Below are 55,939 nucleotides of genomic sequence, written 5' to 3' on the forward strand. Positions count from 1 at the left end.
ACCGTCGCGGCCTCGGCCGCACTCGTCCTGTGCGCCACGGCGGGCGTCGTGGCCTGCTCGTCCTCGTCGGACACCGCCGACGCCAACCGCCCCGCCGGCCCCACCGCCCCGGCTTCCGTGGACGGTCTGACGGAGAACATCGAGACGGGCAAGCGCCGGGCGGGCCCGCCCGAGACGGGCGGCCAGGAGGCGACAGGACCCGTGAAGTGCGCGACGTCCGCCGCCGAGATTCCGGCGGAGTGCGCCGTCGACGTCACGTTCTCCGAGATCACCGAGGGAGAGCGGGCCGAGGAGCCTCCCGTGCGGTGAACGCGTTACGCGGAAGGGGCGGGCACACACGCGTGTGCCCGCCCCTTCGTCATGCCCGCGAGGCGTGCGCCGGAGGACACCACGCGCACCATGGGCCTCTCACGTCACAGAAGACTCTTCCATCCGTCACAGCGATCTCTTAGTCTCACACCCTGTTCACATTTGATAATTGATGATCTCGCCACAGAGGTCAGGCGCGGGGGTAGTGAAGCATGCGTGAAAACTGGCGCTCGAAGTTGAGCGTTCTCGCCGGGGCGTCGGCACTCGCCCTCTCGGCCGTCACCGCGACGCCGGCGCTCGCCGACGACGCCCCGGAGACCCCCGTGGAGATCCAGCTGCCCGCCGACGTGAAGATCGTCGAAGGCATCGCCCCGGAACCCGGCACGGAGATCCCCTTCCCGGCGGACGAGGACGAGACGACGGGACCGGCGGGCACGATGGCCGCCAAGGCCGCCCCGCCGTCGAACACCTGCCTGGGCGCGACCGCCGCCTACGGCTCCACCGGGTGCTTCCAGCACAACGGCGACATCGTCTGGGCGGGCGACACGAAGAAGGACGGCATGTCCGCGGCCGTCGGCGTCTACACCGACTACGGCCGCGCCGAGGAGGTCTGCGTCAACAAGCTCGGCGTGAACACCTGGGCGACCTGCAACAAGGACTACCGCGAGACCGGGAACGTACGCCTCCGCGTCCTGCGCTACGACGGCGACACCGGCAAGTTCTACCAGCCCGAGTCCTGGTCCGGCTGGATCCCGGTCGACGGCAAGTACTGACCCGCCGACCCCGTGAGGGCGAGCCGGACCACACTCCGCTCGCCCTCACCGGGCCGCGGCATGCCCAGAAAACACGAAAAAACCGGACCAGCCTCTGCTGGTCCGGTTCTTCAATCCGGAAGTGCCCCCGGCAGGATTCGAACCTGCGCACCCGGCTCCGGAGGCCGATGCTCTATCCCCTGAGCTACGGGGGCGAATCGCGGTGTTGCTCTGCGACGGGTGAAACACTACCAGCTCCCGCGGGGTGTCCGTGAACAGGTATTCCGTCGAAGCGGCGCGCGACGCCGGAGGCCACCCGTCCGGGGCGGAAGTGGACAAAACCCGGACGCCGCCTGTCCGGCCGACCTACTCTCGAAGGGTGTCAGGGGCGTACGGCCGCGTGCTTGTTGTCGACGACAACAAGGTCATCCGGCAGCTGATCAGGGTCAATCTCGAGCTGGAGGGCTTCGAGGTCGTGACCGCGGCCGATGGTGTCGAGGCCCTGGACCTGGTGGAGCGAGTCCGGCCCGACGCGATCACCCTCGACGTCGTGATGCCCCGGCTGGACGGTCTGGAGACCGCCACCCGGCTGCGCTCCGACCCCCGGACCCGCGGACTTCCCATCGTCGTCATCAGCGCCTGTACGCCCTACGAGGTCGACGCGGGCGTGGCGGCCGGGGTCGACGCGTTCCTGGCGAAGCCGTTCGAGCCGAGCGAGCTGGTGCGGATCATGCGCCGGCTGGTGACCGAGGAGGAAGGGCCCCCGGTGGACGGGCGGCGCGGTGCCGGGCGGGCGGGGAGCGCCGCCGGCTGACCGGATGGCGAAACCGGGTCGCGAGGTGCCCCCCTCTCTCACCTACGCTTGACCCGTGACCCCCGCCGATCTCTCCCGGACCGTGCTGCACGCCGTGCGCCGCGCGGTCGACGAGGATGCGTTGCGCGCACCCGTGCCCGCGCGCGTGCGGGTGGAGCGGACCCGGCCCGGAGGCAGCGGCGACTACGCCTGCGCCGTCGCGCTCCAGCTCGCCGGGCCCGCCGCGCTGCCCGCCCTGGAGGTCGCCCGCATCCTGCGCGAACGCGTCGCCGCCGAACCCGGCGTCGGGCGGGTCGAGATCACCGGTCCCGGGTTCCTGAGCTTCACCCTCGACGCCCCGGCCGAGAGCGACCGGGCCGTGCTCACCGCCGTACGGGAACAGGGCCTCGGGTACGGACACGGGGACGCGCTCCGGGACGAGATCCACCAGTTCCACTACGCGCGGGAGGTCCGTGCCGCCGTCACTGCCCAGGCCGTGTTCCGGCTCCTCCTCGCCCAGGGCGCCCGGGGCCGGACCACCTGCGAACAGGCGCCCGACCCGGACTGGGTCCGCCTCGGCGTCACCGTCGACGCGTACGGGACACCCCCCGTACCCCTCACCGAGATCCGCCCCGTTCCCGCCGGGGCCACCGCGGGGGAGCTGCTGGAGCGGCTCGGGCCCGACGCGGCCCGCTGGGGGCTCCTGCGGCCCGCCGGACACGACCGTCCCGCCCTCGGCCCCGAACTGCTCGTCCAGGGCGAGGCCAATCCGCTCTTCCGGGTCCGTTACGCCCACGCCAGGGCCCGTGCCCTCACCCGGGGGGCCGCCCTCCTCGGCTTCACCTCCGAGCCCGCCGAGCCCGCCGAGGGCGTCCAGGACGCCGCGTACGACCGCGCCGCCCGCCCCCTCCTCGACCTCATCGCCGACCACCCCGGTGTCCTGCTCGCCGGGGCCCGTCACCGCGCGCCCGACCGGGTCGCCCGGCAGCTGGAAGCCGTCGCCCACGCGTTCTTCGACTTCCACGACTCCTGCCCGCCCCTGCCCGCCGGTGACGAGAAACCCTCGGCCGCCCACCGTGCCCGGCTGGCTCTCGCCGAAGCCGCCGGGACGGTGCTGGCAGGCGGCCTGTCCCTGCTCGGTATCCGTGCGCCCGAACACCTCTGACGCGATCAGAAGAGACCTGAAAGAACCATCACGATGAGTCGCTCCGCACACCCCGCAGGTCCCCGTCACGCCGACGTCCTCACCGAGGGCCACTACTCCGCGCCCGCCGCCGACCTCAACGTCCTCGACGAGAAGGTCTGGTCGCGTACCGTCACCCGCGACGCGGACGGCGCCCTCACCGTCGGCGGGATCACCGTCGCCCGGCTCGCGGAGGAGTTCGGCACCCCCGCCTACTTCCTCGACGAGAGCGACTTCCGGGCCCGCTGCCGCGCCTGGGCCGACGCCTTCGGGCCGGACGCCGACGTCTTCTACGCCGGGAAGGCCTTCCTCTCCCGCGCTGTCGTGCGCTGGCTCAAGGAGGAGGGGCTCAACCTCGATGTGTGCTCCGGCGGTGAGCTGACCACCGCGCTCGACGCCGGTATGCCCGCCGAGCGCATCGCCTTCCACGGCAACAACAAGACCGTCGCCGAGATCGAGCGGGCCGTCGAGGCGGGCGTCGGGCGGATCGTGCTCGACTCCTTCCAGGAGATCGTCCGCGTCGCCCACGTCGCCCGGCGGCACGGGGTGCGCCAGCGGGTGCAGATCCGGGTCACCGTCGGCGTCGAGGCCCACACCCACGAGTTCATCGCCACCGCGCACGAGGACCAGAAGTTCGGCATCGCGCTCGCCGACGGGCAGGCCGCCGAGGCGGTGCGCCGCGCGCTCGCCCTCGACGGCCTCGAACTCATCGGCGTCCACTCGCACATCGGCTCGCAGATCTTCGACATGGCCGGCTTCGAGGTCTCCGCCCGGCGCGTGGTCCAGCTGCTCGCCGAGATCCGCGACGAGCACGGCGTCGAGCTGCCCGAGATCGACCTCGGCGGCGGCCTCGGCATCGCGTACACCTCCGAGGACGACCCCCGCGAGCCGCACGAGATCGCCAAGGCGCTCAGCGACATCGTCACCCGCGAGTGCGAGGCCGCGAAGCTGCGGACGCCCCGGATCTCCGTCGAGCCGGGGCGCGCCATCGTCGGACCCACCGCGTTCACGCTGTACGAGGTCGGCACGATCAAGCCGCTGGAGGGACTGCGGACGTACGTCAGCGTCGACGGCGGCATGTCGGACAACATCCGCACCGCGCTGTACGACGCCGAGTACAGCGTCGCGCTGGTCTCCCGCACCTCGGACGCCGAGCCGATGCTGGTCCGGGTCGTCGGCAAGCACTGCGAGAGCGGTGACATCGTGGTCAAGGACGCGTTCCTGCCCGCCGACCTGGCGCCCGGCGACCTGATCGCCGTCCCCGCCACCGGCGCGTACTGCCGTTCCATGGCGAGCAACTACAACCACGCGCTGCGGCCTCCGGTCGTCGCCGTCCGCGACGGAGAGGCGCGCGTCATCGTCCGGCGCGAGACGGAGGAAGATCTCCTGCGTCTCGATGTCGGCTGATGAAATAGTCATCTCAGGATCCGGACGGGGGTCAGAAACTCCCGTCCGGTGAGTGAGACTGGTCCCCACATGTGCATGTATGAGAAACGAGGTCGGATGATGCGTACGCGTCCGCTGAAGGTGGCGCTGCTGGGCTGTGGTGTGGTCGGCTCAGAGGTGGCGCGCATCATGACGACGCACGCCGACGACCTCGCGGCGCGCATCGGCGCGCCGGTCGAGCTCGCCGGCGTGGCCGTCCGCCGGCCCTCGAAGGTGCGTGAGGGCATCGACCCCGCACTGATCACCACCGACGCGACCGCGCTCGTGCAGCGCGGCGACATCGACGTCGTCATCGAGGTCATCGGGGGCATCGAGCCGGCCCGCACGCTCATCACCACCGCCTTCGAGAACGGCGCGAGCGTCGTCTCCGCCAACAAGGCGCTGCTGGCCGAGGACGGCGCGGCCCTGCACGCCGCCGCCGAGAAGTACGGCCGCGATCTGTACTACGAGGCCGCCGTCGCCGGGGCCATCCCGCTGGTACGGCCGCTGCGCGAGTCGCTCGCGGGCGACAAGGTCAACCGGGTGCTCGGCATCGTCAACGGCACGACCAACTTCATCCTCGACAAGATGGACACCAGCGGCGCCGGCTACTCCGAGGCGCTCGACGAGGCCACCGCCCTGGGATACGCCGAGGCCGACCCGACCGCCGACGTCGAAGGCTTCGACGCCGCCGCGAAGGCCGCGATCCTCGCCGGGATCGCCTTCCACACCCGGGTGAAGATCGGCGACGTGCACCGCGAGGGCATCACCGAGGTCACCGCCGCCGACATCGCCTCCGCCCGCCGCATGGGCTGCACGGTCAAGCTGCTCGCCATCTGCGAGCGCGCCGCCGACGGGCAGTCCGTCACCGCCCGCGTCCACCCCGCGATGATCCCGCTCAGCCACCCGCTGGCCTCGGTCCGCGAGGCGTACAACGCGGTGTTCATCGAGGCCGACGCCGCGGGTCAGCTGATGTTCTACGGGCCCGGCGCCGGCGGCTCGCCGACCGCCTCCGCGGTCCTCGGCGACCTCGTCGCGGTCTGCCGCAACAAACTGGGCGAGGCCACCGGCCCCGGTGAGTCCGCCTACACCCGCCTGCCGGTCAGCCCCATGGGCGAGGTCGTCACGCGGTACCACATCAGTCTCGACGTGGCCGACAAGCCGGGCGTCCTCGCCCAGGTCGCGACGGTCTTCGCCGAGCAGGGCGTATCGATCGATACGGTCCGCCAGCAAGGACGTCCAGATGGAGGCGGCGAGGCATCGCTCGTCGTCGTCACCCACCGCGCGCCCGACGCCGCCCTCTCCGGGACCGTCGAAGCGCTGCGCAAGCTCGACACCGTGCGCGGTGTCGCCAGCATCATGCGTGTTGAAGGGGAGTAAAGGACCCATGACCAGCAAGGGCACCCACCAGTGGCGCGGCATCATCGAGGAGTACCGGGACCGCCTCCCGGTCACGGCCACGACGCCGGTCGTCACACTTCGTGAGGGCGGTACGCCGCTCGTTCCGGCGCAGGTCCTCTCCGAGCGCACGGGCTGCGAGGTGCACCTCAAGGTCGAGGGCGCCAACCCCACCGGTTCGTTCAAGGACCGCGGTATGACCATGGCGATCACCCGGGCCAAGGAGGAGGGCGCGAAGGCCGTCATCTGCGCCTCCACCGGCAACACCTCGGCCTCCGCCGCGGCGTACGCGGTGCGCGCGGGCATGGTCTGCGCCGTCCTCGTACCGCAGGGCAAGATCGCGCTCGGCAAGATGGGCCAGGCGCTCGTGCACGGCGCCAAGATCCTCCAGGTCGACGGCAACTTCGACGACTGCCTGACCCTGGCCCGCTCGCTCTCGGACAACTACCCGGTGGCGCTGGTCAATTCGGTCAACCCGGTCCGGATCGAGGGCCAGAAGACCGCCGCGTTCGAGATCGTCGACGCGCTCGGCGACGCCCCCGACATCCATGTCCTGCCGGTCGGCAACGCGGGCAACATCACCGCGTACTGGAAGGGGTACACCGAGTACGCCGGTGACGGCGTCTCGACCCGCTCCCCGCGCATGTGGGGCTTCCAGGCCTCCGGTTCCGCGCCCATCGTGCGCGGCGAGGTCGTCAAGGACCCGTCGACCATCGCCACCGCGATCCGGATCGGCAACCCGGCCTCCTGGAACTACGCGCTCGCCGCACGCGACGAGTCGGGCGGCTTCATCGACGAGGTGACGGACCGGCAGATCCTGTCCGCGTACCGGCTGTTGGCCTCCCAGGAGGGCGTCTTCGTGGAGCCCGCGTCGGCCGCGTCCGTCGCCGGTCTGCTCAAGGCCGCCGAGGAGGGCAAGGTCGACCCCGGCCAGCGCATCGTCTGCACGGTCACCGGCAACGGCCTCAAGGACCCCGACTGGGCCGTCGCGGGCGCTCCGCAGCCGGTCACGGTCCCGGTCGACGCGGCCACCGCCGCCGAGAAGCTCGGACTCGTCTGATCCGGTCCCCGGGTCGAACGCGGCGGGCGTCGCGTTCGACCCGGGGCAACCGCGACAACCCGGCTCAACCGGCCCCTTTCCGGGGCGGAGAGCGCATGGGAGGCGGGCGACACGCATCGTGCGCCTCCTGTGCGCCCTATGTCGCCACAGAACCTTCCTTCGATAAGCTGTACCCCATCCGCCCGGCATCCGCCCGCCGGACCGCCACGCCTGCGGTCCCCGTCGTGGCCGTCGGGCCGGTCACCGGATTCCCGCACCGTTCCGGAGCCCTCGCACCGCCGCGACCCCCACCGCAGCCACCCCCGCCCCACGCACCCGCCCATAACCCCGTCTTCAACGCCCCGCCGCCGCAGAGCCACCCGCACTGCATCCCCGCCGCCTTACAAGGAGTGGTCCGACCGATGGCCGGTCCCGCGTTCCGAGCCGCCGCCGTCAGGGTGCGCGTCCCCGCAACCAGTGCCAACCTGGGCCCGGGATTCGACTCCCTGGGTCTCTCGCTGGGGCTGTACGACGACGTCGTCGTCCGGGTCGCCGACTCCGGGCTGCACATCGACATCGCAGGTGAGGGCAGCCAGACCCTGCCCCGCGACGAGAGCCACCTGCTCGTACGCTCCCTGCGCACCGCGTTCGACCTGCTCGGCGGGCAGCCCCGCGGGCTGGAGATCGTCTGCGCCAACCGCATCCCGCACGGCCGCGGCCTCGGCTCCTCCTCCGCCGCCATCTGCGCCGGAATCGTCGCCGCCCGCGCCGTGACGACCGGCGGCGACGCCCGCCTCGACGACGCGGCCCTGCTGGAACTGGCGACCGAGATCGAGGGGCACCCCGACAATGTCGCGGCCTGTCTGCTCGGCGGATTCACGCTGGCCTGGATGGACGGCGGCGCGGCCCGGGCGATCCGGATGGACCCGGCCGACTCCGTCGTGCCCGTCGTCTTCGTCCCCGGGCGCCCGGTGCTCACCGAGACGGCGCGCGGACTGCTCCCGCGCACCGTCCCGCACGTCGACGCCGCGCTCAACGCCGGCCGGGCGGCCCTGCTCGTCGAGGCCCTGACCCGCCGCCCCGAACTGCTGCTCGCCGCCACCGAGGACCGGATCCACCAGGAATACCGGGGCCCGGCCATGCCGGAGAGCGTGGAACTGGTCCACCGTCTGCGCGCCGACGGTGTGCCCGCGGTCATCTCCGGTGCGGGGCCCACGGTCCTCGCGCTGACGGAGGAAGGCTCGGCCGACAAGGTCGCCCGACTGGCGGGGGAGGGCTGGGCGGCGAACCGGCTGGCCCTCGACGCGACGGGCGCCAGTGTGCTGCCGCTGGCCGCGTAACCGCATGTGATTACCGGTGAGCGAGAGGGGGAATGTTTGTTGGAGCCGGTAGTGTTAACCTCAAGTCTGCAACCGACGTCTTTGAGGCGCGTTGCTTCGTGTCCCCCTCCGGGACCGCCATTCTTCCGGGAGCCTCCCCAACTGCCTGAGCAGCCTGCCTGAGCAGTTTCGAGCACGCTCCGGAACCGGCACGACACCCCTCGCTCGTCCAGGAGTGGGCCGAGCAGGGGGATCTCGCGCCGGACCCCGCACGTTCATCTCTCCGCCGTACCTGGCGGACCACCGCCCCGGCAAGGTCCGCGATCCAGCAAGATCAACAGACCGCAGTCGGACAGCACAACCGGTCGCCGAGCCAGAAGGCCGACGTCCGCTCCAGGGAAGGACCCTTCGTGAGCGACACCACCGATCTGATGGGCGTGACTGCCGACAAGAACGTCGACAGCGCCGCGCCCGCCGAAGGTGCTGCCACTGGCACCACCGCACGGCGCCGCCGCTCCGGCACCGGCCTCGAGGGCATGGTCCTGGCCGAGCTGCAGCAGGTCGCGTCCGGCCTCGGCATCAGGGGCACTGCGCGGATGCGCAAGAGCCAGCTGATCGAGGTCATCAAGGAGGCGCAGGCGGGTGGCGGATCCGCCGCCCCCAAGACCTCCTCCAAGGCCGCGGCGGCCCCCGCCGAGGCGGAGAGCAAGCCGAAGCGCCGCGCGACCTCCAAGGCGCGCACCGGGGACGAGGGCGCCGCTGCCGCCGAGAAGGACACGGCCCAGCAGCAGATCGACATCCCCGGTCAGCCGGCCAGCGACGACCAGCCCGCGGGCGAGCGTCGTCGCCGCCGTGCCACCGCGCAGGCGGGCAGCCCCGACACCAAGACCGAGGCGAAGACCGAGGTCAAGGCGAAGGCGGAGCCCCAGGCCGAGCAGAAGACCGAGGAGCGCGCCGAGCCGAAGGGCGACGCCAAGGCCGAGGCCGCCGCCGACACGGCCGAGGGCCGTCGTGGCGACCGTCGTGACCGCGGTGAGCGGGGCGAGCGCGGTGAGCGTGGCGACCGCCGCGAGCGTCAGCGCGACCGCCGGGGCAAGGGCGACGACCAGGGCCAGCAGGGCGGCGGCGGGCAGCGCCCGCAGCGCCAGGGCGGCGGCGGTCAGGGGCAGGGCCAGCAGAACCGTGACAACGGTCCGCAGGACGACTTCGACGACGAGGCGGGCGGCCGTCGCGGCCGTCGTGGCCGCTACCGCGACCGCCGGGGCCGTCGCGGGCGCGACGACTTCGCCGGCGATGTGCAGGTGGCCGACGACGACGTCCTGATCCCCGTCGCGGGCATCCTGGACATCCTCGACAACTACGCGTTCATCCGGACCTCCGGCTACCTGCCGGGCCCGAACGACGTGTACGTCTCGCTCGCCCAGGTCCGTAAGAACGGCCTGCGCAAGGGTGACCACGTCACCGGCGCGGTGCGTCAGCCCAAGGACGGCGAGCGGCGCGAGAAGTTCAACGCGCTGGTCCGCCTCGACTCGGTCAACGGCATGGCCCCCGAGTCCGGCCGCGGCCGCCCGGAGTTCCAGAAGCTGACCCCGCTCTACCCGCAGGACCGGCTCCGTCTGGAGACCGACTCCAACATCCTGACGACGCGGATCATCGACCTGGTGGCCCCGATCGGCAAGGGCCAGCGCGGGCTCATCGTGGCCCCGCCGAAGACCGGCAAGACCATGATCCTGCAGGCCATCGCCAACGCGATCACGGTCAACAGCCCCGAGTGCCACCTGATGGTCGTCCTGGTCGACGAGCGTCCGGAAGAGGTCACCGACATGCAGCGGTCGGTGAAGGGCGAGGTCATCTCCTCGACCTTCGACCGTCCCGCCGAGGACCACACCACCGTCGCCGAGCTGGCCATCGAGCGCGCCAAGCGTCTCGTCGAGCTGGGTCACGACGTGGTCGTCCTGCTCGACTCGATCACCCGACTGGGCCGCGCGTACAACCTCGCGGCGCCGGCCTCCGGCCGCATCCTCTCCGGTGGTGTCGACTCGACCGCGCTGTACCCCCCGAAGCGCTTCTTCGGCGCGGCGCGCAACATCGAGGACGGCGGCTCGCTGACCATCCTGGCCACCGCGCTCGTCGAGACCGGCTCGCGCATGGACGAGGTGATCTTCGAGGAGTTCAAGGGCACCGGCAACATGGAGCTCAAGCTCGACCGGAAGCTCTCGGACAAGCGCATCTTCCCGGCGGTGGACGTCGACGCGTCCTCCACCCGTAAGGAAGAGATCCTGCTCGGCACCGACGAGCTGGCGGTCGTCTGGAAGCTGCGCCGGGTGCTGCACGCGCTCGACCAGCAGCAGGCGATCGAGCTTCTCCTGGACCGGATGAAGAAGACCCAGTCCAACGCGGAGTTCCTGCTCCAGATCCAGAAGACGACGCCGGGCAGCGGAAACGGCAACGACTGACGTTCTTCCGGCAGTTGAACACGGCGGCCCCCCTCGCTCCGGCGAGGGGGGCCGCCGTGCGTCGGTCGTCCCGTCCCGAGACCTTTGCCACACGGAGCGTCGCCCCGCAGCGCTCCGGCCGACGCCGGCCGGGGCCGGAAAACCCCAGGTGAACGCCGGAGCGCCGGCCGACCGCCGACTGTGTACCGCGCCTGCCGGCCGAACGGGGGCCACAGCCGCGTATGCAACCCTTCTTGGTGCTTCGGCCGTCCCTACAGGAGAGGCCGACCGCGCGTGGACCACCACGGCAGGGGGCAGACGGGCTACAGGAGTCACGAGGGAGACGTGTGAGCGAGCAGAGCAGGAGTACGGGCCGCATACGCGGTACCGGCAGCCGGCGGAGGAAGCCCTCGGGACGGCACCGTGCCAAGGTCGTCGCGGCCTGGACGGTGGCGGGTGTCGTGGTCGTCGGCGGGGCCGGACTCGGATACGCGTACATGGCGCTCGACGGCAACCTCTCCAGCGTCGACATCGACGCCAAGCTCGGCGCCGACCGTCCCGACGACGTGGACGACGGCTCGCAGGACATCCTGGTGCTGGGTTCCGACTCGCGCTCCGGCGACAACGGGAAGTACGGCGCCGACGAGGGCGCGGCCCGCTCCGACACGGCGATGGTCATGCACGTCGACAAGGGCCACAAGAGCGCGAGCGTGGTGTCGATACCGCGCGACACCCTGATAGAGCGCCCCGCCTGCACGAGCGACACGACGGACGAGACGGTTCCCGCCGAGCACCGGGCGATGTTCAACACCGCGTACGAGGTCGGCGGGCCGGCCTGCGCCGTGAAGACCGTCGAAGCGATGTCCGGCATCCGCATGGACCACTACCTGGAAGTCGACTTCACCGGCTTCGAGAAGCTCATCGACGAGCTGGGCGGCGTGGAGATCACCACGAAGACCGCCATCAACGACTCCAAGAGCCACCTCGACCTGGAGCCGGGCACCCACACCCTGGACGGCGAGGAGTCCCTCGGGCTCGTCCGTACCCGCAAGAGCGTCGGCGACGGCAGCGACCTGGGACGTATCCAGCTCCAACAGGCGTTCATCAAGGCGCTGATGGAGCAGACGAAGAGCGTCGGGGTGTTCTCCAGCCCCAAGAAGCTCTACGGTCTCGCGGACGCCGCCACCAAGGCCGTCACCACCGACTCCGGGCTGGGCTCGGTCAAGAAGCTCACCGGGTTCGCCAACGGTCTCAAGGGGCTGGGCGCGGACAACGTCCACATGGTGACCCTGCCGGTGGAGTACGACCCGGCCGACCCGAACCGGGTCCTGCCGCAGGAGAAGGCCGGCCGCCAGGTCTGGGCCGCCCTCAAGAACGACCGGCCGATCCCCGCCTCCGCCACCGAGAAGTCGGCCGGCGACAAGGGCGAGGCCGCGAAGGTCGTCCAGTAGGACGAGCCGGAGGAACAGGATCTGTTGGTCACCCTCCGTACGCGGAGCGTAGGGGAATACCTGGCCCCCGTCCCCGGTTTTGGGAGATACGGCCGGTCCTGGCAGACTGGTACGTCGGCCCCGGTTCACGGCCGCGCAATCCGCGCGGACGACCCGGCGCCCTCCCGAAACTAGGAGACACCTTGAAGCGCGACATCCACCCCGAGTACGTCGAGACCCAGGTCAGCTGCACCTGCGGTGCGTCGTTCACCACCCGGAGCACCATCGACTCCGGCGCCATCCGCGCCGACGTCTGCTCCGAGTGCCACCCGTTCTACACGGGCAAGCAGAAGATCCTCGACACCGGCGGCCGCGTGGCCCGCTTCGAGGCCCGCTTCGGCAAGGCTGCCGGCTCCGCCAGCAAGTAGCGAGCCACTGCGCCGGTTCCTGGCGCCCTCTTCCCGGGGGCGTCGGAACCGGCGTTTTTTCCGGTCGGGTGCCCGGGGGGAGCCCCCGCCGGACACCCCACCGGGCAGTACGCCCTCCAGCAGGCCCGCAGAATTCAGACCAACCAGGAGCCCCCGAATGTTCGAGGCGGTCGAGGAACTGATCGGTGAACACACCGATCTCGAGAAGAAGCTCGCCGATCCGTCGGTCCACGCCGACCAGGCCAACGCGCGCAAGCTGAACAAGCGTTACGCGGAGCTGACCCCGATCGTCTCCACGTACCGGAGCTGGAAGCAGACCGGCGAGGACATCGAGACCGCCCGCGAGTTCGCCGCGGACGACCCCGACTTCGCCGCCGAGGTCAAGGACCTGGAGAAGCAGCGCGAGGAGATCACCGAGAAGCTCCGCCTGCTCCTCGTCCCGCGCGACCCCAGCGACGACAAGGACGTGCTCCTGGAGATCAAGGCGGGCGCGGGCGGCGACGAGTCCGCCCTGTTCGCCGGTGACCTGCTGCGCATGTATCTGCGCTACGCCGAGCGCGTCGGCTGGAAGACCGAGATCATCGACTCCACCGAGTCCGAGCTCGGCGGCTACAAGGACGTCCAGGTCGCCGTGAAGACCAAGGGCGGCAACGGCGCCACCGAGCCCGGCCAGGGCGTCTGGGCCCGGATGAAGTACGAGGGCGGCGTGCACCGGGTGCAGCGCGTGCCCTCCACCGAGTCCCAGGGCCGTATCCACACCTCCGCCGCGGGCGTGCTCGTCACCCCCGAGGCCGAGGAGGTCGACGTCGAGATCCACGCCAACGATCTCCGTATCGACGTCTACCGCTCCTCGGGGCCCGGCGGCCAGTCCGTCAACACGACCGACTCCGCCGTCCGCATCACCCACCTGCCGACCGGCGTCGTCGCCTCCTGCCAGAACGAGAAGAGCCAGCTCCAGAACAAGGAGCAGGCCATGCGCATCCTGCGCTCCCGGCTGCTGGCCGCCGCCCAGGAGGCCGCCGAGCAGGAGGCCTCCGACGTCCGCCGCAGCCAGGTGCGTACCGTCGACCGATCCGAGAAGATCCGGACCTACAACTTCCCGGAAAACCGCATCTCGGACCACCGCGTCGGCTTCAAGGCGTACAACTTGGACCAGGTCCTCGACGGAGAGCTCGACGCCGTCATCCAGGCCTGCGTCGACGCCGACTCCGCCGCCAAGCTCGCCAACGCGTAAGCGTCCCGCCCGCCCCGCACACCCGTAACCCGTACGGAGAACCGCGATGAACCTGCTGCTCGCCGAGGTGGCCCAGGCCACCCAGCGGCTGGCCGACGCCGGTGTCCCCTCACCGCGATTCGACGCCGAGGAGCTCGCGGCCTTCGTCCACGGGGTGAAGCGGGGCGCGCTGCACACGGTGCCCGACACCGACTTCGACGCCCGGTACTGGGAGACGATCGCCCGCCGCGAGGCCCGCGAACCCCTCCAGCACATCACCGGCCGAGCCTTCTTCCGCTACCTGGAGCTCCAGGTGGGACCCGGTGTCTTCGTGCCCCGGCCGGAGACCGAGTCGGTCGTCGGCTGGGCGATAGACGCCGTGCGCGCGATGGACGTCGTCGAGCCCGTCGTCGTCGACCTGTGCACCGGATCGGGCGCCATCGCGCTCGCCATGGCGCAGGAGGTGCCCCGCTCCAAGGTGCACGCCGTGGAGCTGTCCGAGGACGCCCTCAGGTGGACGCGGAAGAACGCCGAGGGGTCCAGGGTCACCGTGCACAGGGGAGACGCCCTGAGCGCCCTTCCGGAGCTCGACGGCCAGGTCGACCTGGTGATCTCCAACCCGCCGTACATCCCGCTCACTGAGTGGGAGTACGTCGCCCCCGAGGCCCGCGACCACGACCCGGAGATGGCCCTGTTCTCCGGCGAGGACGGCCTCGACACCATCCGCGGCATCGAACGCACCGCCCACCGGCTGCTGCGCCCCGGCGGCCTCGTCGTCATCGAGCACGCCGACACCCAGGGCGGCCAGGTGCCGTGGATCTTCACCGAGGAGCGGGGCTGGGCGGATGCCGCCGACCACCCCGACCTGAACAAGCGGCCCCGGTTCGCCACCGCCCGCAAGGCCATGCCGTGACCCGGATCCGGCACCACCACCCGTACCCGCACCTGTCCGAGGAGGCCGGCTGATGGCTCGGCGATACGACTGCAACGACGCCACCGACCGGACCACGGGTCTGCGCGAGGCCGCATCGGCCGTCCGCCGGGGCGAACTGGTCGTGCTGCCCACCGACACCGTGTACGGGATCGGTGCGGACGCCTTCACCTCGGAGGCCGTCGCGGACCTGCTCGACGCCAAGGGCCGGGGCCGCAACATGCCCACCCCCGTCCTGATCGGCTCGCCGAACACCCTGCACGGCCTGGTCACCGACTTCTCCGAGCAGGCCTGGGAGCTCGTCGACGCCTTCTGGCCCGGCGCCCTCACCCTCGTCGCCCGGCACCAGCCCTCCCTCCAGTGGGACCTCGGCGACACCCGGGGCACCGTCGCCATCCGGATGCCGCTGCACCCGGTCGCCATCGAGCTGCTCACCGAGGTCGGCCCGATGGCCGTCTCCAGCGCCAACCTCACCGGACACCCCGCGCCGGAGGACTGCGACGCCGCCCAGGGCATGCTCGGCGACTCCGTCTCCGTCTACCTCGACGGCGGCCCGACGCCCGGCATCGTGCCGTCCTCGATCGTCGACGTCACCGGCGCCACCCCGGTCCTGCTGCGCGCCGGCGCCCTCTCCGCGGAGGAGCTGCGCAAGGTGGTCCCCGACCTCGAGGTGGCCAATTGACCGCCCCCGAGGGGCGTGGCATAGCGGGGCGGACCGACACCTTCCGCATCCTCCACGTCAGCACCGGCAACGTCTGCCGCTCGCCCATCACCGAGCGGCTGACCCGCCATGCCCTGGTGGACCGCCTCGGCGATCCGCTCAGCGGCGGCCTGATCGTGGAGAGCGCGGGCACCTGGGGCCATGAAGGCGCGCCCATGGAGGCCAACGCCGAGGTCGTCCTCGCCGACTTCGGCGCGGACGCCAGCGGCTTCGTCGGCCGCGAACTGCTCGACGAGCACGTGATCCGCGCCGACCTGGTCCTCACCGCCACCCGCGACCACCGCGCCCAGGTCATCTCCATGGGCCACTCCGCGGGCCTGCGCACCTTCACGCTCAAGGAGTTCACCCGGCTGGTACGGGCCATAGACCCGGCCACCCTGCCCGACCCGCGCGACGAGGGCGTCGTCGAGCGCGCCCGCGCCCTGGTGCGCGCCGCCGCCGCGCTGCGCGGCTGGCTGCTGGCCCCGACCGCCGAGGCGGACGAGGTCTACGACCCCTACGGCGCCCCCATCACCTTCTTCCGCTCCATCGGCGACGAGATCAACCAGGCCCTCGACCCGGTCGTCACCGCGCTCACCGGCGTACGCGCCCCGAGCTGAGCGGCACACCCGCGCCGCACCGGGCGGCCGGTGCGCCGACCGGCGTACGGGACGCCGCGACAGCGGGCACGGCGCCCGGCCCCGGCCTACATTGGAGCTGACACCGGCACCCCTCGCCGGCGCACCCACCTCCAGGCCCGGAGCCGTCCCATGCCGGTCACCTCTCCCGCCGCACCCGCAGCCGTGTCGCCCGCGCCCGACGCCCTGCCCCAGGACTTCGGCGCCCTGCTCCGCCAGGACCCGGAGATCGCCGGGGTCCTGGACGCGGAGAGGGACCGTCAGGCGAGCACCCTCCAGCTGATCGCCGGCGAGAACTTCCAGTCGCCCGCGGTCCTCGCCGCCCTCGGCTCCCCGCTCGCCAACAAGTACGCCGAGGGCTACCCGGGCGCCCGCCACCACGGCGGCTGCGAACACGCGGACGCCGCCGAACGCATCGCGGTCCGCCGGGCCACCGCCCTCTTCGGCGCCGAACACGCCAACGTCCAGCCGCACTCCGGCTCCTCCGCCGTCCTCGCCGCCTACGCCGCGCTGCTGCGCCCCGGCGACACGGTCCTCGCGATGGGACTGCCGTACGGCGGACACCTCACCCACGGGGCTCCGGGCAACTTCTCCGGCCGCTGGTTCGACTTCGTCGGCTACGGCGTGGACCCGGACACCGGGCTCATCGACCACACCCGGCTCCGCGCCCTGGCCCGCGCCCGCCGCCCCAAGGCCATCGTCTGCGGCTCGATCTCCTACCCCCGCCACCCCGACTACGAGACGTTCCGCGAGATCGCCGACGAGGTCGGCGCGTATCTGATCGCGGACGCCGCCCATCCGATGGGGCTGATCGCCGGGGGAGCGGCCCCGAGCCCGGTCCCGTACGCCGACGTGGTCTGCGCCACCACGCACAAGGTGCTGCGCGGGCCGCGCGGCGGCATGATCCTGTGCGGCGAGGAGCTGGCCGGGCGGATCGACCGGGCGGTATTCCCGTTCACCCAGGGCGGGGCGCAGATGCACACGGTGGCGGCGAAGGCGGTCGCGTTCGGGGAGGCCGAGACCCCGGCGTACACGCTCTACGCGCACCAGGTGGTCGCGCACGCCCGGGTGCTGGCCGCGGGGCTTGAGGCCGAAGGCTTCGAGGTCACCACGGGCGGCACGGACACCCACATCATCGTCGCGGACCCGGCCCCGCTGGGAGTCGACGGCCGCACCGCCCGCGAGCGGCTGTCGGCGGCCGGCATGGTCCTGGACACCTGCGCCCTGCCGTACGGGGACGCCCGGGGCGTCCGCCTGGGCACCGCCGCCGTCACCACGCAGGGGATGGACGAGGGGGACATGGCCAGGATCGCGGCGCTGTTCGGAGCGGCCGTACGGGAGCCGGGCGATGTGAGCCCGATCGCGGCGGAGGTCCGTGAACTGGCCCTGCGCAATCCGCCCTACCCGGGGTAGGCGAACCCTGTGGAACCATCACCCGTACCGTGGAGTCCTTGTTTCAGAGACTAGTCTGTGGGGCTCAGATGGCCGGCGAATTCTGTGGGGCAGCCCGTGCGTGATTACCTGCTGACGCTCTGTGTCACGGCAGCGGTGACTTATCTGCTGACCGGACCGGTGCGTAAGTTCGCCATCGCGGTCGGGGCGATGCCCGCGATCCGCGCGCGCGACGTCCACCGGGAACCGACTCCCCGGCTCGGTGGCATCGCCATGTTCGGCGGACTGTGCGCGGGACTGATCGTCGCCGACCACCTGTACAACCTGAACAGTGTCTTCGAACTCTCCAACGAGCCAAGGGCGTTGCTCTCCGGCGCCGCGCTGATCTGGCTGATCGGCGTGCTGGACGACAAGTTCGAGATCGACGCGCTGATCAAGCTCGGCGGCCAGATGATCGCCGCCGCCGTCATGGTCATCCAGGGCCTCACGATCCTGTGGCTGCCGATCCCGGGCGTCGGCACGGTCGCCCTCACCCAGTGGCAGGGCACGCTGCTCACGGTGGCGCTGGTCGTCATCACGATCAACGCGGTCAACTTCGTCGACGGCCTGGACGGGCTCGCGGCGGGCATGGTGTGCATCGCGTCGGCGGCGTTCTTCCTGTACGCCTACCGCCTCTGGTACGGGTACGGGATCGAGGCGGCGGCCCCCGCGACGCTGTTCGCGGCGATCCTGATGGGCATGTGCCTCGGCTTCCTGCCGCACAACATGCATCCGGCGCGGATCTTCATGGGCGACTCGGGCTCGATGCTGATCGGCCTGGTGCTGTCAGCGGGCGCGATCTCGATCACGGGCCAGGTCGACCCGGACCTCATGAAGCTCTTCGAGGGCAGCGAGCGCGAGGCCACCCACGCCCTGCTGCCGGTCTTCATCCCGCTGGTGCTGCCGCTGACGATCATCGCGATCCCGGCCGCCGACCTGGTGCTCGCGATCGTCCGGCGCACCTGGAACGGCCAGTCGCCGTTCGCCGCCGACCGTGGCCATCTGCACCACCGGCTGCTGGAGATCGGCCACTCCCACAGCCGGGCCGTGCTGATCATGTACTTCTGGTCGGCGCTCATCGCCTTCGGCGCCGTCGGCTACTCGGTGCACTCGGCGTCCTCGTGGATCGTGTTCGTCATCATCGCGTCGAGCGCGGTGGGCCTGGCCCTGCTGCTGATGCCGCGCTTCACCCCGCGCGCCCCGCACTGGGCCAACCGCTTCGTCCCGCCGCGCTACCGGCACCGGGCGACCGAGCGGGCGGCGGCTCCGTCGCCCTCCCACGGCGAGAAGCCGGCACCGGCGACCTCCGGGGCCCAACAGGGCGCGGCAGACGCTCAGATGGGCGAGGAGGCCGCCGAACGGGCCCCTGTGGCGGTCGGGGTGTCCGGCGTCAACGGCGCTACCGCGATCGGCGCTCGTTCGCGCTTCCCGGATCGCCGTTCCATCGACTCTTCGCGCTGACGATTCGGATCCTGCGGTGCAATACCAGACATTGCGCCGCTCTGTCCTGCACACACGCGCGAGGTAACCCTCATGTGTGACAGTTGGCACACTTTCCAGGTAAAGACCTCATCAAATAGTTTGTGATACCGTTCACGAGACCCGGTGACGGAGCCGAAGGACCCTAGTGAGACGGTCCATTGGCCCGAAAATCCGCCTCGCGGACCGGGCCTACGCTCGTCCATGACGACGCCCCATTCCTCCTCTCAGACCAGTGGAGCTGCCGCCATGCAGTCCGACATGCGCGAACTACTGCGCATCGCCACCCCCACCGCCGCGGTGGGAGCCATCGCCACGCTCGTCGGCGGGCTCGTCGCCGGCGGCGAGGGGGCGATCGGTGCCGCGGTCGGCTGCGTGGTCGTGATCGTCTTCATGGCGCTCGGGCTGCTGGCGCTCAACTGGGTCGGCAAGACCATGCCTCACCTGTTCCAGGGCATGGGGCTGATGATCTACTCGGCCCAGCTCGTGCTCCTGCTCATCTTCATCCTGAGCATCAGGAACACCTCTCTCTTCGATCTTCAGGTCTTCGCCCTCTCGCTGGTCGCAGCCGTGATCACGTGGATCACCACGCAGGCCGTGCTGCACGCGCGGAGCAAGACCCTCTACGTCGACCCCGACGCGGACACCCGGAACCGTCCGGGCGGAGCTGGGGGAGATCGTGACGAGTAGGGCCGGAATAAAGCCGTGTTCGACGTGCTGCTATCGTCCGGTCTCGGTTGCGGTAGTGCGAGCGCGGGCAACAGGGCGGTCGCTTGATACATCGCGAGGCTTCGGGCCCGGCCGCCGCCTCCTCACCGTAAGAACCAGTCCGGTGCCGACCTGCGGCCACCCGCCGCTCCGACACAACGAGGTAGCCGCATCCATGCGCCATGCAGAAGGAGCTCTTGGTGACTGACGCCCAGACGCTCGCCTTCGAGACGAACTGCCACCTGTTCAAGGACTGCGGGTTCCATGCCCCCAGCGTGTGGTCGTTCCTCTTCGAGCCGCTCTTCACCATTGGGCCTGTCGAGTTCAACAAGCCCATGCTGCTCGCGATCATCGGCACGTTCGCGATCCTGGCCTTCTTCTGGGCCGGTTTCTCGAAGCCCAAGGTCGTTCCGGGCAAGCTGCAGATGGTCGCCGAGGCGCTGTACGACTTCGTCCACCGCGGCATTGCCCGTGAGGTCATCGGCAAGAAGGGCGAGCCCTTCGTCCCTCTGCTGGTCTCGCTGTTCTTCTTCGTGTGGATCCTGAACCTCTGGGCCATCATTCCGCTCGCCCAGTTCCCGGTCAGCTCCGTCATCGCCTACCCCATCGGCCTGGCCCTGGTGGTCTGGGTGACGTACATGACGGTGACGTTCCGGACGAACGGATTCGTCGGAGGCATCCGCAACCTCTGCGTCCCGAGTGGTCTGCCCAAGCCGATCTACGTCCTGCTGACGCCGCTGGAGTTCATCTCCAACGTCTTCGTCCGGCCGTTCACGCTGGCTGTGCGACTCTTCGCGAACATGTTCGCGGGTCACATCCTGATCCTGATCTTCACCATCGCCACCTGGTACATGCTCGGCACCGTCCTCGGCACGGTCTACGCGGGCGCGTCGTTCATCATGACGCTGGTCCTGACCGTGTTCGAGATGTTCATCCAGGCCCTTCAGGCCTACGTGTTCACGGTGCTGACCGCCACGTACCTCTCCCAGGCGCTCGAAGAAGCCCACTGAGGACCCGCCAAGCCGTCCGGCTTGAGCCCTCACCCACCCCAGACGCCCGGTGCGAAGACACTTTCCACCGGTCCCATCAAGAGAAGGAACCACGGACATGTCTGCTGCTTTCGAGACCCTCGCGGCCGTGAACGGCAACGTCGGCACCATCGGCTACGGCCTCGCCGCGATCGGCCCCGGTATCGGCATCGGCATCATCTTCGGTAACGGTGTGCAGGCCATCGCCCGCCAGCCCGAGGCTGCCGGCCTCATCCGCCAGAACATGCTGCTCGGCTTCGCCGTCGTCGAGGCCCTCGCCCTGATCGGCTTCGTCGTTCCGTTCATCGTCAAGTGACGTTGTGGCTGTAGCTCCATTCGACGAAAGGTCCACCATGATGTACCTGGCAGCCGAGGAACCGCAGAGCCCTCTGCTCCCGGTCTGGCCTGAAGTCGTCATCGGCTTGATCTGCTTCGGCATCGTCTTCTTCGTCTTCTCGAAGAAGCTGCTTCCGGTGATCAACAAGACCCTGGAAGAGCGCCGCGAGGCGATCGAGGGTGGCATCGAGAAGGCCGAAGCGGCTCAGACCGAGGCTCAGAGCGTTCTTGAGCAGTACAAGGCTCAGCTCGCCGAGGCCCGTCACGAGGCCGCGCGTCTGCGCCAGGAGGCGCAGGAGCAGGGTGCCGTCATCATCCAGGAGATGAAGGCGGAAGGTCAGCGGCAGCGCGAAGAGATCATCGCCGCCGGCCACGCCCAGATCGAGGCCGACCGCAAGGCCGCTGCCTCGGCGCTGCGTCAGGACGTGGGCAAGCTCGCCACCGACCTGGCCGGCAAGCTCGTCGGCGAGTCCCTTCAGGACCACGCCCGGCAGAGCGGCACCGTCGACCGTTTCCTCGACGAGCTCGAGGCGAAGGCCGAGGCCGCCCGATGAACGGCGCGAGCCGCGAAGCACTGGCTGCCGCACGCGAGCGTCTCGACGCGCTGACCGACAACACGTCGGTCGACGCGGCGAAGCTCGCCGAGGAGCTGGCATCGGTCACCGCGCTGCTCGACCGCGAAGTTTCCCTGCGCCGGGTTCTCACCGACCCGGCCCAGAGCGGCGAGAGCAAGGCCGAGCTGGCCACGCGTCTGCTCAGCGGGCAGGTGGGCGGCGAGGCCGTCGACCTGGTCTCCGGACTGGTCCGGTCCCGCTGGTCGCAGTCGCGTGACCTGGTGGACTCGGTCGAGGAGCTGGCGAACACCGCAGACCTCACCGCGGCCCAGCGCGGCGGGAACCTCGACGACGTCGAGGACGAGCTGTTCCGGTTCGGCCGGATCGTCGGCTCCGACACGGAGCTGCGTTCCGCGCTGACCAGCCGTACGGCCACGGCGTCCGCCAAGGGCGAGCTGCTGCGCAGCCTGCTCGGCGGCAAGGCGCAGCCGGTCACCGAGCGGATCATCGTCCGCCTCGTGACCCAGCCCCGTGGACGTAGCCTGGAAGCAGGGCTGGACTCGCTGTCCAAGCTCGCCGCGGAGCGCCGGGACCGCATGGTCGCCGTCGTCACCTCGGCGGTGCCGCTCAGCGACCGGCAGAAGCAGCGCCTCGGCGACGCCCTGGCGAAGCTCTACGGCCGGCAGATGCACCTGAACCTGGACGTGGACCCCGCGGTCCTCGGCGGGATCTCGGTGCGCGTCGGTGACGAGATCATCAACGGCACCGTCGCGGAGCGTCTCGAAGAGGCGACCCGCCGCATGGCCGGCTGACACAGAGCAAGAACAAGCAAGACCAGCGGCCCGGTTGGGCCGTGCAGAAATTGCAGAAGATTCCTGGGGGTCGGCCCCCAGACCCCCTTAAGAAACTTCGGGCCCAACAAGGAGAGCAGGGAACCCAGATGGCGGAGCTCACGATCCGGCCGGAGGAGATCCGGGACGCACTGGATAACTTTGTCCAGTCGTACCAGCCGGACGCGGCCTCGCGCGAGGAGGTCGGTACGGTCAGCGTTGCCGGCGACGGCATCGCGAAGGTGGAGGGTCTGCCCTCCGCCATGGCGAACGAGCTGCTGAAGTTCGAGGACGGCACCCTCGGTCTCGCCCTCAACCTCGAGGAGCGCGAGATCGGTGCGATCGTCCTCGGCGAGTTCAGCGGAATCGAGGAGGGCCAGCCGGTGCAGCGCACCGGTGAGGTGCTCTCCGTCGGCGTCGGCGAGGGCTACCTCGGCCGCGTCGTCGACCCGCTCGGCAACCCGATCGACGGTCTCGGCGAGATCGCGACCGACAGCCGCCGCGCCCTCGAGCTGCAGGCCCCTGGCGTCATGGTCCGTAAGTCGGTGCACGAGCCGATGCAGACCGGCTACAAGGCCGTCGACGCCATGGTGCCGATCGGCCGCGGCCAGCGTCAGCTGATCATCGGCGACCGTCAGACGGGTAAGACCGCGCTGGCCGTCGACACGATCATCAACCAGCGCGACAACTGGCGCTCGGGCGACGTGAACAAGCAGGTGCGCTGCATCTACGTCGCCATCGGTCAGAAGGGTTCCACCATCGCCTCCGTGCGTGGTGCGCTCGAAGAGGCCGGTGCGCTGGAGTACACGACCATCGTCGCCGCCCCGGCGTCCGACCCGGCCGGCTTCAAGTACCTGGCGCCGTACACCGGTTCGGCCATCGGCCAGCACTGGATGTACCAGGGCAAGCACGTCCTGATCATCTTCGACGACCTCTCGAAGCAGGCCGACGCCTACCGCGCCGTGTCCCTGCTGCTGCGCCGCCCGCCGGGCCGCGAGGCCTACCCGGGTGACGTCTTCTACCTGCACTCGCGTCTGCTGGAGCGCTGCGCCAAGCTCTCCGACGAGATGGGCGCCGGTTCGATGACGGGCCTCCCGATCGTCGAGACCAAGGCGAACGACGTGTCGGCGTTCATTCCGACCAACGTCATCTCCATCACCGACGGCCAGTGCTTCCTGGAGTCCGACCTGTTCAACGCGGGTCAGCGTCCGGCGCTCAACGTCGGTATCTCGGTCTCCCGAGTCGGTGGCTCCGCCCAGCACAAGGCCATGAAGCAGGTCTCCGGCCGGCTTCGCGTGGACCTCGCCCAGTACCGCGAGCTGGAGGCGTTCGCCGCCTTCGGTTCCGACCTGGACGCGGCCTCGAAGGCCTCGCTGGAGCGCGGTAAGCGCATGGTCGAGCTGCTGAAGCAGCCGCAGTACGCCCCGTTCCCGATGGAGGAGCAGGTCGTCTCGGTCTGGGCCGGCACCACGGGCAAGATGGACGACGTCCCGGTCGAGGACATCCGTCGCTTCGAGGCCGAGCTGCTGGAGTTCCTGCGCCGTGAGCGCAAGGACCTCCTGACCAGCATCGCCGAGGGCGGCAAGATGTCCGACGACACGCTGCAGTCGATCGCCGACGCGATCGCCGCCTTCAAGCAGCAGTTCGAGACCTCGGACGGCAAGCTCCTGGGCGAGGGCTGATCGATGGGCGCTCAGCTTCGCGTTTACAAGCGCCGCATCCAAGCCGTCACCGCGACCAAGAAGATCACCAAGGCGATGGAGATGATCGCCGCCTCGCGCATCGTCAAGGCGCAGCGCAAGGTGGCGGCATCGCAGCCGTACGCGACCGAGCTCACCCGTGCGGTGACCGCGGTGGCGACCGGCTCCGACGCCAAGCACCCGCTCACCACCGAGGTCGAGACCCCGACCCGGGCCGCGGTCCTGCTCATCACGAGCGACCGCGGTCTGGCCGGCGGTTACTCCTCCAACGCCATCAAGGCCGCGGAGCGACTGCGGGAGCGCCTTGCCTCCGAGGGCAAGGAGGTCGACACGTACATCGTCGGCCGCAAGGGTGTCGCGTACTACGGCTTCCGCGAGCGCAAGGTCATCGACTCCTGGACCGGCTTCACCGACAACCCGGCGTACGGCGATGCCAAGCGCATCGCCGCCCCGTTGATCGCGGCCATCCAGAACGAGACGGCCGAGGGCGGCGTCGACGAGCTGCACATCGTCTTCACGGAATTCGTGTCGATGATGACGCAGAACGCGGTCGACGCCCGTATGCTGCCGCTTTCGCTCGACGAGGTCGCCGAGGAGAGCACCCGCAAGGGTGAGATCCTTCCGCTGTTCGACTTCGAGCCGTCGGCCGAGGACGTCCTCGACGCCCTTCTGCCGCGCTACGTCGAGAGCCGTATCTACAACGCACTGCTGCAGGCAGCCGCTTCCGAGCACGCTGCCCGCCGCCGCGCGATGAAGTCGGCCACCGACAACGCCGGGGACCTCATCAAGAGCCTGTCCCGGCTTGCCAACGCGGCCCGCCAGGCCGAAATCACCCAGGAAATCAGCGAGATCGTCGGCGGTGCCAGTGCTCTGGCCGACGCGACCGCGGGGAGTGACAAGTAATGACGACCACTGTTGAGACGGCCGCTGCCACGGGCCGCGTCGCCCGGGTCATCGGCCCGGTCGTCGACGTGGAGTTCCCCGTCGACGCGATGCCGGAGATCTACAACGCCCTCCACGTCGAGGTCGCGGACCCCGCCGAGGACGGCGCCCGCAAGACGCTGACCCTGGAAGTCGCCCAGCACCTGGGTGACGGAGTGGTCCGCGCGATCTCGATGCAGCCCACCGACGGTCTGGTCCGCCAGGCCGCGGTGACCGACACGGGCGCGGGCATCACCGTCCCCGTCGGTGACATCACCAAGGGCAAGGTGTTCAACACCCTCGGTCAGATCCTGAACGAGCCGGAGGCCGAGGCGCAGATCACCGAGCGCTGGCCGATCCACCGCAAGGCCCCGGCCTTCGACCAGCTCGAGTCGAAGACCGAGATGTTCGAGACCGGCCTGAAGGTCGTCGACCTGCTGACCCCGTACGTCAAGGGCGGCAAGATCGGTCTGTTCGGTGGTGCGGGCGTCGGCAAGACGGTCCTCATCCAGGAAATGATCATGCGTGTGGCGAAGCTGCACGACGGTGTGTCGGTGTTCGCCGGTGTCGGCGAGCGCACCCGTGAGGGCAACGACCTCATCGACGAGATGACCGAGTCGGGCGTTCTGGACAAGACCGCGCTCGTCTTCGGCCAGATGGACGAGCCGCCGGGGACGCGTCTGCGCGTGGCCCTGTCCGCCCTGACCATGGCGGAGTACTTCCGCGATGTGCAGAAGCAGGACGTGCTGCTCTTCATCGACAACATCTTCCGCTTCACGCAGGCCGGCTCCGAGGTCTCCACGCTGCTCGGCCGTATGCCGTCCGCGGTGGGTTACCAGCCGACCCTGGCCGACGAGATGGGTGTGCTCCAGGAGCGCATCACCTCGACGCGTGGTCACTCGATCACCTCGATGCAGGCGATCTACGTCCCCGCGGACGACCTGACCGACCCGGCCCCGGCCACCACGTTCGCCCACCTCGACGCGACGACGGTTCTCTCCCGTCCGATCTCCGAGAAGGGCATCTACCCGGCCGTGGACCCGCTGGACTCCACGTCCCGCATCCTGGACCCGCGCTACATCTCCCAGGACCACTACGCCGCGGCCAGCCGCGTCAAGGGGATCCTGCAGAAGTACAAGGACCTCCAGGACATCATCGCGATCCTCGGTATCGACGAGCTGGGCGAGGAGGACAAGCTCGTTGTCCACCGTGCCCGTCGCGTCGAGCGCTTCCTGTCGCAGAACACCCACGCCGCCAAGCAGTTCACCGGCCTGGACGGTTCGGACGTGCCGCTCGACGAGTCGATCGCCGCGTTCAACGCGATCTGCGACGGGGAGTACGACCACTTCCCCGAGCAGGCGTTCTTCATGTGCGGTGGCCTGGACGACCTCAAGGCCAAGGCCAAGGAGCTCGGCGTCTCCTGAGCCTCCGGCTCACCGAGGGGGGTGGGTGTGTCCCGCCCCCCTCACCACGCCCCGTAGAATTGACCCAACACCCGGCCGGGCGGCCGGGTGGTGACCCGAGGAGCCACCCTTGGCTGCTGAGCTGCATGTCGAGCTGGTCGCCGCGGACCGAAGTGTCTGGTCCGGCGAGGCCACCCTGGTCGTCGCGCGTACCACGTCCGGCGACATCGGCGTCATGCCCGGTCACCAGCCGCTTCTCGGTGTGCTGGAATCGGGCCCGGTGACGATCCGCACGAGCGAGGGCGGCACCGTGATCGCCGCCGTGCACGGTGGATTCATCTCGTTCGCGGACGACAAGCTGTCGCTGCTGGCCGAGATCGCCGAGCTGGCCGACGAGATCGATGTCCAGCGCGCCGAGCGGGCGCTGGAGCTCGCGAAGTCGGATGCCGACGCTGCCGCTGAGCGGCGCGCCGAGATCCGTCTGCGTGCGGTGGCGGTGCTCTAGCACCCCCACGGACAGATGTTTTTACTCAGCCGCGGCCCGAGCTGGAGCAATCCAGCCGTGTCGCGGCTGAGGCGATGCAGGTGCAATACGGTTTCGGTGTTCGTTACTCGACGATGCGAGGAGGTCGGTGGAGATGGTCCTCGCATTGTGGGTGGGCTTGTCCGTCGTCGTCATGGTCCTGCTGGGACTGTTCGTCTTCGGCCTGCGCCGGCGGCTGATCCAGCGGTCCGGAGGGACCTTCGACTGCAGCCTGCGCTGGGACGTGTCGGAGGAACCCGATGCGCTCGGCAAAGGCTGGGTCTACGGGGTCGCCCGCTACAGCGGTGACCGCGTCGACTGGTTCCGGGTCTTCTCCTACGCTCCTCGCCCCCGCCGGGGCCTGGAGCGTTCTGCGATCGAGGTGATCGCCCGCCGGATGCCGGAGGGCGAGGAGGAGCTGGCGCTGCTGTCCGACTCCGTCGTGCTCGGCTGTCTCCACCGGGGGACGCGCCTGGAGCTGGCGATGAGCGAGGACGCGCTGACCGGCTTCCTCGCCTGGCTGGAGGCGGCGCCGCCCGGCCAGAGGGTCAACGTCGCGTAGCGGTCCGTACACACGCTCGTACACAGCGAAAAACCGGGGAGACGGGGGGCGGACCCGTCTCCCCGGTGCTTTTCCGGGGTGGTGCTGTTACGGCGTGGGGACTACTGGAGACCGCTGTTGATCGCGCTCACCAGTTCGCCGTTCGTGGTGTCACCGGAGAACTCCCAGAAGAACGCGCCTCCCAGGCCCTGGTTCTTCGCCCAGGTCATCTTCGAGCTGATGGTGGCCGGGGTGTCGTAGCTCCACCAGTTGGTGCCGCAGTGGGCGTACGCGGTGCCGGCGATGGTGCCGGTGGCCGGGCAGGAGCTCTTGAGGACCTTGTAGTCCTCGATGCCCGCCTCGTACGTGCCCGGGGCCGCGCCGGTCGCCGTGCCGCCGGGGGCGGCCTGGGTGACGCCGGTCCAGCCGCGGCCGTAGAAGCCGATGCCGAGCAGCAGCTTCTTGGCCGGGACGCCCTGGGCCTTCAGCTTGGCGATGGCGTCGGCGGAGGTGAAGCCCTCCTGCGGGATGCCGGTGTACGGGTTCAGCGGCGAGTGCGGGGCCGTCGGGCCCTTGGCCGCCCAGGCGCCGAAGAAGTCGTACGTCATCACGTTGTACCAGTCGAAGGACTGGGCGGCGCCCGCGTAGTCGGCGGCGTCGATCTTGCCGCCGGCCGAGCCGTCCGCGGTGATGGCGGCGGTGACCAGGTTGCCCGCGCCGAACTTCGTCTTCACGGCCGAGGCGAGGTTCTTGAGCGCGGCCGGGCCGCTGGTGTCACAGGTCAGACCACAGGCGTTGGGGTACTCCCAGTCGAGGTCGATGCCGTCGAAGACATCGGCCCAGCGGGGGTCCTCGACCAGGTCGTAGCAGGACTGGGCGAAGGCGGCGGGGTTCTGCGCGGCCTGGGGGAAGCCGCCGGACCAGGTCCAGCCGCCGAACGACCAGAGGACCTTGATGTGCGGGTACTTGGCCTTCAGCTTGCGCAGCTGGTTGAAGTTGCCGCGCAGCGGCTGGTCCCAGGTGTCGGCGACGCCGTCGACGGACTGGTCGGCGGTGTACGCCTTGTCGTAGTCGGCGTACGCGTCACCGATGGTGCACTTGCCGTTCTGCACGTTGCCGAAGGCGTAGTTGATGTGCGTGATCTTCGCGGCGGAACCGGACGTCACCAGGTTCTTGACGTGGTAGTTGCGCCCGTAGACGCCCCAGTTGGTGAAGTAGCCCAGGTTGATCTTGTCGCCGCCGGGCTGTTCGCCGCCGCCGCCACCGGTGGTGCGCACGGAGACGGAGCCGGAGACCGGGCCGGTCTGGTCGGCGGTGTCCCGGGCCTGCACGGCGTAGGAGTAGTCGGTGCCGGCGGTGAGGCCGGTGTTGGTGTACGTCGTGCCGGTGACCGTGGCGACCTTCGCGCCGTCGCGCAGCACGTCGTAGTTCTTGACGCCGTTGTCGTCGGTCGCGGCGCTCCAGCTGAGCTTCACCGAGGTGTTGGTGACATCGCTGGTGGTCGGGGTGCCGGGGGCGGAGGGCGGGTTGTCGCCGGGCACGCTGCCGCCGTCACAGGAGGCGCCGTTCAGCTTGCAGCCGGTGGGGGAGCCGGAGCCGGTGCCGTTGAAGCCGAAGCTGATGCTGGCGCCGGGGGCCACGGACCCGTTCCAGGAAAGGTTCTTGGCGGTCCAGTGGTTGCCGCTGCTGGTGACGGTGGCGTCCCAGGCGGAGCCGACCGAGGTGCCGGAGGGGAAGTCCCACTCGATCGTCCAGGAGGAGAGCGCGGTGGTGCCGGTGTTCTTCACCGTCCACTGGCCCTCGAAGCCGCTGCCCCAGTCCGACTTCTTGGTGTACGTGGCGGTGGCCGACGCGGCTGCCGAGGCGGGGGAGGCGAGCCCCACCATCGCGGCCAGCGGCAGGACCAGCGCGGTCAGGCCCGCGACGACCTTGGATCTGCCGCTCGGGGTGGGGATCCATCTGAATCTGGAACGGCGTTGGGGGGTGTCAGTGCTCAACGGTGCTCCTCGGGTGAGGTCCAACAAACGGGGGTGATTCGTGGACTGCAAACCCTGCGCCGCCCTGAGTACGGGTGCTCTCGTACTCACCGCAGTGTGTGTCGGTGACAGTAGAAAGGTCTGGACCAACCGTCAAGAGGTCTGGACCAAAGATCGATATTCGGCTCAGATCCCCAACTCCTGGGCCAGAACGGCCGCCTGAACCCGGCTGCGCAGCTCCAGCTTGCCCAGCAGCCTGCTGACGTGGGTCTTCACCGTGGCCTCGGCCATCGAGAGCCGCGCCGCGATCTCCGCGTTCGACAGCCCCTCGCCCAGACACCCCAGCACCTCGCGCTCGCGCCGGGTGAGCGCGTCCAGCACCGCCGGATCGGCCGTCTCCCTCGTGCGTACGGGCGTGACCCCCGCGAACTCCGCGATCAGCCGCCGGGTCACCGCCGGGGCGATCAGCCCCTCGCCGCGCGCCACCGTCCGTACTGCCTCCAGCAGATCGCGGGCGTCGGTGTTCTTCAGCAGAAAGCCGGCGGCCCCCGCGCGCAGCGCCCCGAAGACGTACTCGTCCAGATCGAACGTGGTCAGCACCAGGACGTCCGCGAGCTCCTCCGCGACCACCTGCCGGGTCGCCGACACCCCGTCGAGCCGGGGCATCTGCACATCCATCAGCACCAGATCAGGGCGGAGTTCACGCGCCAGGCGCACCGCCGCCTCGCCGTCGCCCGCCTCTCCGACGACCTCGATGTCCGGCGCGCTGGAGAGGATCAGCACCAGCCCCGCGCGCACCGCCGACTGGTCCTCCGCGACCAGTACCCGGATCGTCATTCCCGCATCGTCCTTTCCGTCACGGGCAGTTCGGCCCGCACCCGCCAGATCTTCCCGCCGCCGCCGTGTCCGTCGGCGCCGACGCTTCCGTCGCCGTCTTCGCCCGGCCCGGCCCCGGCGTCGAACGTCCCGCCGAGCAGCGCCACCCGCTCCCGCATGCCCACCAGGCCCGCCCCCGAACCGGGCGCCGTGGGGCCGGGGCGGCTGCCGAACACACTGGTCACCTCGACCGTCAGCAGCTCCCCGGTCCGGCCGATCCGCACCACCACCGGGCCCGGTGCGGCGTGCTTGAGGGCGTTGGTCAGGGACTCCTGGACGATCCGGTACGCGGCCAGCTCGACCGGCGTCGGCAGCGCCCCGGCCGCCGGGTCCCGGGTGTCCTCAAGGGTGCAGACCAGCCCGCCGGACGCCCCGTTGACGTTCGTCTGCTCGATCAGGGTGTCCAGAGCGGCGAGCGTCGGGGCCGCGGCCGGCGCCCGGTCCTCGCCGCCCTCCCGCAGCAGGCCGATCAGCCGGCGCATCTCCGCGAGCCCCTCGACGCTGTTCTCGCGGATCACCTTCAGGGCGCTCCGCGAGGTCTCCGGGTCGTCGATGGACAGCGCCGCGGTGGAGTGGATCGCCACGGCGGAGAGATGGTTGGCCACCATGTCGTGCAGCTCCCGGGCCATCCGGGCCCGCTCGGCGACCACCGCCTGCGTCCGGTCCATCTCGGCCAGCCGCGCGGTCTGGGCGGCGGCCAGCCGGGCCGCGTCGGCGGCGGTGCGGTGGGTGCGCACGCTGACGCCGGTGAGGGCGGGGATGAAGGAGACCAGCCCGATGACCAGGCCGATCAGCAGCGCCTCGGGCTTGCGGAACCAGGCCAGGAAGCCGATCGTGGCCGCCACGGTGATCAGCAGCGTGGCCACCGGGAGGCGGCGGGCGGCGGCCGGGGTCCCGTAGAGCACGGCCGCGTACATGACGTCCGTGAACATCAGGATGGTGGCGAGGTTGCCCCAGGTGAACTGGTCCGCCACCAGCGCGAGCGCGCCGATCGTCAGCGCCGTGCGCGGGGCGTCGCGGCGCAGCAGCTCGGCCGCGGCCATGGCGGTCAGCGGTACGAGCGTGACCCACGGAGCGAGCGAGGAGTGGCCGCCCTGGGTGTGGAGGCCCAGCAGCCACAGGAGCAAGCCTCCGAGCAGCCCGGAGACGGCCAGGGCCACCGCGTCGCGGTCGGGGCGGATCGAGGTGAGCACCTCTCCATCCAACACGCGCCGCAGCCCCGGGGCCTCCCTTCGCGGGCCGATCCGCGACTACATCGAAGGATGCAGTCCCGTTTCGTCACCGCCGACGACGTATCCGCGCCCGGCGGCCGGGAGGCTGGAGGGGAACGGGAGGAGAGAGTCGTGATCGCCCTACTGGTCGTGGCCTGCGAGGTCGCATTCTGGGTTCTGCTGGCCGCCGGGCTGGCCCTGCGGTACGTCGCGAGGAAACCGAGGCTCGGTGCGGCCGTGCTGCTGTGCGAGCCGCTGCTGGAGGTCGTGCTGCTGGTGGTGACGGCCGTCGACCTGAAGAACGGGGCCGAGCCCGACTGGAAGCACGGGCTGGCCGCCGTCTACATCGGCTTCACGGTGGGCCTCGGCCACCACACCGTCAAGAAGGTGGACGCCTGGGTCGCCCACCGCTGGTTCGGCGGCCCGCCGCCGGTCAGGCCGCCGAAGTACGGCACGGCCCGCGCGATCCACGAGTGGCGCACGGCCGCCCGCTGGATCCTGGCCGCGGTGGTCGCGCTGGGCCTGCTCCAGGCGGCGATCTGGTACGTCGGTCCGGACGGGGCGGTCAGCTCGCTCCAGGGCTGGCAGCAGAAGATGGGCATCGTGATCGGGATCAACCTGATCATCGCCGGAAGCTACACGCTGTTCCCGAAGCAGGCCCCGAAGGACGAGGTGCCGGACCGCGAGCCGGCCGACCGCTTCTAGGGCCTGCCGTCGAACTGCTGTCTACCGCTCGCCGCCCGGCACCCACAGCACGTCCCCGACCTCCTTGTTCGCGCTGCGCGCCAGGATGAACAGGAGGTCGGAGAGGCGGTTGAGATAGGTGGCGGTCAGGGTGTTCATCGACTCGCCGTGCACCTCCAGCGCCGCCCAGGTGGACCGCTCGGCCCGCCGGACCACCGTGCACGCCTGGTGCAGCAGCGCCGCCCCCGGCGTACCGCCCGGGAGGATGAAGCTGCGCAGCTTCTCCAGCTCCTCCAGGAAGCGGTCGCAGTCGGCCTCCAGCTTGTCGATGTAGGACTGCTCCACCCGCAGCGGCGGGTATTTCGGGTCCTCGACCACCGGGGTGGAGAGGTCCGCGCCCACGTCGAAGAGGTCGTTCTGGACGCGGACGAGGACCTTGACCACGTCCTCGGACAGCTGCCCCAGTGCGATGGCGGTCCCGATCACCGCGTTGGCCTCGTTGGCGTCCGCGTACGCCGAGATCCGCAGATCGGTCTTGGCGGTGCGGCTCATGTCGCCGAGGGCTGTGGTGCCCCGGTCGCCGGTCCGGGTGTAGATGCGCGTCAGATTGACCATGGGGTCAGCGTAGTTACGCTCCGGCCCGTCGGAAGACCCGTGTGCCCACTGTCACGGCCGCGGCGGCGAAGCCCACGGCGACCAGGACCCCGTACAGCATGTGCGTCGTGGCGTACGAGCCGCTGTAGGCGTCCCGTACCGCGTCCACCAGATAGCGGAACGGGGTGAAGTGCGAGAGCACGTCCAGCCAGCCGGGACCGAGCGTGATGGGCAGCATCAGTCCGGAGAGCAGCATGGCCGGCATCGTCACCGCGTTGATCACCGGCCCGAACTCCTGCGGGGTGCTGACGCGCATGGCCAGGGCGTACGAGAGCGAGGCCAGCGAGAGCGCCAGCACGGCGGTGAACGCGAAGCCGATGAGGACGCCCGCCAGCGGGGCGCGCAACCCCATCAGCAGCGCGGCGAGCACCAGCAGGACGGCCTGGAAGGTGAAGAGCAGGGCATCGCGCAGCACCCGCCCCAGCAGCAGGGCCAGCCGGCTGACCGGGGTGACCCGCATCCGCTCCACCACGCCGGTCGACTTCTCGACGATGATCGCGAAACCGGCGAAGGACGCGCCGAACAGGCTGAGTTGGAGCAGCAGGCCGGGCACGAGGATCTGCCAGGAGTCGGCGGAGGAGCCGAGTGGAAGGTCCTGGAGGAGCGGGCCGAAGAAGAACAGATAGAGCAGGGGCATCAGCAGGCCGAAGAGGACCTGGAAGCGGGAGCGCAGGGTCTGCCGGGCGTACCGCCCGAAGACGATCGCGGTGTCGTGGAAGAGCACTGATGAGGTCCTATACGGCTACGGGGGCGGTGTCGGCAGGGGTGACGGGGCGTCCGGTGGCGGCCAGGAAGGCGTCCTGGAGGGAGGCGTCGGGGGAGCCGGCGTACCGGGTCTTCAGCTCGGCGGGGGTGCCCTCGGCGACGACCGTGCCGCCGTCGATCAGGATCAGCCGGTCCGCCAGCGCGTCCGCCTCGTCGAGATAGTGGGTGGTCAGGACGACGGTGGTGCCGGTCTCCTCGCGCAGGCCCCGCACCAGGTCCCACAGGTCGGCCCGGCTGCCCGGGTCCAGGCCCGTGGTCGGCTCGTCCAGGAAGAGCACGGCCGGGCGGTGGGTGAGGCCCATGGCGATGTCGAGCCGTCGCCGCTGGCCCCCGGAGAGGCTCACCGCCTTCCGGTCGAGCAGCCCGTCGAGGCCGAGCGCGGCGGCCAGCTCCCCGGCGCGCGCGGCCGCTTCCGACCGGCTCAGCCGGTACAGCCGGCCCTGGGTGACCAGCTCCTCCCGGACGGTCAGATACGGGTCGACGCCGCCGGACTGGGCGACGTACCCGCAGACCGCGCGGACGGCGGCGGGGTCGGCGAGCAGGTCGTGGCCGGCCACGGTGGCCGCGCCGCCGGTCGGGGTGAGCAGCGTCGTGAGCATGCGCAGGGTGGTCGTCTTGCCCGCGCCGTTGGGGCCGAGGAGCGCGACGATCTCTCCCGCGCGGATGGTCAGGTCGATGGAGCGGACGGCTTCCACCGGGCCGCTCGGCGTCGTGAAGGTCCGGGCGAGCCCGGCGGTGCTGATGACGGTCATGCGGCCAGAAAAACAGAGTGACTCCAAAAATGCAATGCAACCAAAAATCTAAGTCACCCCAAAAATGTGCTGACCTCATGATCGTCCGGCGCGTCCTACGATGGGGGCATGGCTGAGGGACTCAGGGAACGCAAGAAGCGCCAGGCCAAGCAGCGCATCTCGGACATGGCGACCGGGCTGTTCCTCCAGCACGGCTTCGTCACGGTGACCGTCGCCGAGATCGCCGACCTGGCCGACGTCTCCGTGAACACCGTCTACAACTACTTCCCGGCCAAGGAGGACCTCTTCCTCGACCGGATGAAGGGCGTCACCCAGCGCGTCGCCCGCTACGTCCGCGCCCGCGACAAGGGCGAGTCGGCCGCCGAGGCGGTCCTGCGCGAGGTGCGCGCCGCCGTCGTCGCCGTCTCCCCGGAGTTCGGCCTGATGGACGGCTTCGCCGACTTCATGCGCGTCATCGAGGACGCCCCCACCCTCAAGGCCCGCCTCTGGTACCTCCAGCAGGAGGTGCTCCAGTCCGTCGTCGCCACCCTCCGCGAGGACACCGGCGCGAGCGAGGACGACCCGCTGCCGCTCCTCGTCGGCGGCCAGATCGCCTGGATCGAACACGCCCTCGTCGGCTACGTCAGCCAGGAGATGATGAAGGGCCGCAAGGCCGTCGACGTCTCCCACGACGCCCTCGGCGTCCTCGACGAGATCGAGGGGCTGCTCAGTGATCAGGTCCTCAACTACGCGCGGCGCGGAGCCGAATGACGCGTCCCGGTGTGATGTCCGTCATCTGAGACGTGACGCGCATCTCTTCACCGCCCCAGCGCGCCCGGCGGGTACTAACCTCCGCCGGAGAGCAATGTGAACCGCCGTGAACAAATGCGCACGGGCGAACAGAAACCAAGGGGTGCGAACGTGGCCAGGAAGCTCGCCGTCATCGGGGCCGGACTCATGGGATCCGGGATCGCGCAGGTCTCCGCCCAGGCGGGCTGGGACGTCGTGCTGCGGGACGTCACCGACGCCGCGCTGACCCGGGGCCGTGACGGCATCAAGGCCTCGTACGACAAGTTCGTCTCCAAGGGCAAGCTGGACGCGGCCGACGCCGAGGCCGCCCTCGCCCGCATCACCACGACCACCGACCTCGACGCCGTGGCCGACGCGGACGTCGTCGTGGAGGCCGTCTTCGAGAAGCTGGAAGTCAAGCACGAGATCTTCCGCACCCTGGACAAGGTCGTCGGCGAGCACACCGTCCTCGCGTCCAACACCTCCGCCATCCCGATCACCAAGATCGCGGCCGTGACGGAGCGTCCGGAACGCGTCGTCGGCGTGCACTTCTTCTCGCCGGTCCCGATGATGCAGCTCTGCGAGCTGGTGCGCGGCTACAAGACCAGCGACGAAACCCTCGCCACCGCGCGGGAGTTCGCCGAGTCGGTCGGCAAGACCTGCATCGTCGTCAACCGCGATGTGGCGGGCTTCGTCACCACCCGGCTGATCTCGGCGCTGGTCGTCGAGGCCGCCAAGCTGTACGAGTCGGGCGTCGCCTCGGCCGAGGACATCGACATCGCCTGCAAGCTGGGCTTCGGCCACGCGATGGGCCCGCTCGCCACCGCGGACCTGACCGGCGTCGACATCCTGCTGCACGCCACCGGCAACATCTACACCGAGTCGCAGGACGAGAAGTTCGCCGCCCCGGAGCTGATGCGCCGGATGGTCGACGCAGGTGACATCGGGCGCAAGAGCGGGCAGGGCTTCTACACGTACTGACCGGATCCGCCCCCTCGGCCCGCCGGCCCGCCGCCGTACGGGCCGGGGGAGCCGGGGATTTTACCCGGCGGTGACCGGACTCCGACGAACCGAAGTCACTCCACCGAGTGAATTCGGTATCGGTTTGCTTACAGACGGCAACTTCCCTGTCGTCGCGGCAGTCAGTGGTGGCAGAGGCAGAGCCGGCGACAGAACAGACATACGGACCTTCTACGGAGCATGACCGGGGAGCGCATATGCACATCAGGGGCGACCACGCCGAGCTGGTCGTCGGGGGCCGCCTCGACGTCCGAAGCGCGGCGGACGCCCGTACGGTCCTGCACTCGGCCGTGGACGACGGAGTCGGCGACCTCGTGCTGGACCTGACCGAGCTGGATTCCTGGGACGCCACCGGACTCGGCGTCATCATGGGGGCCCACCGAAGGGCCGGACGGGCCGGCCGCCGTCTCGTGCTGCGCGGCGTGCCGCCGCAGATGCAGCGCCTCCTGGTGGCCACCCGGCTGCACCGCATCCTGGCCATCGAGGGCGGCATCGCCGCGGAGTCACTGCCGCGCGTCTAGGGCCTTTCCGGCAGGCCGTCCGGACAACCGGGAAAGTCACGCAATCCTCACCGGAACGTGACGACCTGGACGGCGTGGCACCCCGGCGCTTCATGAATACTGTGCCAAGGTCTAGGGTTCGGCCGTCCGCCGAATGACACCGAACCCATGGGCGGACACCGGACCGGAAGCGACAGCGGGGCGTGCGAGGCCGGAGGGGCAACCACGCACGACGCGTCTGGGGGACTTTGCGATGGACCCGACACACCGGGCACCGGAAGAGTACGGGCAGGGCCACGACCGCTCCGGCGGCGACCCCGGCCACCGCCGGCCGTCCCGCGACTCCGGCGGCGCCGACTTCGGCGCGCAGACACCGCAGCAGGTCCGCGTCGTCCAGGTGACCGCCGGCGACCTGCTGCTGACGGTCAACCCCGTCGACGGCAGCGAGGTCGAGGCCTGCCCGCCCGGCTCGGGCCCCGAAGCCCCGGTCCGCCGCACCCCCGCCGAACGCGCCGACCACGAGCGGGCCGGCGCACCCCCGATGCCCGCGGGCCCGCCCGCACCGCAGCTGCCCCTCCTGGAGCGCGAGGAGGAGCGCGAGCGCCTGGTCCGCCTGCTGGCCCGCGGCCGCAGCGTCCGCCTCACCGGCCAGGCCGGCTCCGGCCGTACCGCGCTGCTCGACGCCGTCGCCGCCGACTGCGCGGACCTGGCCCCCGACGGGGTCGTCCGCCTCAACGGCCGCGGCCGCACCGGAACCGATCTGCTGCACGCCCTCTTCGACACCGTCTACAAGGCCCCGAGCCACCGCCCCGACCGCGACGAACTACACGCACTCGTCCGGTCCATCGGCGCCGTCGTCACCATCGACGACCTGGAGATCGGCGGAGCGGCCCTCGACGAACTCCTCGCCGCCACCCCCGAGTGCGCCTTCCTGCTCGCCGCCACCCCGGACGTCACCACCCCCGGCGTCGACGCCCACCTGGAGGAGGTGCTCCTCGCCGGCCTCGGCCGCGGCGCCTCGCTGGCCCTGCTGGAGAAGGTCGTCGAACGCCCCCTCACCGAGGAGGAGCGGAACTGGGCGGGCGACCTCTGGTTCGAGTCCGAGGGCCTGCCGCTCCGCTTCGTCCAGGCCGGATCCCTCCTCGTCCAGCGCGACCGGCTGCGCGTGGACCCCGCAGCCTTCGACGAGTACGACTACTTCGAGCCACGCGCGGACGACGCGCCTCCGCCCCTCGAAGCGCCCACCGCCGAAACCCTCGACCTCCCCCTGCCGAGCCTCGGCGAGGGCGCCGCGCCCGCCGAGCTGCTCGCCTCCCGGCTCAGCGAGGCCGCCCGCGCCACCCTGCGCTTCGCCGTCGCCCTCGGCGGCGAGGTGCCCCACCAGGCCCATCTGCCGGCCCTGGTGGGCGACACCCACGCGGACGCCGCGCTCGGCGAACTCGCGGGCTGCGGGCTGCTCTCCCCGGCCGGCCCCCGCTACCGCCTCGCCGCCGGAGTCCTCGCCCAGCTGGTGGCGTCCGGTTACGAGGACGACGCCGCCGCCCACGCCCGTACCGCCGCCCAGCACTACGCCTGGTGGACCTCGCACCCCTCGGTCACCCCGCGCCGGGCCGTCGCCGAGGCCGACGCGATCGTCGCCTCGCTGGCCCGGCTGGTCCCGGGCGACGAGGCGGGAGCGGCCAGCGCGGCCGTCCTGCTGGCCCGCAGCGCCTCCCCGGCCTTCGCCGCGGGCCTGGGCTGGGGAGCCTGGGAACGGGCCCTCAGGATCGGCCAGGAGGCCGCCAGGATCGCCGGTGAGGTCGCCGAGGAGGCCTACTTCCACCACGAGTTGGGCGTCCTCGCGCTCTGCACCGGCAACCCGGACCGGGCCCGGACCGAGCTGGAGACCTCCATAGGCATGCGCGGCGCGCTCGCCGACAAGTCCGGGGCCGTCGCCGGGCGCCGCGCGCTCGCCCTGGTCGCGGACCGCTCCGGCGACTTCCCGCCGTTGCACCGCACCGCCACGGGCGACGAGGTGCCCGTCGTACGCCAGGACGCCCCGGGCACCCCGCCCGGCGGGCTCCCGGGGGCGCCGCTGTTCGTCCGGCACCCCGCCGACGAAGAGCCCACCGTCCTCTCCTCGCTGCCGCCGGGACCGGCCGCGCGCCGCGGCGGCGGACGCCTCGCGGTCCTGGGCGGCGCCCGGCGCAACCTGGCCGCCGCGGGCGCGGGCGCCCTGCTGATCGCGGTCCTCGGCACCGTCGTCACGCTCGGCGTCACCTCGGGCGACGGCGACGAGCCGGACAGCCGCAACGTCACCACCGAGCAGACCGCCACCGAGGACGCCACCGACGACGGCCTGCCCGCCGACGAACCGGACGAGGGCACCGCCCCGGCCGGGGAGACGACCGGCGGCGAGACCTCCGCGACCCCCGGCCCCTCCGGCTCGGCGAGCCCCAGCACCTCCGGCTCGCCCTCGCCGAGCGCGTCCACGTCGGGCGGTACGTCACCGGGGACGGACGAGCCGACGGACGGCGGGAGCAGCAGCTCGTCGCCCTCGCCGAGCGGAAAGCCGACCAAGCCCACCAAGCCGCCGACGACTCCGCCCACCACCCCGCCGACGACGCCGCCCACCGAGACGCCGACGACCCCGCCGACCGAGACGCCCACCGAGGAGCCGCCGGAGCCGCCCCAGGGCTCCTCCTCCGCCACCGGCCCCGTCGAGTCGGCCGGTGCGAGTGCGAGTGCGAGTGCGAGCGCCGACGTCCCGGCGGAGAGCGACGAGCCCACCGAGGCGGCGGCCTGACACACGGAAGCCGGGTGCCCCCGTGGGGGACACCCGGCTCCGGCCGTACGGCGGTGGACGACGGTCAGAACAGCCGCAGCTTGTCGTCCTCGATGCCCCGCATCGCGTCGTAGTCCAGGACCAGGCAGCCGATGCCGCGGTCCGTGGCCAGCACCCGGGCCTGCGGTTTGATCTCCTGGGCGGCGAAGACGCCCCGGACCGGCGCCAGATGCGGGTCGCGGTTCAGCAGCTCCAGATAGCGCGTCAGCTGCTCCACGCCGTCGATGTCACCGCGCCGCTTCAGCTCCACGGCCACCGTCTGCCCGTTCGCGTCCCGGCACAGGATGTCCACCGGCCCGATCGCGGTGGGGTATTCACGGCGGATCAGGGTGTGGCCCTCGCCGAGGATCTCGATCCGGTCCGCGAGCAGCTCCTGGAGGTGCGCTTCCACGCCGTCCTTGATGAGCCCCGGGTCGACGCCCAGCTCGTACGAGGAGTCGTGGAGGACTTCCTCCATCGTGATGATCAGTTTTTCGCCCGCCTTGTTCACCACGGTCCAGACGCCTTCGTCACCGTCGGCGCCCTCCTTCAGGGTGCACGGCGGGGACATCCAGTTGAGGGGTTTGTACGCCCGGTCGTCGGCGTGGATGGAGACGCTTCCGTCCGCCTTCACCAGGATCAGACGGGGGGCGGAGGGCAGGTGGGCTGTGAGCCGGCCCGCGTAGTCCACGGAGCAACGGGCGATGACGAGACGCATGGTCGGCAACGCTACTCGACGACGGGGCCCGACGCGATTTCCCCATCCGTTGCCTCCTGTCACTCGGTGCGCGTCGCGTCGCGGCGAAGCGGGCTTGCCCCTCTTTGCGCCCCTTCGTTATTGGCCGGTTGTGTTCCCAATCTCCTGGTGCGGCCCCGACTGCGCGCTTAACGTGGAAGCAGGAGGTCGCCGCCCGTGCACGCTGCGTCGTCGCCCCCCTTCCCTGCCCGTAAGGCCCCGGCCACTCTCCGGGGTCGCGAGAGGAGAACCCATGTCGCTCGACGTCTCACCGGCGCTGTTGGAACAGGCCGAGCGAGGCGAGGTCGACGAAGCCGACTTCGTCGACTGCGTCCGGACCTCCCTGCCCTTCGCATGGGAGATGATCAGCTCGCTGGTGGCTCAGCTGAAGGTCGACGGCGGAGAGTTCGCCGACAACCAGACGCCGCCGCCGGACGAGCAGGCACGTGGTCAGCTGCTGCGCGCGCTCGCGAGTGATGCGATACGCGGCGCGCTGCAGCGGCACTTCGGAGTGCGTCTCGCATTCCAGAACTGCCACCGCGTCGCGGTGTTCCCGCTGGACGCCTCGGTCGACGACCGACTGGCCAAGTTCACCTCGGTGAGGGGCCAGTTGCTCAACCAGTCGCCCGAACTACGGGACTGCTGAACGCTTCTGCTGCCGTCCCGGGCCGCGGGAGGTGCAACTGGCTCCGGGGCGGCAGCTCCCGTACCACCGCACCACATGTCCCACCGATGTCACCAAGGAACACCCGGTCACCGAGGAACACCGGCATGCCCAGCTCAGGTGAGCAGCGGCAGCACGTCGGCGCCCAGCCGCCGCACATTCTCCTCGGTCGCCGCGAGATCGCCCGTCCCCTCCACCAGCAGGGCGAAGCGCGTGATCCCGGTCCGCTCGGCGGTGGCCGCGAGCCGGTCGGCGGCCAGCCGGGGCGGGCCCACCGGATGCAGCCCGCAGAGCAGTTCCGTGTACGCGACCGGATCCCGCATCACGCGGTGCCTGCCGTCGACCGTGACATGGGCGTCGAGCCCCTGGCGCAGCCAGCCGGGCATCGTCTTCACCAGCAACTCCGTGGCGTCCCCGGAGCCGTCCGCGATCTGGGCCACCCCGGCGGACACATGTGCGGCCCCCTCCACCACCTCGGGCGGATGGCCGGCCTCCCGGGCCGCCGTACGCCACAGGGCGACCATCTCCGCCTTCTCCTCGTCCCCGCAGTGCATGCCCAGCAGCATCGGCAGCGCCTGCCGGGCCGCCAGCCGCACACTCTTCGGCGAGGTGCACGCCACGATGACCTCGGGCCCCGCCGCGCCCGGCCCATCGGCGCCGGGAGCCGCGCCGGCCGGCCCCGCCAGCAGCTCGTCAGCGCGCGGCACCACCGCCACCTCGCGGAAGCCGAACCGCTCGCCGCGCCCCGCGACGCGCGCCTCCCGCAGCCAGTCGAGCACCAGGCCGAGCGCCTCGGGGAAGCCGTTCTCGTACGCGTCGAGACCGCCGCCGAACACCTCCAGGTCCACCCACGGACCGCCCCGTCCCACCCCGAGCGAGAAGCGTCCGCCGCTGGTCAGATGCAGCAGCGCGGCCTGCTCGGCGAGCGCGACCGGGTGGTGGTTGGGCAGCACGCTGACCGCGGTGCCGACCCGGATTCTGCGGGTGCGGCCCAGCAGCAGCGCGGCCAGCGTCGTCGCCGACGGGCAGACTCCGTACGGCACGAAGTGGTGCTCGGCCAGCCACACCGAATCGAGGCCGCTCTCCTCCGCGGCCTCGGTGGACCGGACGGCCCGGTGCAGGGCCTCACCCGGCCCCTGTCCCGGGAACTGGGCTGCCAGAACGAACGTTCCGATGCGCATCGCCTATTGCCTCCTTGCGGCCGACGCGTTCTCCCCCACTGGCAACAACGTCTGACACGTGCCAAAGGCACGGTCCACGGCGAAGTTGTTGCGATTTTCCGCTAACTCATTCCACTGCCGGATCGGACCGCCCCGGGCACCCGACGACCACCCCCGACGCCAGGCTCTAGGCTTGGACGAACCGTGCCCGATCCGCCCCCGTGAGGTGTCCCGTGTCCCCGCGCCGTAACCGCCCCCGTGGCGGCGAGAGTCCCGACGAACGCCCCGGCACGGCGCCCGGCAGATACGGCGGGGGAGGGGGCACCGAGAGCTGGCAGGGCGAGGAATGGTCGGTGCGCCCGGTCAGCGGCGCGAGCGCCCAGGGCAAGCGGTACCGCTGCCCCGGCTGCGACCAGGAGATCCCCTCCGGCGTCCCGCATCTGGTCGCCTGGCCCGAGTACGGCGGCATCGACGACCGCAGGCACTGGCACAAGGCGTGCTGGAACGCGAAGGACCGCCGCACCACCCGGGTGCAGCGGTCCCGTAACGCCCCGCGCCACTGAGGCCCCTCTCAGACGTCGCGCCGGTTCAGTATCGCGAGCGCCCCGCCCAGCGCCACGGCGGCCAGGCACGCCATCAGCACCGGCGACTCCCAGGCGGACGGGCCGGAATCGGTCATCGTCGCGCCGTACAGCGCGCTGAGCTGGTTGGGGATCGAGTACTCGATCAGGAAGCGCTGAAGGCCCCGCAGATCGTCGGCGAACATGAACAGCGCGAGGACCAGCGGCAGCAGCACCACGCCGATCATGATGGTGATCGCGCCCGCCGAGTGCCGCACGATCGCGCCGACCCCGAGCGACAGCAGGCCGAGGGCCGCGATGTAGAACCCGACGCCGAGCGTGGCGTACACCCACTGGCCGGCCGACGCGGCGACGGTGCCGTTCAGGATCAGGGTCTGGAACACCGCCACGACCGTGGCGGTCACCGTCGTGATGACGAAGGTCAGCAGGAAGAAGACGATCGCCTTCGCCGCGAGCACCCGGCCCCGGCTCGGACAGGCCGTCAGCGTCGTACGGATCATGCCGGTGCTGTACTCGGAGCCGATGGTCAGCACCCCGAGCGTGATCACACAGATCGAGCCCAGCAGCACCCCGAAGAAGCCGAGGCCCAGGACGGGCTCGCCCGACAGGCCGGCGTCGTTCACCGCGAGCAGCAGCGCGGTGCCGAACCCGATCGTCAGCATCAGCGCGACCATCACGCCGAGCGTCCAGACCGTGGCGCGCACGGAACGGATCTTGGTCCACTCCGAGGCGACCGCGTCGCCGAGGGTGGCGGGCCGGATCGGGATCGGCGACTCGTAGGAGCCCGGCAGGCCGGCTTCCGGCGCCTGCTCGTCAGCCTGCGGGGTGGCCGGCGTCGTCATCTGAGGTCCTTGCTGGTCTGCTCCCCGGCCGGGGCGGCGGAGGAGGGCTCGGCGGCGGGCACGGGAGCGGGCCCGGCGTCCCGGTCCGGGCGGACGGGCGGCGGCGGGGCGTACCAGCCCTCCTGCGGCACCTCCACCGGTTCCGGGGGCGCCAGGTCGTCGGCGCCGAGGACCTGGCCGTACGCGTCCAGGGGCGCCGGTTCCACGAGGCCCGCCTTGGCGTCGTCCGTCGAGCGGTAGTCCACCAGGCCCTGTGTCAGCCGCATGTACGCCTCCTCCAGCGAGGCCTGGTGCGGCGACAGCTCCCAGAGCCGTACGTCGCACGCGTGGGCCAGATCGCTGATCCGCGGCAGCGGCAGCCCGGTGACCCGCAGGGCCCCGCCCGGCTCCGACAGCACCCGGCCGCCCGCCTCGATGAGCGTGGCCGTCAGCTTCTTCCGCTCCACGGCGTCGTCCTCCGGCACCCGGACCCGGGCGAAGTCGGCGGAGTTGGCGGAGATGAAGTCCGTGACGCTCATGTCGGAGAGCAGCCGGCCGCGCCCGATCACGATCAGATGGTCGGCGGTCAGGGCCATCTCGCTCATCAGATGGGACGAGACGAAGACCGTGCGCCCCTCGGCGGCCAGCGACTTCATCAGATTGCGGACCCAGTGGATGCCCTCCGGGTCGAGACCGTTGACCGGCTCGTCGAACAGCAGCACCTGCGGATCGCCGAGCAGCGCCGCCGCGATCCCGAGCCGCTGCCCCATCCCGAGCGAGAAGCCGCTGGAGCGCCGCTTGGCGACATCCTGGAGGCCGACGACGCCCAGCACCTCGTCCACCCGGGCCGCCGGGATACCGGCCAGCTGGGCCAGGGACAGCAGATGGTTACGGGCGGTGCGCCCGCCGTGCACGCCCTTGGCGTCCAGCAGCGCGCCCACCAGGCGCGGGGCGTTCGGCAGGCTGCGGTAGGGGTGGCCGGCGATCGTGACGTGACCTGCGGTGGGGCGGTCCAGGCCGAGGATCATGCGCATGGTCGTGGACTTGCCCGACCCGTTGGGACCGAGGAAGCCGGTGACGGCACCCGGCCGCACCTGGAAGGAAAGGTCGTCCACGGCCGTCTTCGCGCCGTAGCGCTTGGTCAGGCCGACTGCCTCGATCATTCTCCAGCCCCATCGACTCACTCTGTCGTTCGGGGCTCGGGCCACCCGGCCGCACACCCCCGTAAGAGTTAGGAGGATAACCAGGCGCTGACGGTTCCGGCCAAGTTGCGCACAGCGTGCGAGCGGGCGGTTACGGGCTCTAGGCGTCCCGCGTCTTCAGCACCAGATAGCCGCCGAGCACCGCCGCCAGGACCCAGAGCACCATGATGCCGAGCCCTCCCCACGGACCGTACGGGGCGGGATCGGTGTTCATCGCGTCCGGGACGACCTGCATGATCTTCGAACCGGCCTGGTCCGGGAAGTACCGGGCGACGCTCTTGGCGCCGGGCACCGCCGCGAGGATCTGCGAGACCAGGAAGAAGAACGGCATCAGGATGCCGAGCGACAGCATGGAGCTGCGCAGCATCGCCGCCACCCCCATGGAGAAGATCGCGATCAGCCCCATGTAGAGCCCGCCGCCGACCACCGCGCGCAGGACGTTCTCCGCGCCGATGTCGGTGCCCCGGTGGCCCAGCATCGCCTGGCTCAGGAAGAACGAGACGAAGCTGGTGAGCAGCCCCACGACCAGGGCCAGCACACCGGCCACCGTGATCTTGCTGAGGAGGAAGGTCGCGCGCTGGGGCACCGCCGCCAGCGAGGTGCGGATCATGCCGGAGCTGTACTCCGTACCGACCACCAGCACGCCGAACACGACCATCGCGAGCTGGCCGAGAATGGTCCCCGAGAAGCTGACGAAGGTCGGGTCGAACGTGGCCTGCTCGGCCTCGGAGAGATCGTCGAACGTGGCGTTCAGCAGGGCGCTCAGCGCCGCGCCCATCACCACCGTCACGGCGAACGCGGCGATGAGGGTCCAGGTGGTCGAGGAGACCGACCGGATCTTGGTCCACTCCGAGGTGAGAACCGCGGGTACCGATGCCATCGTCGTCACTCGCCCTCGTTGTCGGTGCTGCCCGGCTTGTTCCAGCCCTCGCCCCAGCCCGCGCCCACCGCGGGCGGTTCGGCGGCCGGATCCCGTTCCGAATGGGCGTGGTACTCCACCGAACCGGCGGTCATCTGCATGAACGCCTCCTCCAGCGAGGCCCGCTGGGAACTCAGCTCGTGCAGCACCAGCTGGTGCCGGGCCGCCAGTTCACCCAGCTCCTCGGTGCTCGCGCCGTCGATCTCCAGGACGCCGCCCGCCGTCTCGACCGCGGTGAAGCCCTCCTGGTGCAGCACGTCGCGCAGCCGTTCCTGCTGCGGCGAGCGCAGCCGCGTGTAGCTGCGGGAGTTCTCGTGGATGAAGTCCGCCATCGAGGTGTCGGCGAGCAGCTTGCCCTGGCCGATCACGATCAAGTGGTCGGCGGTCAGCGCCATTTCGCTCATCAGGTGCGAGGAGACGAAGATCGTCCGGCCCTCCGACGCGAGCGCCTTCATCAGATTGCGGATCCAGTGGATGCCCTCCGGGTCCAGTCCGTTGACCGGCTCGTCGAACATCAGGATCTCGGGATCGCCCAGCAGCGCCGAGGCGATGCCGAGCCGCTGGCCCATGCCGAGGGAGAACCCCTTGGACTTCTTCTTCGCCACCGCGGTCAGACCGACCATGTCGAGCACCTCGTCGACCCGGCCGCTCGGGATGCGGTTGCTCTGCGCCAGGCACAGCAGGTTGTTGTACGCGCTGCGGCCGCCGTGCATCGCCTTGGCGTCGAGGAGCGCCCCGATGTACTTCAGCGGTTCCTGGAGTTCGCGGTAGTGCTTGCCGTCGATGCGCACCGTGCCGCTGGTCGCGTGGTCGAGATCGAGCATCATCCGCATCGTGGTCGACTTGCCGGCCCCGTTGGGACCGAGAAAGCCGGTCACGATGCCCGGCCTGACCTGAAACGACAGATGATCGACGGCGACCTTGCTGCCGAACCGTTTGGTGAGTCCCTCGAGCTCGATCATGCGCACACGCTAGAACGCCCGAGCGCCCGGCGCCACCACAAGGGCGGAACCGGGCGCACACGGGGGTACTGCGGGGTACTGCGGGGCGTCAGCGGGTCTGCTGGGCCGGGACACCGCGGGTGGCGGGCTCGTCCTCCACCGGGGTGCCGGCGGCGGCCACGGCGGCGCCGGTCAGCGTCGCCAGCATCTCGCGGACGTTGGTCAGCTGCGCGTTGATCGAGTCGCGGCGGTTGGTGAGCGCCGCCAGCTCGCGCTCCGATTCGCTGCGGATCCGGTCGGCCTTGGCGTTGGCGTCGGCGACGATGTCCTCGGCCTGGCGCTGGGCGGTCTCCACCGTCTGGCGGGCCCGGCGCTCGGCGTCCGTGCGAAGCTTCTCGGCCTCCAGGCGGAGCTGCTCGGCGCGGTGCTCGATCTCGGCGAGACGCTTCTCGGCCTTGGCCTGACGGGACGCGAGGTCGCGCTCCGACTGCTCGCGGCGCTTGGCGAGGTTCGTCTCGAAGTCGGCCGCGGCCTGGGCGGCCTTGGCGCGGGTCTCCTCGAAGAGGGCGTCGGCCTCCTCGCGCTTCTGCTGGGCGTCCTTCTGGGCGTCCGAGCGCAGCGTGTTCGCCTCGCCCTGAGCCTTCTCGACGATCCGGACGCCCTCGTCCTCGGCCTTCGCCTTGCGCTCGGCGGCGAACGACTCGGCGTCGTTGCGCACCTGCTGGGCCGCCGACTCGGCGAGCTCACGGTGCTGCTCGGCCGCGCGACGGGCCTCCTCGCGCAGGTCCTTGGCCTCCTCCTCGGCGAGGCGGAGAATCTTCTCGACACGGGCGCCGAGGCCGGCGTACGACGGCTCCGCGTCGTTTACCTGGGCCTGGGCGTTCTGCGTTTCGAGGTGCAGCTCCTCGATGCGCTTTTCCAGAGAGGTGATTCGGGCCAGAGCACTATCACGGTCGGCGACGAGCTTGGTAATGCGGTCGTCCACCTGACCGCGGTCGTAGCCACGGCGCACGAGCTCGAAGCCGAAGGGGGAGGAAGGGTCACTCATGGGGTTCCTGTCGAATGAGACCGGTGAGGTGATAGAGGGAATCCTAGGGGCCATAGCGGCGTGTCAGCGTGCAGATGCCGGTTTGATCTGGAGAATGACACCCCTTTTGAGTGGCTGACCCCCGGAGTGCTTGCCACTCGAAGGGTTGAATGTCCATGGCGAACCACGGCGCACCGCGGATCGGCTACCGCTCGGACGACTTGCCCCCCGATCGGGTCCCCGCCGCCGCCGGGGCCTTGGCGCCCCCCGCGGAACCGCCGGCCGGTTTTCCGCCCCCGGTCGGAGTCTCGAAAGACTCCAACGCTTCGAGCACGTCCTGGACACGGGAGATCTCCGCATTGATGTCCTCGCGCCTGCGCACCAGGACGTCCAGCTCGCGTTTGCCCTCGTCGACCGTGGCCTTCGCCTCGGCCTCGGCGTCGGCGCGCAGCTTCTCCGCCTCGCGGATCAGCTCGGCCTTCTTGGTCTCGGCCTCCTTCAGCAGCGACTCGGCCCGTTTCACCGCGGCGATACGGACCTTGCTCGCCTCCGAATTGGCCTCCGCCATCAGCTCCTTGGCCTTCGCCTCGGCCTCGTCGCGCTGCTCGGTCGCCGCCTTCATCAGGTTGTCGACGCGCTCGCCGGCGGTCTTCATCTGCTCGGACGTCTCCCGGCGGGCCCGCTCGTGCAGCTCCTCGATCTCGCTCTCCAGCCGGGTCCGCAGCTCCTCGGCCCGCTCCCGGATCTGGGTCGCGTCGCGCCGGGCGCCGACCAGCAGTTCGTCCGCGTCGGTCCGGGCGCGCTCCACCAGGGTGTTGCCCTCGACGGTCGCCTCCGAGGTGATCCGCTGGGCCTCCTTGCGGGCCGCGCCGACCATCGTGTCGGACTGCGTCTCGGCCTCGGTGGCCGTACGCAGCGCCTCTTCCCGCGCCTTGTTGATGAGCTGGTCCGCCTGCTCGGCCGCGTCCGCCCGGCGTTTCGCCGCCGCCTCGCGCGCCTCGTCCAGCAGCCGGTCCGCCTCCTGGCGGGCCTGGGAGCGCAGCTCCTCCGCCGCCGACTCCGCCTCCGCGCGCAGTCGTTCGGCCTCCTCGTGGGTGCGGGTCGCGTGCTCCTGCGCGGAGCCCAGCCGCTCGGCCGCCTCACTGCGCAGCCGCTCGGACTCGGCCGTCGCCTCGGCCAGCATCCGGTCCGCCTTCTCGGTGGACTCGGCCCGGCGGCGGTTGGCCTCCGTGGTGGCCTCGACGACGAGCTGCTCGGAGGCCTGGGCCGCCTCGTTGCGGATGCGCTCGCTCTCGGTGGTCGACTCGCCGATCAGCAGGTCCGACTGGGCCGCCGCCTCCGAACGGATCCGGTTGGCGTCCTGCCGGGCCTCGGCACGGGCGCGCGAGGCGTCCTGCTCCGCCGACGCCAGGGCGTCGGACGCCTCGGTGCGCATCCGCTGGCTGTACTCGGAGGTGTCCGCGCGCAGCCGCTCCGACTCGCCGATCGCCTCGGAGACCGTCCGCTCGGCCAGCGCCTTCGCGGCCTCGGCCTCCTCGTGCGCCTCGCGCCGGAGCCGGTCCGCGTCCGCGTTCGCCTCCTGACGCAGGCGTACCGCGTCCTCGGAGGCCCGCTCCCGCTCGGCGTGCGCGTCGGCGCGGACCCGGTCCGCCTCCTCCTGCGCCTCGGTACGGGTGCGCTCCGCGACATGCTCCGCCGTCGAACGCAGCCCGGCGATCTCCTCCTCGGCCTGCTCCTGCAGACCCGAGACGGAGTCCCGTACCTGCTGGGCGGTCTGCTCGGCCGCCGAGACCAGCTCGGTCGCCCGGGCGTCCGCCTCCTCGACCAGCCGGTCCGCCTCGGCCTGGGCCTCCTCGACCCGCTTGCGGGCGGAGGCGAGCAGCTCCTCGCTCTGCTCCCGGGCCCGCTCGCGCTCCTGCTCCGCCTCGGTCCTGGCCGCACCGAGGATCTCCTCGGCCTCCCGGCGGCGGCGCGTGGCCTCCTCCTGGGCGGCGGCCAGCGCCTCGGCGGCCTCGGCCCCGACCCGCTCGGCGGCGGCCGCGGCCTCCGCGCGCACCCGGTCGGCGCTCTCCTGGGCCTCGGACTTGAGCCGCTCGGCCTCCGCGGCCGCCTCGCTCCGCAGCCGTACGGCGACGTTCTCGCCCTCGGCCCGCGACTGCGAGGCGTCGGCGGCGGCCTCGTCGCGCAGCCGCTCGGCCTCCGCCTCGGCCTGCTCGGTCAGCGCCCGCAGCCGCTCGGCGGCCTCCGCGCGCTGCCGCTCCGACTCCTCGTTCGTCTCGCGGCGGATCCGCTCGGCCTCGGTGCGGGCCTCGCCGAGCGCCTCCTCGGCGGCGGTGAGCTTCGCCTCGGCCTCGGTGTGCAGCCGGGTCAGCTCGTCGGCGGCCTCGGCCTGCCGGGCGGCGACGCCGCGCTCGGTCTCCTCGCGCAGCTCGGCCGCGGCGCGCTCGGCCGCCTCCGTGACGGCCGCCGCCTGCTCCTCGGCCTCGGCCCGCAGCTTGTCGGCCTCGGTCCGGGTGCGCTCCAGCGTCTCCTCGGCCTGCTTGCGCAGGGTCGCGGCCCGCTCGGCGGCCTCGGTGCGGATCCGCTCGCTCTCGCCGTTCGCCTTGGTGCGCAGCTCGTCCGCGTCGGAGCGGGCCTTGGTCAGCAGCTCCTCGGCGGTGCGGGCGCCCTCCTCCAGCTGCTGGACCGCCTCGCGGCGGGCCTCGCCCCGGATCCGCTCGCCCTCGGCGACCGCCTCGGAGCGCAGCTGCTCGGCCTCGCCGCGCAGCCGGCGGGCCTCCTCCTGGAGCTCGACCGTCTTGGCCCGGTACTCCTTGGTGTCGTCCTTGGCCGCGCCCTTGAGCTCGTCGGCCTGCTCGGCGGCCTCGCCGCGCAGCCGGTCCGCCTCGGCCTCGGCCTCGCGGCGGATCCGCTCGGCCTCCTCGCTCGCCGCCTTCGTGGTCGACTTCGCGTCCTCGGAGGCCTTGGTGAGCACCTCCTCGGCGCTGCGGGCCGCCTTCGCCAGCTGGGCGGCGGCGTCCTCGGCGGCGACCGTACGGGCCTTCTCACCGGCCTCGGCTACCAGTCGCTCCGCCTCGGCACGGGCGTCGGCGAGGGCCTGCTCGGCCTCCTCCTTGAGCGCCTCGGTGCTCTGGGTGGCCTCGCCGACCAGCCGGGCGATCTCCGACTTGGCCGTACGGGTGCGCTGTTCGTTCTGCGACTCGGCGGCGGCCAGCTGCTTGGCGGCGGCCTCCTTCGCCTCGGAGAGGACCTTCTCGGCCTCCAGGCGGGACTCGCGCAGCCGGGTCTCGGCCTCCGCGAGGCGCTGCTCGGCGGTGCGGTTCAGCTCGGCGGTCTGCTGGCGGGCCTGGTCGGTCTCCGCGGTGGTGCTGGAGCGCAGCTGCTCCGCGTGGCTGGTGGCCTCCTGCGCCTGGGCGGAGGCGGCCCCGAGCAGGCGCTCGGCGTCCTTGCGGGCACGCAGCAGGATCGCTTCGGCTTCGGCCCGGGCGGTCTCGGTCTCCGAACCGGTCCGCCGACGGGTCTCCTCGGCCAGCCGGGCGGCCTCGTCGCGGGCGGCGGCCAGCGCCTGCTCGGCCTCGGCGCGGGACTCCTCAAGCAGCCGGCGGGCCTGCGACTCGGTGCGGGCGCGCAGCTGTTCGGCCCAGGCGACGTTCTCGTTGACGTGCGACTCGACGGTCTGGCGGCGCTCCGCCAGCTCCTGGTCGAGCCGCTGCCTGCGCTGGACGGCCTCGGTGTGCAACTCGGCCTGGAGGCGCGCCTGGTGCTCGGCGTGCTCCTGCAGGATCCGCTGCGTCTGGGCCCGGGCCTCGCGCAGCTCGCGCTCGGCGTCGCTGCGCATCTGCTCGGCCTGGACCTGCGCGTTCCGCAGCATCTGCTCGGCCTGGTAGCCGATGTCCGCGCTGTCGTAGGCGGGACGGGTCGCGAGATTGCGCCGGGCCTCGTGCAGCTTGGCACGCAAGACCTCGACCTGGTAACCGAGGTCCTCGGCGTGCTGGACGGCCTTCTCCCGGTCGGTCTTCAGCCGGTCCATCTCGGCTTCGAACCGCGAGAGATGGTCGTCTTCAGCTCGGTGGCTCTCCTGGCGTTCGTAGCCCCGCACTGCGCGGTCCCATCCTTCCCCGAGCTCTCACACTCTTCGAGCAGGGGAGACCCCAACCCTGGTCGCAACTCTGCACACGGGGGCCCGCCGACGAGCGGTCCCCCGGGGAATGGTGACAGACAAACGACGAGGACGCGGTACGGCCCCGACCCGGCCCCGGCCCGGAACCGCCCACTCTACCGGGCCGGGTATGCGGGGGTCAGTGGTCCGCCCTGCTCGTGACCAGTTCGGTGAGGACGCCGTGGCAGTCCTTGGGGTGCAGGAAGGTGATCCGGGACCCCATGGACCCCGTCCTGGGCTCGTCGTACAGCACCCGGACGCCCTTTTCGCGGATGTCCGCGGCGTCCCCGTCCACATCCTCCGTACCGAAGGCGATGTGGTGCACGCCCTCCCCATTCTTCGCCAGCCACTTGCCCACGGCCGAGTCCTCCCGGGTCGGCTCCAGCAGCTGGAGGTACGAAGCACCGCCGTCCGAGGTCTCGTTGATCTTGAGCATCGCCTCCCGGACGCCCTGCTCCTCGTTGATCTCGGAGTGGAACACCTCGAAACCGTACGTGGCACGGTAGAACTCAACCGTCTTGTCCAGGTCGAAACAGGCGATCCCGATGTGGTCGATTCGCGTCAGCATGGATCCAGTGCAGCGCCCCCGCCATGGTTACGCAACGTGCGCGCCGTCACACCGGTAGCCGGATGACGGGCGCGGGACCGCTCAGTACATTCAGGTAAACCCTCGTTCACATCCGATCCCAAGGGGCCGTGCCCATGCCAGCAACGACCGGTACCACCACCTCAGTGATCGTCGCGGGCGCCCGGACGCCCATGGGCCGTCTTCTCGGCTCCCTGAAGAGCTTCTCCGCCGCCGAGCTCGGCGGCGTCGCGATCAAGGCCGCCCTGGACCGGGCCGGCATCGGCGGTGATCAGGTCCAGTACGTGATCATGGGCCAGGTGCTCACGGCCGGCGCGGGCCAGATCCCCGCCCGGCAGGCCGCGATCAAGGCCGGCATCCCGATGAACGTCCCCGCGCTCACCGTCAACAAGGTGTGTCTCTCCGGCCTCGACGCCATCGCGCTGGCCGACCAGCTCATCCGCGCCGGGGAGTTCGACGTGGTGGTCGCGGGCGGCCAGGAGTCCATGACCAACGCCCCGCACCTGCTGCCGAAGTCCCGCGAGGGCTACAAGTACGGCGCGATCGAGATGCTGGACTCGATGGCGTACGACGGTCTCACCGACGCGTACGAGAACATCCCGATGGGAGAGTCCACCGAGAAGCACAACGGGCGTCTCGGGCTCGACCGCGCCGCCCAGGACGAGATCGGCGCGCTGTCCCACCAGCGGGCCGCCGCCGCCCAGAAGAACGGCCTCTTCGAGGCGGAGATCACCCCGGTCGAGATCCCGCAGCGCAAGGGCGACCCGGTCCTCTTCGCCAAGGACGAGGGCATCCGCGCCGAGACGACCGTGGAGACCCTCGGCAAGCTGCGCCCCGCCTTCGCCAAGGACGGCACGATCACCGCCGGCACCTCCTCGCAGATCTCCGACGGCGCCGCGGCGGTCGTCGTGATGAGCAAGGCCAGGGCCGAGGAGCTGGGCCTCGACTGGATCGCCGAGATCGGCGCCCACGGAAACGTCGCGGGCCCCGACAACTCCCTGCAGTCGCAGCCGTCCAACGCCATCAAGCACGCCCTGAAGAAGGACGGCCTGACCGTCGACGACCTCGACCTGATCGAGATCAACGAGGCGTTCGCCGCCGTCGCCGTCCAGTCCATGAAGGACCTGGGCGTCACCTCGGACAAGGTCAACGTCAACGGCGGCGCGATCGCGCTCGGCCACCCCATCGGGATGTCCGGCGCCCGGGTCGTCCTGCACCTGGCGCTGGAGCTGAAGCGGCGCGGCGGCGGCACCGGCGCCGCGGCGCTGTGCGGCGGCGGCGGCCAGGGCGACGCGCTGATCATCCGCGTTCCGGGCAAGTAACACCCGTAACGGTCACGAGGGCGAAAGATCGAGAGATCGAGAGATACGGAGCGGTGAACGTGGACGTGGACGTCCCCACGCTGGTCGAACAGGCGCGAGCAGGCAGGCCGCGTGCGGTGGCCCGGCTGATCTCGCTGGTGGAGGGGGCGTCCCCGCAGCTGCGGGAGGTGATGGCCGCGCTGGCGCCGCTGGCGGGGCACGCCTACGTCGTCGGGCTCACGGGCTCGCCCGGCGTCGGCAAGTCCACCTCCACCTCGGCCCTGGTCACCGCCTACCGCCGGGCGGGCAAGCGGGTCGGCGTCCTCGCCGTCGACCCGTCCTCGCCGTTCTCCGGCGGCGCGCTGCTGGGCGACCGGATCCGGATGGCGGACCATGTCTCCGACCCGGGCGTCTACATCCGCTCCATGGCGACCCGGGGCCACCTCGGCGGCCTCGCCTGGTCCGCCCCGCAGGCCATCCGGGTGCTGGACGCGGCGGGCTGCGACGTGGTCCTCGTCGAGACGGTCGGCGTCGGCCAGTCCGAGGTGGAGATCGCGTCCCAGGCCGACACCTCCGTGGTGCTGCTCGCCCCGGGCATGGGCGACGGCATCCAGGCGGCCAAGGCCGGAATCCTGGAGATCGGCGACGTCTACGTGGTCAACAAGGCGGACCGCGACGGCGCGGACGCCACGGCCCGCGAGCTGAACCACATGCTGGGCCTGGGCGAGTCCCGGGGCCCCGGCGACTGGCGCCCCCCGATCGTGAAGACGGTCGCGGCCCGGGGCCAGGGCACGGACGAGGTCGTCGAGGCGCTGGAGAAGCACCGGGCCTGGATGGAGGAGCGCGGCGTCCTCGCCGAGCGCCGCACCGCCCGCGCCGCCCACGAGGTCGAGACGATCGCCGTCACCGCGCTCCGCGAGAAGATCGCCGACCTGCGCGGCGACCGCCGCCTGCACGCCCTGGCCGAGCGCATCGTGGCCGGGAGCCTGGACCCGTACGCGGCGGCGGACGAGCTGGTGGCGGGGCTGACGGGGAGCGCCTGAGCGGACCGAGCGTACGGAGAAGGCCCCCGGGGCGGCGTGTGTGCCGCTCCGGGGGCCTTCTCGTGTACGGGGCCGGTACGGGCTCCCGTCAGTCGTCGTCGCCGTCACGGTCGTCGTTCCGGTCGTCCGCGCGGTCGTCACGGTCGTCGCCGTCGTCGTCGCGGTCCACGGTGACCTTGCCGGTCTTCGCGTCGACGCGCAGTTCGTGCTGCTTGCCGTCCTTGCCCGTGATGTCGACGTCCCAGCGCAGGACGTTGCCCCGGCCGCCGTTGTCGTCGTCATCGTCATCGTCGTCCAGGTCGATCGACGTGATCGTGCCGGGCGCGGTCTTCAGGGCCTGGGCCGCCGCCTGGTTCAGGGTGACGGCGGCGGAGCGGGGCGCGTGGCGGTCGCGGTCGTCGTTGTCGTCGTCGCGGGTCTTCAGGACCTTGCCGGTGGTGGCGTCCACCGTCACGTCGTGCCAGGTGCCGTCGGAGCCGCGGACGTCCAGCTCCCAGACCGCCCGGCCGCCGTGGTCGTCGTCGTCATCGTCATCGTCCAGCTCGGCCTCGGTGACCGTGCCCGGGACGCTCTTGAGGGCGGCGGCGACGGCCTGGTCGAGGGTGATCCGGGTGCTCTTCGCGGCGGCCGGGGCCCGGTCGCCGGAAGAGGCTGCCGAGCGGTCGTCGGAAGCGCTGTCGTCGGCGAGGGTCACGGTGCCCGCGCTCCTGGTGGACGTGCGCTCGCCGTCGCCGCTGTCCGCGAGGGCGACGGTGGCGGCGGTGGTGCCGCCGATGAGAACGGCCGCGGTGATCGCTGCGATGGTGACGTTGCGCTTCATGAGGTTCCTCCCCGAGAGCTGCTGTGCTGGTTGACGGGTTCCACACTGCCGGGGCGATGCTGAACGCAACCTGAAGCCACCTGAAGCCTTCTTCAGGTGGAGTTTGCGAGGCTGTGCGCATGCGCCTGTTGATCGTGGAGGACGAGAAGCGCCTCGCGGTGTCCCTGGCCAGGGGACTCACCGCCGAGGGTTTCGCCGTGGATGTCGTGCACGACGGGCTCGAAGGGCTGCACCGGGCGAGCGAGGGCGGCTACGACCTGGTGATCCTCGACATCATGCTGCCCGGCATGAACGGCTACCGCGTCTGCTCGAACCTGCGCACCGCCGGACACGAGGTGCCGATCCTCATGCTGACCGCCAAGGACGGCGAGTACGACGAGGCCGAGGGTCTGGACACCGGCGCCGACGACTATCTGACCAAGCCCTTCAGCTACGTCGTCCTCGTCGCCCGGGTCCGCGCCCTGCTGCGCCGGCGCGGGGCCGGAAGCGCCGCGCCCGTCCTGACCGTCGGCTCCCTGCGCAT

53 protein-coding genes and 1 tRNA gene (2 of these 54 cut by a window edge) are annotated in these 55,939 nt (G+C 71.0%); 37 read left to right on the plus strand and 17 right to left on the minus strand.

Annotated features, from left to right (window positions below; genetic code table 11):
- Positions 1-309, plus strand: partial view of a hypothetical protein gene (locus ACSMXR_RS26075; RefSeq protein WP_473170042.1) — the 3' portion only. It extends 12 nt beyond the left edge of the window; only the last 309 of its 321 coding nucleotides appear in the window; the start codon falls outside the window, past its left edge; the stop codon is at positions 307-309.
- A 212-nt stretch (positions 310-521) separates the two neighbouring features.
- Positions 522-1,082, plus strand: a complete 561-nt coding sequence (locus tag ACSMXR_RS26080) for a hypothetical protein (RefSeq protein WP_030079349.1) — start codon at positions 522-524, stop codon at positions 1,080-1,082.
- Positions 1,083-1,204: 122 nt separating this feature from the next.
- Here ACSMXR_RS26080 and ACSMXR_RS26085 read toward each other — a convergent pair.
- Positions 1,205-1,276, minus strand: a tRNA-Arg gene (locus ACSMXR_RS26085).
- Positions 1,277-1,461: 185 nt separating this feature from the next.
- Here ACSMXR_RS26085 and ACSMXR_RS26090 point away from each other — a divergent pair.
- From ACSMXR_RS26090 to ACSMXR_RS26210, 25 genes are all read left to right on the plus strand, one after another.
- A complete protein-coding gene (locus ACSMXR_RS26090; RefSeq protein ID WP_473170043.1) occupies positions 1,462-1,875 on the plus strand; it encodes a response regulator in 414 nt (137 codons plus the stop codon).
- Positions 1,876-1,930: 55 nt separating this feature from the next.
- A complete protein-coding gene (gene nrtL / locus ACSMXR_RS26095) occupies positions 1,931-3,019 on the plus strand; it encodes an ArgS-related anticodon-binding protein NrtL (RefSeq protein WP_473170044.1) in 1,089 nt (362 codons plus the stop codon).
- A gap of 33 nt (positions 3,020-3,052) precedes the next feature.
- Positions 3,053-4,444, plus strand: a complete 1,392-nt coding sequence (gene lysA, locus ACSMXR_RS26100; RefSeq protein WP_137233496.1) for a diaminopimelate decarboxylase — start codon at positions 3,053-3,055, stop codon at positions 4,442-4,444.
- Between the two features lie 96 nt (positions 4,445-4,540).
- Entirely contained in the window at positions 4,541-5,842 is a 1,302-nt protein-coding gene (locus tag ACSMXR_RS26105; RefSeq protein ID WP_170994615.1) for a homoserine dehydrogenase, read from the plus strand.
- A gap of 7 nt (positions 5,843-5,849) precedes the next feature.
- The gene (thrC, locus tag ACSMXR_RS26110; protein WP_047178819.1) at positions 5,850-6,920 is read left to right on the plus strand and encodes a threonine synthase; all 1,071 of its coding nucleotides are present in this window, start codon (positions 5,850-5,852) and stop codon (positions 6,918-6,920) included.
- 401 nt (positions 6,921-7,321) lie between these two features.
- Positions 7,322-8,239: a homoserine kinase gene (gene thrB, locus ACSMXR_RS26115; protein ID WP_030079342.1), complete on the plus strand. Its 918-nt coding sequence runs from the start codon at positions 7,322-7,324 to the stop codon at positions 8,237-8,239.
- Between the two features lie 389 nt (positions 8,240-8,628).
- Complete coding sequence (gene rho / locus ACSMXR_RS26120) at positions 8,629-10,674, plus strand: transcription termination factor Rho (RefSeq protein ID WP_137233497.1); 2,046 nt, start codon at positions 8,629-8,631, stop codon at positions 10,672-10,674.
- Positions 10,675-11,000: 326 nt separating this feature from the next.
- Positions 11,001-12,104, plus strand: a complete 1,104-nt coding sequence (locus ACSMXR_RS26125) for an LCP family protein (protein WP_364887917.1) — start codon at positions 11,001-11,003, stop codon at positions 12,102-12,104.
- Positions 12,105-12,286: 182 nt separating this feature from the next.
- Positions 12,287-12,511, plus strand: coding sequence for a 50S ribosomal protein L31 (gene rpmE, locus ACSMXR_RS26130; protein WP_015611364.1), 225 nt, complete (start codon positions 12,287-12,289; stop codon positions 12,509-12,511).
- Positions 12,512-12,668: 157 nt separating this feature from the next.
- Positions 12,669-13,745 carry a peptide chain release factor 1 gene (gene prfA / locus ACSMXR_RS26135; RefSeq protein ID WP_137233499.1) on the plus strand — a complete coding sequence of 359 codons (1,077 nt, stop codon included), beginning with the start codon at positions 12,669-12,671 and terminating at the stop codon, positions 13,743-13,745.
- A 46-nt stretch (positions 13,746-13,791) separates the two neighbouring features.
- Entirely contained in the window at positions 13,792-14,637 is an 846-nt protein-coding gene (prmC, locus tag ACSMXR_RS26140; protein ID WP_050360399.1) for a peptide chain release factor N(5)-glutamine methyltransferase, read from the plus strand.
- A 52-nt stretch (positions 14,638-14,689) separates the two neighbouring features.
- A complete protein-coding gene (locus ACSMXR_RS26145; RefSeq protein WP_137233500.1) occupies positions 14,690-15,337 on the plus strand; it encodes an L-threonylcarbamoyladenylate synthase in 648 nt (215 codons plus the stop codon).
- The gene (locus ACSMXR_RS26150; RefSeq protein ID WP_137233501.1) at positions 15,334-15,975 is read left to right on the plus strand and encodes an arsenate reductase/protein-tyrosine-phosphatase family protein; all 642 of its coding nucleotides are present in this window, start codon (positions 15,334-15,336) and stop codon (positions 15,973-15,975) included. The genes ACSMXR_RS26145 and ACSMXR_RS26150 overlap by 4 nt, the downstream gene beginning before the upstream one ends.
- A gap of 150 nt (positions 15,976-16,125) precedes the next feature.
- Positions 16,126-17,406 carry a serine hydroxymethyltransferase gene (locus ACSMXR_RS26155; protein WP_473170045.1) on the plus strand — a complete coding sequence of 427 codons (1,281 nt, stop codon included), beginning with the start codon at positions 16,126-16,128 and terminating at the stop codon, positions 17,404-17,406.
- 84 nt (positions 17,407-17,490) lie between these two features.
- Entirely contained in the window at positions 17,491-18,885 is a 1,395-nt protein-coding gene (locus ACSMXR_RS26160; RefSeq protein WP_170994616.1) for an MraY family glycosyltransferase, read from the plus strand.
- Between the two features lie 267 nt (positions 18,886-19,152).
- The gene (locus ACSMXR_RS26165) at positions 19,153-19,593 is read left to right on the plus strand and encodes a hypothetical protein (protein WP_137233504.1); all 441 of its coding nucleotides are present in this window, start codon (positions 19,153-19,155) and stop codon (positions 19,591-19,593) included.
- A gap of 200 nt (positions 19,594-19,793) precedes the next feature.
- Positions 19,794-20,621: a F0F1 ATP synthase subunit A gene (gene atpB / locus ACSMXR_RS26170; protein ID WP_103508050.1), complete on the plus strand. Its 828-nt coding sequence runs from the start codon at positions 19,794-19,796 to the stop codon at positions 20,619-20,621.
- 97 nt (positions 20,622-20,718) lie between these two features.
- Positions 20,719-20,955, plus strand: a complete 237-nt coding sequence (atpE, locus tag ACSMXR_RS26175; protein ID WP_003966254.1) for an ATP synthase F0 subunit C — start codon at positions 20,719-20,721, stop codon at positions 20,953-20,955.
- 37 nt (positions 20,956-20,992) lie between these two features.
- The gene (locus ACSMXR_RS26180) at positions 20,993-21,529 is read left to right on the plus strand and encodes a F0F1 ATP synthase subunit B (protein WP_098024909.1); all 537 of its coding nucleotides are present in this window, start codon (positions 20,993-20,995) and stop codon (positions 21,527-21,529) included.
- Entirely contained in the window at positions 21,526-22,341 is an 816-nt protein-coding gene (locus ACSMXR_RS26185) for a F0F1 ATP synthase subunit delta (RefSeq protein ID WP_137233505.1), read from the plus strand. Before ACSMXR_RS26180 ends, ACSMXR_RS26185 begins: the two co-directional genes overlap by 4 nt.
- Before the next feature lie 128 nt (positions 22,342-22,469).
- Positions 22,470-24,041 carry a F0F1 ATP synthase subunit alpha gene (gene atpA / locus ACSMXR_RS26190; RefSeq protein WP_030580920.1) on the plus strand — a complete coding sequence of 524 codons (1,572 nt, stop codon included), beginning with the start codon at positions 22,470-22,472 and terminating at the stop codon, positions 24,039-24,041.
- A gap of 3 nt (positions 24,042-24,044) precedes the next feature.
- Positions 24,045-24,962, plus strand: coding sequence for a F0F1 ATP synthase subunit gamma (locus tag ACSMXR_RS26195; protein WP_137233506.1), 918 nt, complete (start codon positions 24,045-24,047; stop codon positions 24,960-24,962).
- On the plus strand, positions 24,962-26,404 hold the full coding sequence (gene atpD, locus ACSMXR_RS26200) for a F0F1 ATP synthase subunit beta (RefSeq protein WP_137233507.1): 1,443 nt from the start codon (positions 24,962-24,964) through the stop codon (positions 26,402-26,404). The genes ACSMXR_RS26195 and atpD overlap by 1 nt, the downstream gene beginning before the upstream one ends.
- Before the next feature lie 109 nt (positions 26,405-26,513).
- Positions 26,514-26,888 (plus strand): F0F1 ATP synthase subunit epsilon, encoded by a 375-nt coding sequence (locus tag ACSMXR_RS26205; RefSeq protein ID WP_010060164.1) that lies wholly within the window; start codon positions 26,514-26,516, stop codon positions 26,886-26,888.
- Positions 26,889-27,021: 133 nt separating this feature from the next.
- Positions 27,022-27,468 (plus strand): DUF2550 domain-containing protein, encoded by a 447-nt coding sequence (locus tag ACSMXR_RS26210; protein WP_030079306.1) that lies wholly within the window; start codon positions 27,022-27,024, stop codon positions 27,466-27,468.
- Between the two features lie 101 nt (positions 27,469-27,569).
- Here the strand turns inward: ACSMXR_RS26210 and ACSMXR_RS26215 are convergent, their stop codons facing one another.
- The 3 genes from ACSMXR_RS26215 to ACSMXR_RS26225 all read right to left on the minus strand — a co-directional run bounded on the left by ACSMXR_RS26215 (position 27,570) and on the right by ACSMXR_RS26225 (position 31,492).
- On the minus strand, positions 27,570-29,444 hold the full coding sequence (locus ACSMXR_RS26215) for a glycosyl hydrolase family 18 protein (RefSeq protein ID WP_473170046.1): 1,875 nt from the start codon (positions 29,442-29,444) through the stop codon (positions 27,570-27,572).
- Between the two features lie 165 nt (positions 29,445-29,609).
- Positions 29,610-30,260, minus strand: coding sequence for a response regulator (locus ACSMXR_RS26220; RefSeq protein ID WP_473170047.1), 651 nt, complete (start codon positions 30,258-30,260; stop codon positions 29,610-29,612).
- Positions 30,257-31,492, minus strand: coding sequence for a sensor histidine kinase (locus ACSMXR_RS26225; RefSeq protein WP_473170048.1), 1,236 nt, complete (start codon positions 31,490-31,492; stop codon positions 30,257-30,259). The genes ACSMXR_RS26220 and ACSMXR_RS26225 overlap by 4 nt, the downstream gene beginning before the upstream one ends.
- 150 nt (positions 31,493-31,642) lie before the next feature.
- On the opposite strand from ACSMXR_RS26225, the gene ACSMXR_RS26230 reads away from it, so the two are divergent.
- Positions 31,643-32,215, plus strand: a complete 573-nt coding sequence (locus ACSMXR_RS26230; protein WP_364887938.1) for a hypothetical protein — start codon at positions 31,643-31,645, stop codon at positions 32,213-32,215.
- Positions 32,216-32,236: 21 nt separating this feature from the next.
- Here the strand turns inward: ACSMXR_RS26230 and ACSMXR_RS26235 are convergent, their stop codons facing one another.
- The 3 genes from ACSMXR_RS26235 to ACSMXR_RS26245 are packed head-to-tail and all read right to left on the minus strand — an operon-like array spanning position 32,237 to position 34,365.
- Complete coding sequence (locus ACSMXR_RS26235) at positions 32,237-32,809, minus strand: cob(I)yrinic acid a,c-diamide adenosyltransferase (protein WP_103508055.1); 573 nt, start codon at positions 32,807-32,809, stop codon at positions 32,237-32,239.
- 13 nt (positions 32,810-32,822) lie between these two features.
- Positions 32,823-33,572, minus strand: coding sequence for an ABC transporter permease (locus ACSMXR_RS26240; RefSeq protein WP_137233513.1), 750 nt, complete (start codon positions 33,570-33,572; stop codon positions 32,823-32,825).
- Positions 33,573-33,582: 10 nt separating this feature from the next.
- The gene (locus tag ACSMXR_RS26245) at positions 33,583-34,365 is read right to left on the minus strand and encodes an ABC transporter ATP-binding protein (RefSeq protein WP_381789539.1); all 783 of its coding nucleotides are present in this window, start codon (positions 34,363-34,365) and stop codon (positions 33,583-33,585) included.
- A gap of 108 nt (positions 34,366-34,473) precedes the next feature.
- Here ACSMXR_RS26245 and ACSMXR_RS26250 point away from each other — a divergent pair, with 108 nt between their 5' ends.
- The 4 genes from ACSMXR_RS26250 to ACSMXR_RS26265 all read left to right on the plus strand — a co-directional run bounded on the left by ACSMXR_RS26250 (position 34,474) and on the right by ACSMXR_RS26265 (position 39,438).
- Positions 34,474-35,115 (plus strand): TetR/AcrR family transcriptional regulator, encoded by a 642-nt coding sequence (locus ACSMXR_RS26250; RefSeq protein WP_218524739.1) that lies wholly within the window; start codon positions 34,474-34,476, stop codon positions 35,113-35,115.
- A 150-nt stretch (positions 35,116-35,265) separates the two neighbouring features.
- Positions 35,266-36,114, plus strand: a complete 849-nt coding sequence (locus ACSMXR_RS26255; protein ID WP_030079294.1) for a 3-hydroxyacyl-CoA dehydrogenase family protein — start codon at positions 35,266-35,268, stop codon at positions 36,112-36,114.
- A gap of 236 nt (positions 36,115-36,350) precedes the next feature.
- Positions 36,351-36,674: an STAS domain-containing protein gene (locus ACSMXR_RS26260; RefSeq protein WP_003966237.1), complete on the plus strand. Its 324-nt coding sequence runs from the start codon at positions 36,351-36,353 to the stop codon at positions 36,672-36,674.
- Positions 36,675-36,906: 232 nt separating this feature from the next.
- The gene (locus ACSMXR_RS26265; RefSeq protein ID WP_473170049.1) at positions 36,907-39,438 is read left to right on the plus strand and encodes an ATP-binding protein; all 2,532 of its coding nucleotides are present in this window, start codon (positions 36,907-36,909) and stop codon (positions 39,436-39,438) included.
- Positions 39,439-39,502: 64 nt separating this feature from the next.
- Here ACSMXR_RS26265 and nucS read toward each other — a convergent pair whose 3' ends face one another.
- The gene (gene nucS, locus ACSMXR_RS26270; protein WP_030079290.1) at positions 39,503-40,174 is read right to left on the minus strand and encodes an endonuclease NucS; all 672 of its coding nucleotides are present in this window, start codon (positions 40,172-40,174) and stop codon (positions 39,503-39,505) included.
- Positions 40,175-40,445: 271 nt separating this feature from the next.
- On the opposite strand from nucS, the gene ACSMXR_RS26275 reads away from it, so the two are divergent.
- Positions 40,446-40,838 carry an SCO5389 family protein gene (locus tag ACSMXR_RS26275; protein WP_006127608.1) on the plus strand — a complete coding sequence of 131 codons (393 nt, stop codon included), beginning with the start codon at positions 40,446-40,448 and terminating at the stop codon, positions 40,836-40,838.
- 134 nt (positions 40,839-40,972) lie between these two features.
- Here the strand turns inward: ACSMXR_RS26275 and ACSMXR_RS26280 are convergent, their stop codons facing one another.
- Entirely contained in the window at positions 40,973-42,037 is a 1,065-nt protein-coding gene (locus tag ACSMXR_RS26280; RefSeq protein WP_137233518.1) for an LLM class flavin-dependent oxidoreductase, read from the minus strand.
- A 212-nt stretch (positions 42,038-42,249) separates the two neighbouring features.
- Between ACSMXR_RS26280 and ACSMXR_RS26285 the strand changes: the two genes are divergently transcribed.
- Positions 42,250-42,579, plus strand: coding sequence for a hypothetical protein (locus tag ACSMXR_RS26285; protein WP_030079288.1), 330 nt, complete (start codon positions 42,250-42,252; stop codon positions 42,577-42,579).
- Between the two features lie 8 nt (positions 42,580-42,587).
- Here ACSMXR_RS26285 and ACSMXR_RS26290 read toward each other — a convergent pair whose 3' ends face one another.
- The 7 genes from ACSMXR_RS26290 to mce all read right to left on the minus strand — a co-directional run bounded on the left by ACSMXR_RS26290 (position 42,588) and on the right by mce (position 52,234).
- Positions 42,588-43,439 (minus strand): ABC transporter permease subunit, encoded by an 852-nt coding sequence (locus ACSMXR_RS26290; protein ID WP_218524737.1) that lies wholly within the window; start codon positions 43,437-43,439, stop codon positions 42,588-42,590.
- Positions 43,436-44,581 carry an ABC transporter ATP-binding protein gene (locus ACSMXR_RS26295; protein WP_137233520.1) on the minus strand — a complete coding sequence of 382 codons (1,146 nt, stop codon included), beginning with the start codon at positions 44,579-44,581 and terminating at the stop codon, positions 43,436-43,438. The genes ACSMXR_RS26290 and ACSMXR_RS26295 overlap by 4 nt, the downstream gene beginning before the upstream one ends.
- Positions 44,582-44,720: 139 nt before the next feature.
- A complete protein-coding gene (locus ACSMXR_RS26300; protein WP_137233521.1) occupies positions 44,721-45,500 on the minus strand; it encodes an ABC transporter permease in 780 nt (259 codons plus the stop codon).
- A gap of 5 nt (positions 45,501-45,505) precedes the next feature.
- Complete coding sequence (locus tag ACSMXR_RS26305; RefSeq protein ID WP_137233522.1) at positions 45,506-46,501, minus strand: ABC transporter ATP-binding protein; 996 nt, start codon at positions 46,499-46,501, stop codon at positions 45,506-45,508.
- An 88-nt stretch (positions 46,502-46,589) separates the two neighbouring features.
- Positions 46,590-47,528 carry a coiled-coil domain-containing protein gene (locus ACSMXR_RS26310; protein ID WP_030079278.1) on the minus strand — a complete coding sequence of 313 codons (939 nt, stop codon included), beginning with the start codon at positions 47,526-47,528 and terminating at the stop codon, positions 46,590-46,592.
- A gap of 184 nt (positions 47,529-47,712) precedes the next feature.
- Complete coding sequence (gene scy, locus ACSMXR_RS26315) at positions 47,713-51,606, minus strand: polarized growth protein Scy (protein ID WP_473170050.1); 3,894 nt, start codon at positions 51,604-51,606, stop codon at positions 47,713-47,715.
- A gap of 199 nt (positions 51,607-51,805) precedes the next feature.
- Positions 51,806-52,234 (minus strand): methylmalonyl-CoA epimerase, encoded by a 429-nt coding sequence (mce, locus tag ACSMXR_RS26320; protein ID WP_030079275.1) that lies wholly within the window; start codon positions 52,232-52,234, stop codon positions 51,806-51,808.
- A gap of 164 nt (positions 52,235-52,398) precedes the next feature.
- On the opposite strand from mce, the gene ACSMXR_RS26325 reads away from it, so the two are divergent.
- Together ACSMXR_RS26325 and meaB are read left to right on the plus strand one after the other, a co-directional pair.
- On the plus strand, positions 52,399-53,574 hold the full coding sequence (locus ACSMXR_RS26325; protein ID WP_181008075.1) for an acetyl-CoA C-acetyltransferase: 1,176 nt from the start codon (positions 52,399-52,401) through the stop codon (positions 53,572-53,574).
- 53 nt (positions 53,575-53,627) lie between these two features.
- Entirely contained in the window at positions 53,628-54,596 is a 969-nt protein-coding gene (gene meaB, locus ACSMXR_RS26330) for a methylmalonyl Co-A mutase-associated GTPase MeaB (RefSeq protein ID WP_359141858.1), read from the plus strand.
- An 88-nt stretch (positions 54,597-54,684) separates the two neighbouring features.
- Here meaB and ACSMXR_RS26335 read toward each other — a convergent pair whose 3' ends face one another.
- Positions 54,685-55,416, minus strand: a complete 732-nt coding sequence (locus ACSMXR_RS26335) for a PepSY domain-containing protein (protein ID WP_473170051.1) — start codon at positions 55,414-55,416, stop codon at positions 54,685-54,687.
- A gap of 119 nt (positions 55,417-55,535) precedes the next feature.
- On the opposite strand from ACSMXR_RS26335, the gene ACSMXR_RS26340 reads away from it, so the two are divergent.
- Positions 55,536-55,939, plus strand: the 5' portion of a protein-coding gene (locus ACSMXR_RS26340) for a response regulator transcription factor (protein WP_473170052.1). The gene runs 259 nt beyond the window's last position; 404 of the gene's 663 nt are visible here — the first part of the coding sequence; the start codon lies at positions 55,536-55,538; its stop codon lies beyond the right edge, outside the window.

The organism is Streptomyces sp. DSM 106670 (genome assembly GCF_055792845.1).

What these genes read in the sequence shown, in the direction of transcription:
- ACSMXR_RS26080 (WP_030079349.1), top strand. Translation starts at nt 522, where the DNA reads ATGCGTGAAAACTGGCGCTCGAAGTTGAGCGTTCTCGCCGGGGCGTCG.
- lysA (WP_137233496.1), top strand. Translation starts at nt 3,053, where the DNA reads ATGAGTCGCTCCGCACACCCCGCAGGTCCCCGTCACGCCGACGTCCTC.
- ACSMXR_RS26105 (WP_170994615.1), top strand. Translation starts at nt 4,541, where the DNA reads ATGATGCGTACGCGTCCGCTGAAGGTGGCGCTGCTGGGCTGTGGTGTG.
- thrC (WP_047178819.1), top strand. Translation starts at nt 5,850, where the DNA reads ATGACCAGCAAGGGCACCCACCAGTGGCGCGGCATCATCGAGGAGTAC.
- thrB (WP_030079342.1), top strand. Translation starts at nt 7,322, where the DNA reads ATGGCCGGTCCCGCGTTCCGAGCCGCCGCCGTCAGGGTGCGCGTCCCC.
- prfA (WP_137233499.1), top strand. Translation starts at nt 12,669, where the DNA reads ATGTTCGAGGCGGTCGAGGAACTGATCGGTGAACACACCGATCTCGAG.
- prmC (WP_050360399.1), top strand. Translation starts at nt 13,792, where the DNA reads ATGAACCTGCTGCTCGCCGAGGTGGCCCAGGCCACCCAGCGGCTGGCC.
- ACSMXR_RS26145 (WP_137233500.1), top strand. Translation starts at nt 14,690, where the DNA reads ATGGCTCGGCGATACGACTGCAACGACGCCACCGACCGGACCACGGGT.
- ACSMXR_RS26155 (WP_473170045.1), top strand. Translation starts at nt 16,126, where the DNA reads ATGCCGGTCACCTCTCCCGCCGCACCCGCAGCCGTGTCGCCCGCGCCC.
- ACSMXR_RS26165 (WP_137233504.1), top strand. Translation starts at nt 19,153, where the DNA reads ATGCAGTCCGACATGCGCGAACTACTGCGCATCGCCACCCCCACCGCC.
- atpB (WP_103508050.1), top strand. Translation starts at nt 19,794, where the DNA reads ATGCAGAAGGAGCTCTTGGTGACTGACGCCCAGACGCTCGCCTTCGAG.
- atpE (WP_003966254.1), top strand. Translation starts at nt 20,719, where the DNA reads ATGTCTGCTGCTTTCGAGACCCTCGCGGCCGTGAACGGCAACGTCGGC.
- ACSMXR_RS26180 (WP_098024909.1), top strand. Translation starts at nt 20,993, where the DNA reads ATGATGTACCTGGCAGCCGAGGAACCGCAGAGCCCTCTGCTCCCGGTC.
- ACSMXR_RS26185 (WP_137233505.1), top strand. Translation starts at nt 21,526, where the DNA reads ATGAACGGCGCGAGCCGCGAAGCACTGGCTGCCGCACGCGAGCGTCTC.
- atpA (WP_030580920.1), top strand. Translation starts at nt 22,470, where the DNA reads ATGGCGGAGCTCACGATCCGGCCGGAGGAGATCCGGGACGCACTGGAT.
- ACSMXR_RS26195 (WP_137233506.1), top strand. Translation starts at nt 24,045, where the DNA reads ATGGGCGCTCAGCTTCGCGTTTACAAGCGCCGCATCCAAGCCGTCACC.
- atpD (WP_137233507.1), top strand. Translation starts at nt 24,962, where the DNA reads ATGACGACCACTGTTGAGACGGCCGCTGCCACGGGCCGCGTCGCCCGG.
- ACSMXR_RS26210 (WP_030079306.1), top strand. Translation starts at nt 27,022, where the DNA reads ATGGTCCTCGCATTGTGGGTGGGCTTGTCCGTCGTCGTCATGGTCCTG.
- ACSMXR_RS26220 (WP_473170047.1), bottom strand. Translation starts at nt 30,260, where the DNA reads ATGACGATCCGGGTACTGGTCGCGGAGGACCAGTCGGCGGTGCGCGCG.
- ACSMXR_RS26235 (WP_103508055.1), bottom strand. Translation starts at nt 32,809, where the DNA reads ATGGTCAATCTGACGCGCATCTACACCCGGACCGGCGACCGGGGCACC.
- ACSMXR_RS26245 (WP_381789539.1), bottom strand. Translation starts at nt 34,365, where the DNA reads ATGACCGTCATCAGCACCGCCGGGCTCGCCCGGACCTTCACGACGCCG.
- ACSMXR_RS26250 (WP_218524739.1), top strand. Translation starts at nt 34,474, where the DNA reads ATGGCTGAGGGACTCAGGGAACGCAAGAAGCGCCAGGCCAAGCAGCGC.
- ACSMXR_RS26260 (WP_003966237.1), top strand. Translation starts at nt 36,351, where the DNA reads ATGCACATCAGGGGCGACCACGCCGAGCTGGTCGTCGGGGGCCGCCTC.
- ACSMXR_RS26265 (WP_473170049.1), top strand. Translation starts at nt 36,907, where the DNA reads ATGGACCCGACACACCGGGCACCGGAAGAGTACGGGCAGGGCCACGAC.
- nucS (WP_030079290.1), bottom strand. Translation starts at nt 40,174, where the DNA reads ATGCGTCTCGTCATCGCCCGTTGCTCCGTGGACTACGCGGGCCGGCTC.
- ACSMXR_RS26275 (WP_006127608.1), top strand. Translation starts at nt 40,446, where the DNA reads ATGTCGCTCGACGTCTCACCGGCGCTGTTGGAACAGGCCGAGCGAGGC.
- ACSMXR_RS26280 (WP_137233518.1), bottom strand. Translation starts at nt 42,037, where the DNA reads ATGCGCATCGGAACGTTCGTTCTGGCAGCCCAGTTCCCGGGACAGGGG.
- ACSMXR_RS26290 (WP_218524737.1), bottom strand. Translation starts at nt 43,439, where the DNA reads ATGACGACGCCGGCCACCCCGCAGGCTGACGAGCAGGCGCCGGAAGCC.
- ACSMXR_RS26295 (WP_137233520.1), bottom strand. Translation starts at nt 44,581, where the DNA reads ATGATCGAGGCAGTCGGCCTGACCAAGCGCTACGGCGCGAAGACGGCC.
- ACSMXR_RS26300 (WP_137233521.1), bottom strand. Translation starts at nt 45,500, where the DNA reads ATGGCATCGGTACCCGCGGTTCTCACCTCGGAGTGGACCAAGATCCGG.
- ACSMXR_RS26305 (WP_137233522.1), bottom strand. Translation starts at nt 46,501, where the DNA reads ATGATCGAGCTCGAGGGACTCACCAAACGGTTCGGCAGCAAGGTCGCC.
- ACSMXR_RS26310 (WP_030079278.1), bottom strand. Translation starts at nt 47,528, where the DNA reads ATGAGTGACCCTTCCTCCCCCTTCGGCTTCGAGCTCGTGCGCCGTGGC.
- mce (WP_030079275.1), bottom strand. Translation starts at nt 52,234, where the DNA reads ATGCTGACGCGAATCGACCACATCGGGATCGCCTGTTTCGACCTGGAC.
- ACSMXR_RS26335 (WP_473170051.1), bottom strand. Translation starts at nt 55,416, where the DNA reads ATGAAGCGCAACGTCACCATCGCAGCGATCACCGCGGCCGTTCTCATC.